This window comes from Pseudomonas sp. EMN2 (genome assembly GCF_009650555.1).
Lineage (GTDB): Bacteria > Pseudomonadota > Gammaproteobacteria > Pseudomonadales > Pseudomonadaceae > Aquipseudomonas > Aquipseudomonas sichuanensis.
This window is the reverse complement of sequence record NZ_VZZR01000050.1, coordinates 55,677-109,079: the sequence shown is the minus strand read 5'-3', so window position 1 is coordinate 109,079 and position 53,403 is coordinate 55,677. Positions and strand designations below refer to the sequence as shown.

Sequence of the window (53,403 nt, the reverse complement as noted above, 5' to 3'; positions counted from 1 at the left end):
TGTGAGAGTAGGTCATCGTCAAGATTCATTTCGCAAAACCCCTATCTGCGCATGCAGGTAGGGGTTTTGTCTTTTCCGCGGCCACAGCAGGCTGGTGTGGAACACCTGTGGGAGCGGGCTTGCCCCGCGATAGCTCTGGTAAGGCAACACTCTGGCAGTGAGGCTGGCCGGGCGGGCCTCATCGCGGGGCAAGCCCGCTCCCACGCTCTATGTATGAGGCGTTAGTGCTGCATAGACAGCTGTGGCCAACAAGGTGTCCAGGAGCCTCATACAGGGCCGTTTAGAGCCTAGCCACCCTGTGTGCAGCCATGTTGCCCTGATAGTCCAATCGCGGGGCAGTCTTGTCCTCCAGCGTGGTCTCTCCCAGTTCAGTGCCTGACCTGCAGTTTGCTCAATGCCAACTCCGCCAATTGACGGGCGGCTTCGATCTCGTGGGTGGACGTCAGGGACAGGCCTCGGCCTATGTTCGTGAGGTGGGCGGGGGTGTTCATGTGGATGATGGAGAGCGCGCAGAACAGCCGCTCCGAGATCTGGACCAGGAGGTCTTCCAGGGAGTGGGATATTTCGGTGGAAAGCGGTGGGTCGGGGACAATCTTCAACATGGTGTAATCCTTACTGAAGAGCTATCCACCATTGCTGTCAAACAAGTGGGTGGCAGCGTACGTGGGTTGACAGACCGGTCAGTAAGGAAACCCGGCGCACTCGAAAGTGCCCCACGTACAGCCGCCATGAAAGGCGAAGCCATGCGAGTTTATTACTGAGTCAGCCTGTCAAAGCTGATCGTTGATTCTGCAACGACCGGCCGAGACTAAAACCCGACCCAGACCACCGCAATGGCTTGAAAGGGCTTTGGAGTATGTTTGGGAAATGGACTACAGGGAATGGGGAAAGTCTTAAAGACTTGGGGGCAAGATTGAATCAGTGAGGCGGGCGCCACTGTCGTGGCGCATCGCTGGCAAGCCAGCTCCCACAGTGGGCGGCGCAGGGGCCAGGCACGGCGCATACCTGTGGGAGCCGGCTTGCCGGCGATGAAGCCAGTACGGTCGCCCAGGTTTCCCCGATTTCCAGGCACAAAAAAACCGACCATAGGGTCGGTTTTTTCTGGATTTTGGTGCCCCGAGGGAGACTCGAACTCCCACTCCTTTCGAAAACGGATTTTGAATCCGCCGCGTCTACCAATTCCGCCATCAGGGCTTGTCGCGGCGCAGTATAGAGAGGCGCATGAGGTCGGTCAATCGTCTTTCATGGTCAATTTTCATGCATTGGGCTAAACTTCCCGGCCCTGTCGAACCGAACATCATCATGCGCGTCGCCGATTTTTCTTTCGAACTCCCAGACTCCCTCATCGCCCGCCACCCGTTGGCCGAGCGTCACGGCAGCCGCCTGCTCGTGCTCGACGGTCAAAGCGGCGCGCTGGCCCACCAGCAGTTCACCGACCTGCTCGACTACCTGCGCCCCGGCGACCTGATGGTGTTCAACAACACCCGGGTGATTCCGGCACGCCTGTTCGGCCAGAAAGCTTCCGGCGGCAAGCTGGAAGTGCTGGTCGAGCGGGTGCTGGACAGCCACCGCGTGCTGGCCCATGTGCGCGCCAGCAAGGCGCCGAAAGAGGGCGCGGTGATCCTCATCGATGGCGGTGGCGAGGCCGAGATGGTCGCGCGCCACGAGACGCTGTTCGAGCTGCGCTTCACCGAAGAGGTGCTGCCCCTGCTCGAACGTGTCGGCCATATGCCGTTGCCGCCCTACATCGACCGCCCGGACGAGGGCGCCGACCGTGAACGCTATCAGACGGTCTATGCCGAGCGCGCAGGCGCCGTGGCTGCGCCCACCGCCGGGCTGCACTTCGACGAGGCGCTGCTGGAAAAGATCGCAGCCAAGGGCGTCGAGCGCGCCTTTGTCACCCTGCATGTGGGCGCCGGCACCTTCCAGCCGGTGCGGGTCGACAAGATCGAAGACCACCACATGCACAAAGAGTGGCTCGAAGTGAGCCAGGATGTGGTCGACGCCGTCGAGGCCTGCCGTGCCCGTGGTGGCCGGGTGATCGCCGTGGGTACCACCAGCGTGCGTTCGCTGGAAAGCGCGGCGCGCGATGGCGTGCTCAAGGCGTTCAGCGGCGACACCGACATCTTCATTTTCCCGGGCCGGCCGTTCCATGTGGTCGACTGCCTGGTGACCAACTTCCACCTGCCGGAGTCCACGCTGCTGATGCTGGTCTCGGCCTTTGCCGGTTACCCCGAGACCATGGCTGCCTATGCGGCGGCGGTGGCCAACGGATACCGCTTCTTCAGTTACGGTGATGCCATGTTCATCACCCGCAATCCGGCGCCACGCGGCCCAGAGGATCAAGCATGAGTCGCACCTGTCGAATGTCGTTCGAACTGCTGGCCACCGACGGCAAGGCCCGTCGCGGTCGGCTGACCTTCCCCCGTGGCACCGTGGAAACCCCGGCGTTCATGCCGGTGGGTACCTATGGCACGGTCAAGGGCATGCTGCCGCGTGACATCGAGGCCATCGGCGCCGAGATCATCCTTGGCAACACCTTCCACCTGTGGCTGCGCCCAGGCACCGAGGTGATCAAGAAGCACAATGGCCTGCACGATTTCATGCAATGGAAAGGCCCCATCCTCACCGACTCCGGTGGTTTCCAGGTGTTCAGCCTGGGCGCCATGCGCAAGATCAAAGAGGAGGGCGTCACCTTCGCCTCGCCCGTGGATGGCTCGAAAGTGTTCATGGGCCCGGAAGAGTCCATGCAGGTGCAACGCGACCTGGGCTCGGACATCGTGATGATCTTCGACGAGTGCACGCCGTACCCGGCCGAGCACGACGTGGCGCGCACCTCGATGGAGCTGTCGCTGCGCTGGGCCCAGCGCTCGAAGAACGCCCACGCCGACAACACCGCGGCGCTGTTCGGCATCGTCCAGGGCGGCATGTATCAGGACCTGCGCATGCGTTCGCTGGAAGGCCTGGACAACATCGGCTTCGACGGCCTGGCCATCGGTGGTCTGTCGGTGGGTGAGCCCAAGCACGAGATGATCAAGGTGCTGGACTACCTGCCAGGCCAGATGCCGGCTGACAAACCTCGTTACCTTATGGGGGTAGGCAAGCCGGAGGATCTTGTAGAGGGTGTGCGCCGCGGCGTCGACATGTTCGACTGCGTGATGCCCACGCGCAATGCGCGCAACGGCCATCTGTTCATCGACACTGGGGTGATCAAGATCCGCAATGCGTTCCATCGTCATGATGAATCGCCGCTGGATCCGACCTGCGATTGCTACACCTGCACCAACTTCTCGCGCGCCTACCTGCACCACCTGGACAAGTGCGGCGAAATGTTGAGCAGCATGCTGAATACCATCCACAACTTGCGCCACTACCAGCGCTTGATGGCCGGTTTACGCGAGGCTATTCAACAGGGTAAATTGGCCGCCTTTGTCGACGCCTTCTACGCCAAACGCGGGCTCCCTGTGCCGCCTTTGGACTGACTGTTTGCATCCATTATTAGAAAATTTGCATTAGGAGTGCACAATGAGCTTCTTGATTCCCGCCGCCTACGCGGACGCTGCAGCCCCTGCCGCCGGTCCAGCCGGTACCGGCTTCGAGTGGATCTTCCTGGTCGGCTTCCTGGTCATCTTCTACCTGATGATCTGGCGTCCACAGGCCAAGCGCGCCAAAGAGCAGAAGAACCTGCTGAGCAACTTGCAGAAAGGTGACGAAGTTGTCACCAACGGCGGCATCGCCGGCAAGATCGTCAAGGTTTCCGATGATTTCGTGGTTCTGGAAGTGTCCGACACCGTCGAGCTGAAGTTCCAGAAGGGCGCGATTGCCGCGACCCTGCCAAAAGGTACGCTCAAGGCTATCTGAGTTACCGGTTTCATTTTTCCAGTCGGGGCGCGCAAAGCGCCCCGCGTCTTGAACGGGCGGCGTGATGCTGAACAAATACCCTCTGTGGAAATACCTGCTGATCGTGGTGGTACTGGCGATCGGTTTTATTTATTCCGCACCCAACCTCTACCCGGATGATCCGGCGGTGCAGATCAGCGGCGCCAGTTCCGCGCTGCATGTCAGCCAGGCTGACCTCGATCGCGTCACCAAGGCGCTGACCGATGCCGGCATCGCGGTAAAAGGCGGCAACCTGGGCGAGAAGGGCAGTGCGCTGGTGCGCCTGACCAACCAGGAAGACCAGCTGCCAGCCAAGGATGTGGCGCGCAAGGCCCTCGGCGATGACTATGTCGTGGCCCTGAACCTGGCCCAGACCACCCCGCAGTGGCTGCGCAACCTGGGTGCCAGCCCGATGAAGCTGGGCCTGGACCTGTCCGGTGGTGTGCACTTCCTGCTGGAAGTGGACATGGACAAGGCCATGACTGCCCGCATGAAAGTCTACGAAGGCGAGGTCAAGACCTTGCTGCGCAAAGAGCGCGTCCGCTACCGCAGCCTGCCTCAGCAGGATGGCGGCATCATGCTGGGCTTCGCCGACGACGCTACCCGCGAACAGGCTCGCAGCCTGATCCGCAAGAATTTCAATGATTTCGAACTGACCACCACCGAGCGCAACGAGCTCGCCGTGCTGCGCCTGGCGCTGACCCAGGCCAAGGTCGCCGAAATCCGCGAATACTCCATCAAGCAGAACCTGACCACCGTTCGCAACCGTGTGAACGAGCTGGGCGTGGCCGAGCCGCTGGTACAGCGCCAGGGCGCCAACCGCATCGTGGTCGAGCTGCCGGGTGTGCAGGACACTGCCGAAGCCAAGCGTATCCTCGGCAAGACCGCCAACCTGGAGTTCCGCTTCGGCGCCGAGCCGGGTGCGTCCAAAGCCACCACCGAGGTGTTCGAGTTCCGCGAAGGCGGCCGCTCCGCCCCGGTCGAGCGCGGCCTGATCATCACTGGTGACCAGGTCACCGACGCCCAGGCCAGCTTCGACGAGCACGGTCGCCCGCAAGTGAACATCCGCCTCGACGGCCACGGCGGCGAGCTGATGAGCCGCGCCACCCGCTCCAACGTCGGGCGCAGCATGGCGGTGATCTTCATCGAGCAGAAGCCGGTCACCCACTACGAGAAGCAAACGGTCAACGGCGTCGAGAAAGACGTTGCGGTCCAGAGCTTCAAGGAAGAGAAGAAGATCATCAGCCTGGCGACCATCCAGTCGCCGCTGGGCAGCCAGTTCCGCATCACCGGCCTGAACGGCCAGGGTGAGTCGTCCGAGCTGGCCCTGCTGCTGCGTGCCGGTGGTCTGGCTGCGCCGATGTACTTCGCCGAAGAACGTACCATTGGCCCGAGCCTGGGTGCCGACAACATCACCAAGGGTATCGATGCATCCCTGTGGGGCATGCTGTTCGTCTCGCTGTTCATCATCGCCATCTACCGCGGTTTCGGTGTGCTGGCCACTATCGCGTTGGCGGGCAACATGGTCCTGCTGCTGGCGTTGATGTCGCTGCTGGGCGCCACGCTGACCTTGCCGGGTATTGCCGGTATCGTCTTGACCATGGGTATGGCGGTCGACGCCAACGTGCTCATCTTCTCGCGTATCCGCGAAGAGATCGCCGCCGGCATGTCGGTGCAGCGCGCCATCCATGAAGGCTTCAACCGCGCCTACTCGGCAATCGTCGACGCCAACCTGACCACCTTGCTGGTCGGCGGCATCCTGTTCGCCATGGGTACCGGCCCGGTCAAAGGCTTCGCGGTCACCATGTCCCTCGGGATTTTCACCTCGATGTTCACCGCTGTAATGGTGACTCGTGCGCTGGTCAACCTGACTTGCGGCGGGCGTGACATCAAGAAGCTGTGGGTTTGAGGGAGCTGCGATGAAAACCATCAACTTCATGGGCGTGCGCAATGTCGCGTTCGCCATTACCGTGCTCCTCACCGTGTTGGCCCTGTTCAGCTGGTGGCACAAGGGGCTGAACTTTGGCCTGGACTTCACCGGCGGTACGCTGATCGAGCTCACTTACGAGCGCCCGGCGGACCTTGAGAAGGTGCGTACCGAGCTGGTCAGCTCCGGCTTCCACGAGGCCGTGGTGCAGAGCTTCGGCGCCACCACCGACCTGCTGGTGCGGATGCCGGGTGACGACCCGCAACTGGGCAATCGCGTAGCCGAAGCCTTGCAGAAGGTCGGTGGCGACAACCCGGCCACGGTCAAGCGCGTCGAGTTCGTCGGCCCGCAGGTGGGTGAAGAGCTGCGCGACCAGGGGGGCATGGGTATGCTCCTGGCCCTGGGCGGCATCCTCATCTACCTGGCGTTCCGCTTCCAGTGGAAGTTCGCCGTGGGCGCCATCGTTTCGCTGATCCACGACGTGGTGGTGACTCTGGGTATCCTGTCGTTCTTCCAGATCACCTTCGACCTGACGGTGCTGGCGGCGGTACTGGCGATCATCGGTTACTCGCTCAACGACACCATCGTCGTGTTCGATCGGGTGCGTGAGAACTTCCGTGTGCTGCGCAAGGCGTCGCTGATCGACAACATCAACATCTCGACCACCCAGACCCTGCTGCGTACCGTGGCGACCTCGGTTTCCACTTTGCTGGCCATCGCCGCGCTGCTGTTCTTCGGTGGCGACAACCTGTTCGGCTTCTCCCTGGCGCTGTTCATCGGCGTCATGGCGGGTACCTACTCGTCGATCTACATCGCCAACGTGGTGCTGATCTGGCTGAACCTGAGCAGCGAAGACCTGATCCCGCCGGCCAAGAACGAGGGCGTGGACGAGCGTCCGTAAGCCATCGTTCAGCGCCGTTCGGCGTAATCAAAGGCGCGAGTGTTGAACTCGCGCCTTTTTTTTTGCTCCAAGGCAGGGAGAAGGCGGGCTGGAACCCGCAAGGAAGATCAGGAGGTTCAGGTGAATAAATCAATGCTGGTGGGTGCGGTACTGGGTGCTGTCGGTGTGACTGCCGGAGGTGCTGTGGCGACCTACAGCTTGGTGAACAAAGGGCCTGAATACGCCCAGGTCACCGACGTGCAGCCAATCAAGCAGCAGGTGAAGACACCGCGTGAAGTGTGTAAGGAGGTCGCTGTGACCCGCCAGGCACCGGTCAAGGATCAGCATCAGATTGCCGGTACCGTGGTCGGAGCCATTGCCGGTGGTCTGCTGGGTAACCAGATCGGCGGCGGTACCGGCAAGAAGATCGCCACGGTCGCCGGCGCGGTAGGTGGTGGTTACGCGGGCAACAAGACCCAGGAATACATGCAGGAGCGTGACACCACCACGACCATGCAAACCCGATGCAGTACGGTCAACGACATCAGCGAGAAGGTGGTGGGGTACAACGTCACCTATTCCCTCGGTGACCAGGTGGGCAAGGTGAAGATGAATCACGAGCCGGGCTCGACCATCCCTGTGGACAAGAATGGCAAGTTGATCCTCAGCGAGAACCAGGCGGGGCAATGAGCCGTTTGCGTGGAATCAATCGGAGCTTGCTGATTTAACGGGAGCAGCGTGGAAGCGGGCTTGCCCCGCGATCACCGGCGAAGCCGGTGCCATGCATCGCATCGCGGGGCAAGCCCGCTCCCACGCGATTTTCTATAAAAGCCGAGCACAAAAAAACGCCCCGAAGAGCGTTTTTTTGTGCTCGGCAATCGGCGCTTAGCGCTTCATGCTCTCCGGCAGGTGCGGCTGGATGGCAGTCAGCACGGCCTTGAAGCACTTGATGTTGCCGGCAACGATATGGCCCTTCTCGAGGAAGTCATGGCCACCGTTGAAGTCGCTCACCAGGCCGCCTGCTTCCTGGATCAGCAGCACGCCTGCAGCCATGTCCCACTCGGACAGGCCCGACTCCCAGAAGGCGTCGAAGCGGCCGGCGGCCACATAGGCCAGATCCAGGCTGGCGGAGCCGGCGCGGCGGATGCCGGCGGTCTGGCCAGTCAGGGCGCGGAACATGCCCAGGTAGTTGTCCAGGTCGGCCAGCTGGTTGTCACGGAACGGGAAGCCGGTGCCCAGCAGGGCGCCTTCCAGGCTGGTGCGCGAGCTGACGCGCAGGCGGCGGCCATTGATCTGGGCGCCACGGCCACGGCTGGCGGTGAATTCTTCCTGGCGAACCGGGTCGAGGACCACGGCGTGCTCCAGGCGGCCGCGGTATTTGCAGGCGATGCTGACGGCGAAGTGCGGAATGCCGCGCAGGAAGTTGGTGGTGCCGTCCAGTGGATCGATGATCCACAGGTAGTCCTTGCCCTCTTCGCCGGTGCCGGCGTGCAGGCCGGTCTCTTCGCCCTGGATCGAGTGGTTCGGGTAGGCTTTGCGCAGGGCTTCGACGATGACCTTCTCGGCGGCACGGTCAACCTCGGACACATAGTCCTTGGCCTGTTTTTCGTCGACTTTGATGCTGTCCAGGCGTTCGATGGAGCGGAAAATCAGTTCACTGGCGCTGCGAGCGGCGCGCAGGGCGATATTCAGCATAGGCTGCATGGGAAGGTCACCTGGAGATGTTAAAGAAGAAAGCCGCACATTCTAGCAGAAATCTTTGACGGAAGAAGTGTCACATTTGCTTTCATAGCGTTACGCTGGTCGGTTCTGTAAGATCGAAACCCTCTTCATCCGCGTCTGTGAGCACAACACCTTGCTGCAAAATATTCGTGTTGTTCTGGTCAATACCAGCCACCCCGGCAACATCGGCGGCGCTGCGCGTGCCATGAAAAACATGGGCCTGGCGCGTCTGGTGCTGGTGCAGCCAAAAGAATTCCCCGCCGCCGAAGCCTCGGCGCGTGCCTCGGGTGCCGACGATGTGCTCGACAACGCCCTGGTGGTCGACAGCCTCGAGCAGGCACTGGTCGGTTGCAGCCTGGTGATGGGCACCAGCGCCCGCGAGCGCAGCATCCCCTGGCCGTTGATCGGCCCACGGGAGTGCGGCACCAAGGCGGTGGAGCATGCCCTGGCCGGCGAGGAGATCGCCCTGGTGTTCGGTCGCGAGCACGCCGGGCTGACCAACGAAGAACTGCAGCGATGTCACTTCCACGTGCACATTCCCTCCAATCCCGACTTCAGCTCGCTGAATCTGGCCGCCGCCGTCCAGGTGCTCTCCTACGAGGTACGCATGGCCTCGTTGGCGGTGCAGGGTGTGGCAGCCAAGGTCGAGAAAACCGACGCCAACGAGCTGGCGACCATGGACGAAATGGAGCTGTTCTATGACCACCTGGAAAAAACCCTGGTGGACATCGGCTTCCTCGACCCCGCCAAGCCCAAGCACCTGATGCCGCGCCTGCGCCGGCTGTATGGGCGCAGCTCGGTCGAGCGTACGGAAATGAGCATTTTGCGCGGCATCCTCACCGAGACCCAGAAAGTCGTCCGGGGCGAGCCGCATAAACGGAAGGACTGAACGATGTTCGAGCGTCTGCGTGAAGATATTCAAAGTGTTTTCCATCGTGACCCGGCGGCGCGCAACGCCTTCGAGGTCCTGACCTGCTACCCGGGCATGCACGCCATCTGGCTGCACCGTCTGGGCAATGCCCTGTGGAAGCGCGATTTCAAATGGCTGGCACGCCTGGTGTCGAACTTCGGGCGCTGGATGACCGGTATCGAGATCCACCCGGGTGCGACCATCGGCCGGCGTTTCTTCATCGACCACGGCATGGGCATCGTCATTGGCGAGACCGCCGAGATCGGCGACGACGTGACGCTGTACCAGGGCGTGACCCTGGGCGGCACCAGCTGGAACAAAGGCAAGCGCCACCCGACCCTGGAAAACGGCGTGGTGGTGGGGGCGGGCGCCAAGGTTCTGGGGCCGTTCACGGTCGGTGCCGGGGCCAAGATCGGCTCCAACGCCGTGGTCACCAAGGCGGTGCCGGCCGGCGCCACGGCGGTGGGCATCCCGGGGCGCATCATCGTCAAGAGCGAGGACGATGCCGTCGAAGCCAAGCGCAAGGCCATGGCCGAGAAGATCGGTTTCGACGCCTATGGTGTCAGCGGCGACATGCCAGACCCGGTGGCCAGGGCCATCGGCCAGATGCTCGACCACCTGCAGGCAGTCGACGAGCGCCTGGAGGGGATGTGTGGCGCCCTGACCAGGATGGGCAGTGATTATTGTGCCAAGGAGCTGCCGGCGTTGCCCGACGATGACTTCGCCGCTGCGTGCGCGGAGCTGAAGCAGGGCGACACTCAGCCGCATTGATTCCGCCAGCCCGACACAAGGGGCGTGTGCTCGCGCCCCTCGTCTGCTACACTCGCGCCCGCCTCCCGCATGCATACCCGACTAAAGCACTAGGTCTAATAGTTGACTTAAATGCTCGGGAATCGCATACTCGCACACATTCTGTAACTCCCGTGGTAACCATACGCCATGCGACTGACTACCAAAGGCCGATACGCCGTGACCGCCATGCTTGACCTGGCGTTGCACGCGCAGCATGGGCCGGTGTCACTGGCCGATATTTCCGAGCGCCAGGGCATTTCCCTTTCTTATCTGGAGCAGCTGTTCGCCAAGCTGCGCCGCAGCAGCCTGGTATCCAGCGTTCGCGGCCCGGGCGGCGGCTACCAGCTGTCGCGCGGCATGGAAACCATCCAGGTGGCCCAGGTCATCGACGCGGTCAATGAATCGGTCGATGCCACCCGCTGCCAGGGCCTGGGCGACTGCCATGCCGGTGATACCTGCCTGACTCACCACCTGTGGTGCGACCTGAGCCAGCAGATCCATGAATTCCTCAGTGGCATCAGCCTGGCCGACCTCGTCAAGCGCCGTGAGGTGCAAGAAGTCGCCCAGCGCCAGGACCTGCGCCGTGTTGCAGGCCGTACCGCCATGCTGGACAAGATTGAGACGTCCGCCGTCGACTGAAATTCAGCGCCGAGCGACGCCAACGCCTGATAGGAGATACTCAATGAAGTTGCCGATCTACCTCGATTACTCCGCGACCACGCCGGTCGATCCACGTGTGGCCCAGAAAATGGCCGAATGCCTGCTGGTCGACGGGAACTTCGGTAACCCGGCCTCGCGCTCCCACGTGTTTGGCTGGAAAGCCGAAGAAGCGGTCGAGAATGGCCGTCGCCAGGTGGCCGAGCTGATCAACGCCGACCCGCGCGAGATCGTCTGGACCAGCGGTGCCACCGAGTCCGACAACCTCGCCCTCAAAGGCGTGGCGCACTTCTATCAGACCAAGGGCAAGCACATCATCACCTCCAAGATCGAGCACAAGGCGGTCCTGGACACCGCTCGCCAGCTCGAGCGTGAAGGTTTCGAAGTCACCTACCTCGAGCCAGGCGAAGACGGCATCGTCACCCCGGCCATGGTCGAGGCTGCCCTGCGTGACGACACCATCCTGGTTTCGCTGATGCACGTGAACAACGAAGTCGGCTCGATCAACGACATCGCCGCCATCGGTGAACTGACCCGCTCGCGCGGCGTGCTGTTCCATGTCGATGCCGCGCAGTCGGCCGGCAAGGTCGAGATCGACGTGCAGAAGCTGAAAGTCGACCTGATGTCGTTCTCGGCGCACAAGGTCTACGGCCCCAAAGGCATCGGCGCGCTGTACGTCAGCCGCAAGCCGCGTGTCCGCCTGGAGGCCATCATCCACGGTGGTGGCCATGAACGTGGCATGCGTTCGGGTACCTTGCCGACCCACCAGATCGTCGGCATGGGCGAAGCCTTCGCCATTGCCAAGCAGGAAATGGCCAGCGAGAACGCGCGCATCAAGGCCCTGAGCGACCGCTTCTTCAAGCAGGTCTCGGACCTCGAAGAGCTGTACGTCAACGGCAGCCAGACCGCCCGCGTACCGCACAACCTGAACCTGAGCTTCAACTACGTCGAAGGCGAGTCGCTGCTGATGTCGCTCAAGGACATCGCTGTTTCGTCCGGTTCGGCCTGCACCTCCGCTTCGCTCGAGCCGTCCTACGTCCTGCGCGCCCTGGGCCGCAACGACGAACTGGCGCACAGCTCGATCCGCTTCTCTTTCGGCCGCTTCACCAGCGAAGAAGAAGTCGACTACGCCGCGCAGAAAGTCTGCGAGGCTGTCAACAAACTGCGTGAGCTGTCGCCCCTTTGGGACATGTACAAAGACGGCGTCGACATCTCCAAGATCGAGTGGGCCGCCCACTAAGCAGTCGCCGGCAAGAGCGGCTCCCTGATGAGGAAGGAATTGCACCATGGCATACAGTGAAAAGGTCATCGACCACTACGAAAACCCACGCAACGTCGGCAAGATGAATGCCGAGGATCCGGATGTCGGTACCGGCATGGTCGGCGCTCCAGCGTGCGGCGACGTGATGCGTCTGCAGATCAAGGTCAACGAGCAAGGCATCATCGAAGACGCCAAGTTCAAGACCTATGGCTGCGGTTCGGCCATCGCCTCCAGCTCCCTCGCCACCGAGTGGATGAAGGGCAAGACCCTGGACGAAGCCGAAACCATCAAGAACACCCAGCTGGCTGAAGAGCTGGCACTGCCACCGGTCAAGATCCACTGCTCCGTGCTCGCCGAAGATGCCATCAAGGCAGCCGTTCGCGATTACAAGCAGAAGAAAGGCCTGGTCTAAGTCGCCTGTTGCAAGCTAAGGAGTTCCGATGGCCATCAGCATGACAGAAGCCGCCGCCAACCACATTCGCCGCTCCCTCGACGGGCGCGGCAAAGGTGAAGGCATTCGCCTGGGCGTGCGCACCACCGGTTGCTCGGGCCTGGCCTACGTGCTGGAGTTCGTTGACGAACTGGCCGAAGAAGACCAGGTGTTCGAGAACCACGGCGTGAAGGTCATCATCGACCCGAAAAGCCTGGTGTACCTCGACGGCACCGAGCTGGACTTCGTCAAGGAAGGGTTGAACGAAGGCTTCAAGTTCAACAACCCCAACGTGCGCGGTGAATGTGGCTGCGGCGAAAGCTTCAACGTTTGAGGCTGGCCGTGGGTACTCCTTGTCATTACGCACTGTTTGACCTGCAACCGAGCTTTCGCCTGGACCTCGACAAGCTGGCCACTCGCTACCGCGAGCTGGCCCGCGAGGTCCATCCGGACCGCTTCGCCGATGCCTCCGAGCGCGAACAGCGCGTTGCCCTGGAAAAGTCGGCGGCCCTGAACGACGCCTACCAGACCTTGCGCAGCGCACCGCGCCGTGCCCGTTACCTGCTGGCCATCGGTGGCCATGAAGTGCCCCAGGAAGTCACCGTGCACGACCCGGCCTTCCTGTTGCAGCAGATGCAGTGGCGCGAAGAGCTCGAAGAGCTGCAGGACGAAGCCGACCTCGACGGCGTGGCCGTGTTCAAGAAGCGGCTCAAGGCCGCCCAGGACACGCTGAACGAGGATTTCGCCGCCTGCTGGGATGTTGCTGCCGAGCGTGACCAGGCCGAACGCCTGATGCGCCGCATGCAGTTCCTCGACAAGCTTGCCCAAGAAGTGCGCCAACTCGAAGAGCGCCTCGACGATTAACCCCGGCGTTACCCGTGATGACGCCTAAGGTACTCAGATAAGCATGGCCCTACTGCAGATCGCCGAACCCGGTCAGAGCCCTCAGCCGCACCAGCGCCGCCTGGCGGTGGGCATCGACCTGGGCACCACCAATTCTCTCGTCGCCGCCGTGCGCAGCGGGCGCAGCGAGCCGCTGCCCGATGCCCAGGGCCGGGTCATCCTGCCCTCCGCGGTGCGCTACCTGGATAACGGCGTCGACGTTGGCCTGAGCGCGCGCGAGGCGGCGCCCAGCGACCCGCTCAACACCATCGTCTCGGTCAAGCGCCTGATGGGGCGCGGCCTGGCCGACGTCAAGCAGCTCGGCGAGCAACTGCCGTACCGTTTTGTCGGTGGTGAGTCGCACATGCCGTTCATCGACACCGTCCAGGGGCCGAAGAGCCCGGTGGAAGTGTCGGCCGACATCCTCAAGGTGCTGCGTGCGCGTGCCGAAGAGACGCTCGGCGGTGAGCTGGTAGGCGCGGTGATCACCGTCCCTGCGTATTTCGACGACGCCCAGCGCCAGGCCACCAAGGACGCCGCCAAGCTGGCCGGCCTCAACGTGCTGCGCCTGCTCAATGAACCGACCGCAGCCGCCGTGGCCTATGGCCTGGACCAGAATGCCGAAGGCGTGGTGGCGATCTTCGACCTGGGCGGCGGTACCTTCGATATTTCCATCCTGCGCCTGACCGCTGGCGTCTTTGAAGTGCTGGCCACCGGCGGCGACACCGCCCTGGGCGGCGATGACTTCGACCACGCCATTGCCGGCTGGATCATCGAGCAGGCCGGCCTGTCAGCTGATCTCGACCCGGCTACCCAGCGCCTGCTGCTGCAGACCGCCTGCGCGGCCAAGGAAGCCTTGACCGATGCCGACGTGGTCAGCGTGCAGCACGCTGTCTGGCAGGGCGAGCTGACCCGCGCTGCCTTCGACGCCATGATCGAGCCGATGATTGCCCGCAGCCTCAAGGCCTGCCGCCGCGCTGTGCGCGACAGCGGTATCGAGCTGGAGGAGGTGGGTGCGGTGGTGATGGTTGGCGGCTCTACCCGCGTGCCGCGTGTGCGCGACGCCGTGGGTACGCTGTTTGGCCGTACCCCGCTGACCTCCATCGACCCTGACCAGGTGGTCGCCATTGGCGCCGCCATCCAGGCCGACACCCTGGCCGGTAACCGTCGCGAAGGCGGCGAACTGCTGCTGCTCGACGTCATCCCGCTGTCGCTGGGCCTTGAGACCATGGGCGGGCTGATGGAAAAGGTGATTCCGCGCAACACCACCATTCCGGTGGCCCGTGCCCAAGAGTTCACCACTTATAAAGACGGCCAGTCGGCCATGATGATCCACGTGCTGCAGGGCGAGCGCGAGCTGATCAGCGACTGCCGCTCGCTGGCGCGCTTCGAGCTGCGCGGCATCCCGGCCATGGTTGCCGGTGCCGCGAAGATCCGCGTCACTTTCCAAGTCGACGCCGATGGCCTGCTCAGTGTCGCCGCGCGCGAGCTGGGTTCGGGCGTGGAGTCGAGCATCCAGGTCAAGCCATCCTACGGCCTGACCGACGGCGAAATCGCCCGCATGCTCAAGGACTCGTTCGAGCACGCCGGCTCCGACAAGCAGGCGCGCCAGCTGCGCGAGCACCAGGTCGACGGCGAGCGTCTGCTCGAAGCGGTACAGGGCGCCCTGGACGCCGATGGCGAGCGCCTGCTCAGCAGCGACGAGCGCGATGCCATTGAATTCCAGATGCAGGAACTACGTGATTTGCTGAGCGGCACCGATGGCGCCGCCATCGAGCAACAGACCAAGCGTCTGTCGCAGGTGACCGATGCATTTGCCGCCCGTCGCCTTGATTCGACGGTCAAAGCCGCACTGGCCGGGCGCAACCTGAATGAGATCGAGGAGTAATCGATGCCGCTGGTGACATTCCTGCCGCATGAAAAATTCTGCCCCGAGGGGCTGACCGTGGAAGTGCCCGTCGGGACAAATATCCTGGAGCTGGCCCACGATCATCACATCGAGATGGAAAGCGCCTGCGGCGGCGTCAAGGCCTGCACCACTTGCCACTGCATCGTGCGCAAGGGTTTCGACTCGCTTGAAGAAGCCGACGAGCTCGAAGAAGACATGCTGGACAAGGCGTGGGGCCTGGAAGCGCAATCGCGCCTGGGTTGCCAGGTGGTAGTGGCCGATGAAGACCTCACCATCGAAATCCCCAAATACTCGCTCAACCACGCCGCTGAAGCGCCGCACTGAGGATCTGTACATGAGTCTGAAATGGGTTGATGTACTTGAGATCGCTATCCAGCTTGCGGAAAGCAAGCCCGAGGTCGATCCTCATTACGTGAATTTCGTCGATCTGCGCGCTTGGGTCATGGCTTTGCCGGAATTCGATGACGATCCGTCGCGTTGCGGCGAGAAGGTTCTCGAGGCCATCCAGGCGGCCTGGATTGAAGAAGCCGACTGAGCGCACGCTGCAGGTTAGGCAATCCCCTGGAACCCGCGTATAATTCGCGGGTTTAATTTTTCGCAACACTCATATTTCTGGAGTTCTCCATGGCTGTTCAACGTACTTTCTCGATCATCAAGCCTGACGCCGTCGCCAAAAACGTCATCGGCAAGATCACCACTCGCTTCGAAGAAGCCGGCCTGAAAATCGTTGCCTCGAAAATCAAGCAACTGTCCAAAGCCGAAGCCGAAGGCTTCTACGCCGAGCACAGCGCTCGTGGCTTCTTCGGTGACCTGGTTGCCTTCATGACTTCCGGCCCAGTCGTTGTTCAGGTTCTGGAAGGCGAAAACGCCATCGCTCGCAACCGTGAGCTGATGGGCGCTACCAACCCTAAAGAAGCTGCTCCAGGCACCATCCGTGCTGACTTCGCCGAGTCGATCGACGCCAACGGCGTTCACGGTTCGGACTCCGAAGCTGCTGCTGCTCGCGAAATCGCTTACTTCTTCGCTGCTACCGAGGTAACCACTCGCTAAGCGAAAGCTTAAGGGTGAAGGTGAATCCATGACGACATCTACCGGCAAAATCAACCTGTTGGGGCTGACCCTGCAGGAAATGGAACAGTTCTTCGACTCGATCGGGGAGAAGCGCTTTCGCGCTGGCCAGGTGATGAAGTGGATTCACCATTTTGGCGTCGACGATTTCGCCGCCATGACCAATGTCGGCAAGGTCCTGCGCGAAAAGCTCGAGGCCGTTGCCGAGATTCGGGGCCCGGAAGTGGTCAGTGAAGACATTTCCGCCGACGGTACCCGCAAGTGGGTGGTCCGCGTTGCCTCTGGCAGCTGCGTCGAGACCGTCTACATCCCTACCGACGATCGCGGTACGCTCTGCGTGTCGTCGCAAGCCGGCTGTGCCCTGGACTGCAGCTTCTGCTCCACCGGCAAGCAAGGCTTCAACAGCAACCTCACCGCCGCCGAAGTGATCGGCCAGGTGTGGCTTGCGAACAAATCCTTCGGGACCGTTCCTGCCAAGATCGACCGCGCCATCACCAACGTGGTCATGATGGGCATGGGCGAACCCCTGCTGAATTTCGACAATGTCATCGCCGCCATGAAGATCATGATGGAAGATCTGGGCTATGGCATTTCCAAGCGTCGCGTCACCCTGTCCACCTCGGGCGTGGTGCCGATGATCGACGAACTGGCCAAGCACATCGATGTGTCCCTGGCCCTGTCGCTGCACGCACCGAATGACGAGCTGCGCAACCAGCTGGTACCGATCAACAAGAAGTACCCGCTGAAGATGCTGCTGGAATCCTGCATGGGCTACATGTCCACGCTCGGTGGCAAGCGCGTGCTGACCATCGAGTACACCCTGCTCAAGGACGTCAACGACCAGCCTGAGCACGCGGCACAGATGATCGAGCTGCTGCGCGACGTGCCGTGCAAGATCAACCTGATCCCGTTCAACCCGTTCCCGCACTCGGGCTACGAGCGGCCGAGCAACAATGCCATTCGCCGCTTCCAGGACCTGTTGCACCACGGTGGTTTCAACGTCACCACCCGCACCACCCGCGGTGACGACATCGATGCCGCTTGCGGGCAGCTGGTCGGCCAGGTCAACGACCGCACCCGCCGCAGCGAGCGCTACATCGCCGTGCGCCAGCTGGCTGCCGACGAGCCGCAAGACAGCGCCGCGCGCCCCTGACGAGCATCCGCCCCATGACCTTGCGCGCCGCGCTGTCGATCCTCACGCTTGCGCTGCTGGCTGGCTGCGTTTCCAGCGGTGGGGGCGACCCGCTGGCCAGCCGCCAGGGGCGTGACGAGGCTGTGCGGGCTTATGTGCAGCTGGGGCTGGGGTATTTGCAACAAGGTTTGACCGGGCAGGCCAAGGCTCCGTTGGCCAAGGCACTGGCCTTGGACAGTACCGATGCCGACGCCAATGCGGCACTGGCGCTGGTGTTCCAGGCCGAGGCTGAGCCGCAATTGGCAGGCCAGCACTTCCGTAAAGCACTGGCTGCTCGCCCGGATGACACGCGAATCCGCAACAACTACGGCAGTTTCCTATATGCTCAGGGCCGCTTTTCTGATGCTGAAGCGACGTTTCGCCAGGCGGCCGCCGATACCTTGTACCCTGAGCGTTCGCGGGTGTACGAGAACCTCGGCCTGACCGCGCGCAAGCTGGGGCAGGACGAGCAGGCCCGCGAATACCTGGAAAAGGCCCTGCGCCTCGATCAGCGGCAACCGAAAGCGTTGCTTGAAATGGCTGAGTTGTCCTACGAAAACAGGCATTATGTGCCGGCCCGGGACTACTACGATCGTTTCAGCCAGCTGAGCGAACAGAACGCCCGCAGCCTGTTGCTGGGCAGCCGCCTGGCCCGCGCCCTTGAGCAACAGGGTGATGAGGCCCGGCTGGGCCAGCAATTACAACGACTTTATCCCGGTACGCCGGAATATCAGCAATACCTGTCGGAGCAACGATGAAAGCCGCGCAAACAGAAGTAGCAGCGACTCGCCAGAACCCCGGTGACGTCTTGCGCCAGGCCCGTGAACAGCGGGAATGGAGCCAGGCCGAAGTCGCGCAAAAGCTCAACCTCACGGTATCTTCGCTGAACAACCTGGAAACCGGCGCCTTCGACAAGCTGCCCGGGCACACCTTCGCCCGTGGTTACATCCGCGCCTACGCCAAACTGTTGGGCATGGACCAGGCGCCGCTGGTGCAGGCGTTCGACAACATCACCGGCACCCACGCCCAAGGCAGCGACGTGCATGCACTCGGTCGCATCGAGGAGCCGGTCCGCCTGTCGCCCAACATCATGCGCGTGGTCAGCCTGCTGTTGCTGGTGGCCGTGGTGGGTGGTGGCTTCTTCTGGTGGCAGGACCAGGGCAGCCTGCGCGGCAAGGACCTGGCCAAGATCGCCCTGGAGCACGTCGAGGTCGAGAGCGCCGACGGCACCACCCAGATTCACCCGCTGGACGAGCCGGAAGACCAGGCTGTCAGCGAAGCCCAGCAACCAGCCAGCGAAGCGCTGCCATTGGAACCTGTGGCCAGCGAACAAGCTCCGGCAGTGGCCGTTGAGCCCCCGGCACCGGTAGTGGCTGTGGCACCTTCCAATAGCGTGCCGGCGCCAGCGCCAAGCACTGCTCCTGCTCCTGCACCGGCTGCGCCAGCTACCGTCGCCCCGGTCGTCCAGCCTGCGCCAGCCAGCCCCGTGGCCGTCGCTCCTGTCGCCCCGGCTGCCCCGGCTGCGGCGCCAGTACCGGCCGGCAGCGCCAGCGTACACATCCAGTTCACCGCCGATTGCTGGACCCAGGTCTCCGACGGCAACGGCAAGGTGCTGTTCAGCGCCATCAAGCGCAAGGGCGACAGCCTGGAACTGACCGGCAAGCCACCGTTCGCGGTACGCCTCGGGTTCGCCCGCGGCGCCCAGGTGAGCTACAACGGCCAGGCGGTCGATGTCGCCCCGTTCACCAGTGGCGAAACCGCTCGCCTGAAGTTGGGACAGTAAGTCATGCACGGCGAATCTCCGATCAAACGTCGCGAATCCCGCAAAATCTGGGTCGGCAATGTACCGGTGGGCGGCGATGCGCCCATCGCGGTGCAGAGCATGACCAATACCGACACCAATGACGTCGCCGCCACCGTGGGGCAGATCCAGCGCCTGGTCGATGCCGGCGTCGATATCGTGCGTGTCTCGGTACCGGACATGGACGCCGCCGAGGCGTTCGGCAAGATCAAGAAGCTGGTCAGCGTGCCGCTGGTCGCCGACATCCACTTCGACTACAAGATCGCCCTGCGCGTGGCCGAACTGGGCGTCGACTGCCTGCGCATCAACCCGGGCAACATCGGCCGTGAAGACCGTGTGCGCGCGGTGGTCGATGCCGCCCGTGACCGCGGCATCCCGATCCGCATCGGCGTTAACGCCGGCTCCCTCGAGAAAGACCTGCAGAAGAAGTACGGCGAACCGACCCCGGCCGCATTGGTCGAGTCGGCGCTGCGCCATGTCGAGCACCTCGACCGCCTGGATTTCCAGGACTTCAAGGTCAGCGTCAAGGCCTCCGACGTGTTCATGGCCGTCGAAGCCTACCGCCTGCTGGCCAAGCAGATCATCCAGCCGCTGCACTTGGGCATCACCGAAGCCGGTGGCCTGCGTTCGGGGACAGTGAAATCCGCCGTCGGCCTCGGTATGCTGCTGGCCGAAGGTATCGGCGACACCATCCGCATTTCCCTGGCCGCAGACCCGGTCGAAGAAGTGAAGGTCGGCTACGACATCCTCAAGTCGCTGCACCTGCGTTCCCGTGGCATCAACTTCATCGCCTGCCCGAGCTGCTCCCGGCAGAACTTCGATGTGGTCAAGACCATGAACGAGCTGGAAGGGCGCCTGGAAGACCTGCTGGTACCGCTGGACGTGGCAGTGATCGGGTGCGTGGTCAACGGCCCGGGTGAAGCCAAGGAGGCGCATGTCGGCCTCACCGGCGGCACACCGAACCTGATCTACATCGATGGCAAGCCATCGCAGAAGCTGAACAACGACAACCTGGTCGATGAGCTGGAAAAACTCATCCGCCAGAAAGCGGCCGAGAAGGCCGAGGCCGACGCGGCGCTGATCGCCCGTGGCTGATACACAGAATTCGTAAGGACTACTCGTGAGCAAATCGCTGCAAGCCATCCGTGGCATGAACGACATCCTGCCCGACCAGTCGCCGCTGTGGCGCTACTTCGAGGGCACCGTGGCTGGCCTGCTGGACAGCTACGGCTACAGCCAGATCCGCACGCCGATCGTCGAGTTCACCGAGCTGTTCAAGCGCTCGATCGGTGAAGTCACCGATATCGTCGAAAAAGAGATGTACACCTTCGACGACCGCAACGGCGATTCGCTCACCCTGCGCCCTGAAGGCACCGCCGCCTGCGTGCGTGCGGTACTCGAGCACGGCATCACCGGCAACGGCCAGGTGCAGAAGCTCTGGTACATCGGCCAGATGTTCCGCCACGAGCGCCCACAGAAGGGCCGCTATCGCCAGTTCCACCAGATCGGCGTGGAGGTGTTCAACCTCGACGGTCCGGACGTCGATGCCGAGCTGATCATGCTGACCTGGCGCCTGTGGGGCCTGCTGGGCATCCAGGATGCCGTGGAGCTGCAGCTCAACAGCCTGGGCACCAGCGAAGCCCGCGCGCGCTACCGCGATGCGCTGGTCGAGTTCCTGTCCGCGCGCCTCGAGCAGCTGGACGAAGACAGCCAGCGTCGCCTCAAGAGCAACCCGCTGCGCATCCTCGACAGCAAGGACGCCAACACCCAGGCGGTGCTGGTCGGCGCGCCGAAGCTGGAAGACTACCTGGACGAAGAATCCCGCGTGCACTTCGAGGGCCTCAAGGCTCGCCTCGACGCTGCCGGCATTCCGTTCGTGATCAACACCAAGCTGGTGCGTGGCCTCGATTACTACAGCAAGACCGTGTTCGAGTGGGTCACCGACAAGCTCGGCGCCCAGGGCACCGTGTGCGCCGGTGGCCGCTATGACGGCCTGGTCGAGCAGATGGGCGGCAAGCCGACCCCGGGCGTTGGTTTCGCCATGGGCATCGAACGCCTGATCCTGCTGCTGGAGACCCTGGGCAAGGTGCCCGAGTCGATCAGCCGCACCATTGACGTCTACCTGTGCGCCTTCGGTGAGCAGGCGGAGCTGGCCGGCCTGCGCCTGAGCGAAAGCCTGCGCGACCGTCTGCCGGGCCTGCGCCTGGCGGTCAACGCCGGTGCCGGCAGCTTCAAGAGCCAGTTCAAGAAGGCCGACAAGAGCGGCGCGCTGTTCGCCCTGATCCTCGGCGACGACGAGCTGGCCAAGCAAGAGATCGGTCTGAAGCCCCTGCGTGGCCAGGGCGAACAACAGAACATTGCCTGGGATGCTCTTGCCGAGCACCTGGAAACCGCGATCGCCCAGGCGTAACGCGGTTCAACAACGAATAGGCGAAAAGGAGTATTGGGGTGTCGAGTACCGATGATGACGATCTGGCTGGGATCAAGGACTGGTGGAACCGCAACGGCAAGCCGCTGCTGACCGGCGCGCTGCTGGCCGGTGTGGTGGTGATGGGCTGGCAGACCTGGCACAAGTACCAGGCCAACCAGTCGCAAGGCGCCTCGGCGCTGTACCAGGCCCTGCTGGAAACCTCGCTGACGCCGTCTGGCCAGCCTGATGCCAGCAAGGTCGCCGAGCTGTCCGGCAAGCTCAAGAGCGAGTTTGGCGGTAGCGCCTACGCCCAGTACGGCAGCCTGTTCGTGGCCAAGGTTGCGGTCGACAGCGGCAAGCTGGACGACGCCGCCGCCGAGCTCAAGGCCGTGCTGGACAAGCCGGCCGACGCCACCCTGGGTGAAATCGCCCGTCAGCGCCTGGCCCGCGTGCTCGCGGCACAGGACAAGGCCGATGAGGCCCTGAAGCTGCTCGACGGCGATGCCGACAAAGCCTTCCTGGCCAGCCGTGAGGAGCTCAAGGGCGACCTGCTGCTGCAGCTGGGCCGTGCCGACGACGCGCACGGCGCCTACGAAAAAGCCAAGGCCGCGCTGTCCGACGACGCCGCGATCGGTGGCCTGCAACTGAAGCTGGATGACCTGGCCAAAGGGGACGCCTGAAGTGAAGGGTTGGAAACAAGCAGCAGTGCTCACCCTCGCCGTACTGGCAGCAGGTTGCAGCAGCAACAGCAAGAAGGAACTGCCCCCGGCCGAGCTGACCAAGTTCACCGAGGAAGTGGTGCTGAAGAAGCAGTGGAGCCGTTCGATCGGTGACGGCCAGGGCGAGACGTACAACACCCTGGTACCGGCCATCGAGAACGACCGCATTTACGCTGCCGACGTCACCGGTGAAGTCTTCGCACTCGACCGCCTCAACGGCGATGTAGTGTGGAAAAAAGACCTCGAGCTGCCGGTTTCCGGCGCGGTTGGCGTGGGCTACGGCCTGGTCATGCTGGGCACGCTCAAGGGCGAGGTGATTGCCCTGGATTCGAGCACCGGCGAAGAGCGCTGGCGTTCGCGCGTCACCAGCGAAGTACTGGCACCGCCCGCCAACAACGGCGACGTTGTGGTGGTGCAGACCCAGGATGACCGCCTGATCGGCCTCGACGCCGCCACTGGCGACCGTCGCTGGATCTACGAAAACACCCCGGCGGTGCTCACCCTGCGTGGTACCGGCGCGCCGATCGTCACCAACCGCCTGGCTGTCGCCGGCCTGTCCACCGGCAAGGTGGTGGCGGTGGACATCAGCAACGGCGTACCGGTGTGGGAAAGCCGCGTGGCCATCCCGCAAGGCCGCTCCGAGCTGGACCGTGTGGTGGACATCGACGGCGGCCTGCTGCTGTCCGGTGGCACCCTGTACGTCAGCACCTACCAGGGCCGCGTCGCCGGCCTGGACCTGGAAAGCGGCCGTGTGCTGTGGCAGCGTGATGCCTCCAGCTACGTGGGTGTCGCCCAGGGCTTCGGCAACGTCTACGTGAGCCTGGCTTCGGGCACCGTCGAAGGTGTCGACGAGCGCTCCTCCAGCGCCCTGTGGAGCAACGACAGCATGGCCCGTCGCCAGCTGTCGGCGCCGGAAGTGTTCTCCAGCTACGTGGCGGTGGGTGACTTCGAAGGTTACCTGCACCTGCTGAGCCAGGTCGATGGCCGCTTCGTCGGCCGTGAGCGTATCGACAGCGATGGCCTGCGTGCCCGCCCACTTGTGGTCGGCGACACCATCTACGTCTTCGGCAACAGCGGCAAGCTCGAGGCACTGACCATCCGCTGAAGCTATGCTTGAGCCCGTTCGCGGGCTCAGGTAGCGGCGCAGGAGCGCCGCCCGAACTCCGGCCGCTGCCTTGCAGCGGCCTTTGCATTTTCAAGAATTCAAGAGTGGAGAGCCGCATGGTTCCCGTAATCGCCCTGGTGGGCCGCCCGAACGTCGGCAAATCCACCATGTTCAACCGCCTGACCAAGACCCGCGATGCCATCGTCGGTGACCTGTCGGGCCTGACCCGTGACCGCCAGTACGGCGATGCCACCTGGCAGGGTCGTTCCTTCATCCTGATCGACACCGGCGGTATCACCGGTGACGAAGTGGGCATGGACGAGAAGATGGCCGAGCAGTCGCTGATGGCCATCGAAGAAGCCGACTACGTGCTGTTCCTGGTGGATGCCCGCGCCGGCATGACCGCCGCCGACCAGATGATCGCCGACCACCTGCGCAAGCGGAACAAGTCGGCCATCCTGGTGGCCAACAAGATCGACAACATAGACCCGGACATCGCCCGCGCCGAGTTCTCGCCGCTGGGCATGGGTAACGCCATCCCGGTGGCCGGCTCCCAGGGCCGTGGTATCAACGCCCTGATGGAATCGCTGCTCGGCCACATCCCGCGTGATGCCGAGGAAGAAGCCCTCGACCTGAACGTCGCCGAAGGCGAAGAGGCCGTGCGCATTCCAGGCCCGAGCGAGAAAGACGGCATCAAGATCGCCATCATCGGCCGCCCGAACGTGGGCAAGTCGACCCTGGTCAACCGCATGCTCGGCGAAGAGCGCGTGGTGGTGTACGACCAGCCGGGTACCACCCGCGACAGTATCTACATCCCGTTCGAGCGTGATGGCGAGAAGTACACCTTCATCGACACTGCCGGCGTGCGCAAGCGCGGCAAGATCCACGAGGAAGTCGAAAAGTTCTCGGTGGTGAAGACCCTGCAGGCGATCAAGGACGCCAACGTGGTGGTCTTCGTCATGGACGCCCGCGAAGGCGTGGTCGACCACGACCTCAACCTGCTCGGCTTCGCCCTTGAAGCCGGCCGGGCCATCGTCATCGCGCTGAACAAGTGGGATGGCATGGAAGCGGGCGAGCGCGACTACGTGAAGACCGAGCTGGAGCGCCGGCTGTTCTTCGTCGACTTCTGCGACATCCACTTCATCTCCGCCCTGCACGGCACTGGCGTTGGCCACCTGTACAAGTCGGTGCAGGCCGCGTTCAAGTCGGCGGTCACCCGCTGGCCGACCAGCCGCCTGACGCAGATCCTCGAAGACGCCATCAGCGTGCACCAGCCGCCACTGGTCAACGGCCGTCGCATCAAACTGCGCTACGCCCACCTCGGTGGCGCCAACCCGCCGCTGATCGTGATCCACGGCAACCAGACCGAGAAGGTGCCCAACTCCTACTCGCGTTACCTGGAGAACACCTACCGCCGCGTGCTCAAGCTGGTCGGTACGCCGATCCGCATCGAGTACAAGGGCGGTGAGAACCCGTACGAGGGCAACAAGAACACCCTCACCGATCGCCAGGTCAACAAGAAGCGCCGCTTGATGTCGCACCACAAGAAGGCCGAGAAGAAGCGCCGCGACAAGCGCTAGTCACTGGGCTGCGTTACGCTTCGTGGGAGCGGGCTTGCCCCGCGATGGTTTCAGGCAGAGAGGTTTTGCTGCCTGGTCAATTGCCATCGCGGGGCAAGTCGCATCGGCGCACCGCCGCTCCCACGGTTGGTGACTTGACCCAACGCAATCCCCCTATTGTTTCAACCTTTTTCCTGACTGCTTGATCCGCTATGCTCGGACACCACCCCGTGCCGGACAAACCCCAGGAAAGAGGGCTCCATGATCCGCAGCAAACTGCCGAATGTCGGCACGACCATCTTCACCACCATGTCGCAGCTCGCCATGCAGACCGGTGCGCTCAACCTGTCCCAGGGCTTCCCTGACTTCAACGGCCCCCAGGCCCTGCTCGATGCCGTTGGCCGCCATGTGGCCGCCGGGCACAACCAGTATTCGCCGATGACCGGCCTGCCAGCCCTGCGCCAGCAAGTGGCGGCCAAGATCGCCCGGCTGTATGGCGTGGCGGTGGACGCGGACCAGGAAGTGACCATCACCCCCGGCGCCACCGAAGCGATCTTCTGTGCCATCCAGGCGGTAATCCACCCCGGCGATGAAGTGATCGTCTTCGACCCGTGCTACGACAGCTACGAACCCTCGGTGGAGCTGGCCGGTGGCCGCTGCGTGCACGTGCCGCTCGCGGACGGCAGCTTCAGCATCGACTGGCAGAAGTTCAGCGATGCCCTCAGCCCGCGCACGCGCATGGTCATCCTCAACTCGCCGCACAACCCCAGCGGTGCGCTGATCAGCCGCGACGACCTGGACCAGCTGGCCGCGCTGATCGCCAACCGCGACATCTACCTGGTCAGCGACGAAGTCTACGAGCACTTGATCTACGACGGTGTGCGCCACGCCAGCGTGCTGGCCCACGAGCAGCTGTACAGCAGAGCCTTCGTCATCAGCTCGTTCGGCAAGACCTACCACGTCACTGGCTGGAAGACCGGTTACGTGGTCGCGCCACCGGCGCTCAGCGCCGAACTGCGCAAGGTTCACCAGTACGTCAACTTCTGCGGTGTCACACCCTTGCAGTGTGCCTTGGCCGACTTCATGGCCGAACACCCGGAGCACATCGACGAATTGCCGGCCTTCTACCAGGCCAAGCGTGACCTGTTCTGCGACCTGTTGCAGGCCTCGCGGTTCAGCTTTACCCGTACCCCGGGCACCTATTTCCAACTGGTGGACTATTCGCAGATCCGCCCCGACCTGAACGACGTCGACATGGCCCTGTGGCTGACCCGCGAACACGGCGTGGCCAGCATCCCGGTGTCGGTGTTCTACCAGCAACCCATCCCCGAGCAACGCCTGGTGCGCCTGTGCTTTGCCAAACGCGAGGAGACGCTGCGACAGGCGGCGGAGAGACTATGCGCGATCTGAGTGAACTGCCGAACCTGAAAATCGCCCTGGTGCAGACCACCCTGGCCTGGCACGACCGCGAAGCCAACTATGCCCATTTCGAGGAGCTGATCGGCCAGGCCGGTGAAGTCGACCTGGTGATCCTGCCAGAGATGTTCACCACCGGTTTCTCGATGGAATCGGAAAGCCTGGCGGAGCCGGAGAACGGCCCGACCTACAAATGGCTCAAGGCCCAGGCGAAGAAGCGCAATGCGGTGATCACCGGCAGCGTGATCATCCAGGCCGCCGATGGCAGCCACCGCAACCGCCTGCTGTGGGCGCGGCCCGATGGCGAGATCCTGCACTACGACAAGCGCCACCTGTTCCGCATGGCCGGCGAACACAAGCACTACACCCCCGGTGAGCGCCAGGTGCAGTTCGAACTCAAGGGCTGGCGCATTCGCCCGCTGATCTGCTACGACCTGCGCTTCCCGGTATGGAGCCGCGACGCCCAGGACACCGACCTGCTGCTGTACACCGCCAACTGGCCGGCAGCGCGGCGCACCCATTGGAACCGGCTGCTGCCGGCGCGGGGCATCGAGAACCTGTGCTTCGTGGCGGCGGTGAACCGGGTGGGCACCGATGGCAAGGGCTTTGCCTATTCCGGCGACAGCCAGGTGCTGGATTTCCAGGGCGAGAGCCTGTTGAGCGCGGGCGAGGCCGACGGGGTGTTCACCGTAGTGCTGCGTGCCGCGGAACTGGCGGCGTACCGGGCGCGCTTCCCGGCCAATCTGGATGCCGATACCTTCGAGCTGCATTGAGGGCCAATCGCGGGGCAAGCCCGCTCCCACGCGATCACGTGGGAGCGGGCTTGCCCCGCGATGGTTTCAGGCTTCAGTACACATCCCGCCGATAGCGCCCATCCTCGATCAGCTGCTGCACCTGCGCTTCACCGAGCATCCCCCGCAGCGCCGCATCCACCCCCGCAGCCATCCCGTGCAAACTGCCGCACACATACACACAGGCGCCGTCGTCGATCCAGCGCTTGAACTCGACGGCCTGCTGCAGCAGCACATCCTGCACATAGACCTTCTCGGCCTGGTCGCGTGAAAACGCCAGGTCCAGCCGTTGCAGATCGCCCTTGGCCAACCAGCCCTGCAGCTCCTCGCCACACAGTAGGTCGTGGGCACGGTTGCGCTCGCCGAACAGCAGCCAGTTGCGCTGCTCACCTGCGCCAATGCGTGCCTTCAAGAGGCTGCGCAAGCCAGCCAGGCCGGTGCCATTGCCGATCAGTACCATCGGCGCCGCCGCGTCGGGCAAGTGGAAGCCGCTGTTACGGCGCAGACGCGCGCTGAGCGTGCCGTCCAGCGCCAGGTACTCGGTCAGCCAGCCGGAACCCAGGCCCAGGTTGCCATCGGGGTGGCGTTCCTGGCGCACGATCAACTCCAGCTCGCCATCGCTGGCAATGGAGGCGATCGAGTATTCACGGGCACTCAGCGGGATCAGCGCATCGACCAGCGCCTGGGCATGCAGCCCCACCAGGTGCTCACGGCTCTGCGGCAGTTGGCGGCCGCCCAGGGCCTGGGCGAGGGTTTCCTGGAGGCCGTCCACTTGCACCGGGCTGTGTGGGTCCATGCCCAGGCCGGCCAGCAATGCATCGATGCGCTGTTGGCCATTGCGTGGCACTACTTCAATCAGGTCGCCGGCCTCCCAGTTCGCCGCTACCTCGGGTTGCAGGCCCAGCAGGAACACCGGGGCGCCCTGGCTGCCCGGGTTGAGCAGTTCACGGCGGGCCAGGCGCCAATTGCCGAAGCTGGCGGGCTGCCACGCGGCTACCGGCTGCGCGCCGGTCAGTCGTGCCAGCTCTTGTTGCCACAGTTGCAGCGCGGCGGGGTCGGCGTTGTCCACTTCGACTGCGCTGAATGCGCTGCTGGCGCCACGCTCGCTGAGCCAGGCCTGCAGCCGTCGGGCAAAACCGCAGAAGTGCGGATACTGGCGGTCGCCCAGGGCCAGCACGGCATAGTCCAGGTGTTCCAGTGCCCAAGGCTTGCCGATGACTTTGCGTTCGAAGGCCCGAGCGCTGTCCGGCGCTTCACCGTCGCCGAAGGTGCTCACCACGAACAGCGCGCGGTTGGCCTGGCGCAGTTCGGCCTCGCCCAACTGCGCCAGCGGGCGCACCTGCACCGGCAAGCCGACGGCCTGCAGCTGCCCGGCGCTCTGCCAGGCCAGTTGCTCGGCGAAGCCGCTCTGGCTGGCGAAACCGATCAGCCAGCTGTCGCCGTTGCCGGCACTGGCCGACACCGCGCTGCGGGCGGCACGCACCTGGCGCTTCTTGCGCCGGCGGTCTAGGTACAGCAGCCAGCCGGTGACGAAGAACAGCGGCATGGTCAGGCTGGCCAGGGTAACGATGATTCGCCCCGGCAAGCCAAAGTAGCTGCCCACGTGCAGGGCGTAGACGCTCTGCAGCAGCTGGGCCTTGAACGAGCTGTCGCTGTAGCGCTGGTGGCGCTTGATCTGGCCGGTGGCCGGGTCGAGGGTGAGGGTGTTGAAGGCGCGCTCGTGGTCGGCGTCCTGCAACAGGTAGAACAGCGTAGCCGGCTGACCGCCGGCTGGCGGCAGGCGCAGGTTGTAGGTGGACAGGCCAGGGCCCGCCGCGTCCTTGAGATTGGCCCAGATGGCGTCGTAGTCGACCACCAGTGGCGGGGCGTTCTTGTCGACCTTTGGCGGGCCATGGCGGCCACCGCGGCCTTCACCGCGCTTCTGCTCGCCGGCCGCCGGTGGGTCGGCCAGCAGCTTGTTCAGGCCCGCGCGGTACCACTCGTACGACCAGAACAGCCCGGTCAGGGCGAACAGCAGGTAGAACAGCAGGCACCAGGTGCCGAACACCGCATGCAGGTCCCAGTTGAACGCGCGGCCTTTCTTGGCCCAGTCCAGGGTCAGCCAGGTCCGCCAGTTCAGGGCCTTGCGCGGCCAGCGCAGGTACAGGCCGGACAGGCAGAAGAAGATCAGCATCAGGGTGCAGGCACCGGTGATCTGCCGGCCGGTGTCGCCCACGGCGAGGAAGCGGTGCAGTTGCAACACGAAGTCGAAGAAGCCCAGCCCGCTGACTTCGCCCTTGAGCTCGCCGGTGTAGGGGTCGGCATAGCGCAACTCGCCGCGGCGCTCACCGGGCGCGGGGGTGAAGAAAATCCGCGCGGCATTACCCTCGCGGGTGTCTACCCACAGCATCGAGACCTTGTCGCCTTGCGCGGTTTCGACCCGGCGCACGAGCTCGGCCGGCGGCAACACGCCCTCCTGGCGAACCTCGACCTTGAGCACCTCGGCGTTGAACGCGCGCAGCAGCTCCTCCTGGAACGACCAGATCGCCCCGGTGATGCCCATCAGCGCCAGCACCAGGCCAGCGGTGATGCCAAACAACCAGTGCAGCTGGAACAGCGTCTTCTTCAACACATCGATCACCTTGTCTGGCCGCCTACCGCGCGGCGTGCATTATGCCTTGATACGCAAAAGCCCCGTTCAAGCAAATGAACGGGGCTTGGGCTGCATCCTTTAGAAGTGGACGCTGGTGGTCAGCAATGCGGTCCGGCCCGCCGCCTGGTTGGCGAAGTGGGTAGAGAACGCCTTGTCGTAGTAGACCTCGTTGGTGAGGTTCTGCACGTTCAGCTGCAGGTCGACGTTCTTGGTCAGCTTGTAGGCGGCCATGGCGTCGTAACGTACGTAGCTGTCGACCATGGTGGTGTTGGCCACGTTGCCGAACACGTCATCGACGTAGAAGGCGCCGCCGCCGACGGTGAACTTAGGCGTGACCTGGTAGGTGGTCCACAGGCTGGCGCTGTTGTTCGGGGTGTTCGGCAGCTGGTTGCCGTCGTTGGCCTTGCCCAGCGGGCCGCCGTCGATCTGGCGGGCCTGCATGTAGGTGTAGCCGGCGAATACCTGCCACTTGTTGGTCAGCTTGCCGCTGGCCGACAGCTCGATGCCCTGCACGCGGGTTTCGCCGACGTTCTCGTAGCTGGTGGTACCCACCTGCACACGGGCGTTTTCTTTCTCGGTGCGGAACAGCGCGGCGGTGAGGGACAGACGCTCTTCGAGCAGGTCCCACTTGGTGCCGATCTCGTAGTTGGTGGTTTCTTCCGGTTCCATGTCGCTGGCGAGCAGGTTGCCGGAGCGGTCGGTGGTGTTGCCCAGCGGGTTGCCTTCCATGCCTTCGCCCAGCTGCGCGCCCGGCGGGGTGGCGGAGGTGGCGTAGGACACATAGATGCTGCCATTGTCGGCCGGTTTCCACACCAGGCCCAGCTGGCCGGTGATGAACTCGCTGGTGTCCTCGCCCTTGGCGGCGATGCCCTTGGCGTTGACCGTGGTGCTGCCGTTGGCGTTATGGGTACGGTACTGGGTGTCGAAGTGGTCGTAGCGCAGGCCCATGTTCAGCAGCCAGGCCGGGGTCAGCTCAAGGGTGTCGAACACATACAGCGCTCGGGTGTTGCTCTTGGTGTTGGTGCCGGCGTAGTTGCGCGAGATGGCGCCGTTCCACGGATCGTCCGGGTTCGGGTTGCTCAGCGAGGTGCAGTTGTAGGACGGCGCGCCGATGCCGTTGCATTGGCGCAGGTTGTTGACCACGGTGGTGCCGGCGGTGGTAGCGACATCGTAGGAGGTCCGGTCGGACTCCTCGCGGCTCAGCTCGATACCGGTGGAGAAGCTGTTCTTCAGGCCGCCCAGGTAGAACTCACCGAACAGGTCGGTCTGGTTGGTGGTGGTGGAGGTATTGCTGACACGGGTGTTGGCCCGGCGCCAGACGCTGCCACGGTTGACGTTGCCCTGGCTGTCGTCCGGCTGGGTCAGGATATAGTCCTGCATGCTGCTGCCGTGGCGCAGGGTGTTCTTGATGGTCAGCGCATCGGTCAGGTCGTGCTCGATGGCGAAGGTGGCGATGTCTACCCGCGACTTGCGGAAGTCACGGTCGGTCAGGCCATAGAAGTTGTCGCTGTCGCCACCGTCCTGAGGCTTGCTCGGGTGCGCCGAGGTACGCGCGGCACTGCCACGTACAGGAATGCTGTACGGGATGCCCGAATCCGGCAGGTCGTCGCTTTCCAGGTGGTAGTAATCGAGGTTGACGCGGGTCGGCGTACCCAGGCCGAAGGCCAGCGACGGGGCGATGCCCCAACGGTCGTAGTTGACCTTGTCGCGGCCGGCGACGTTGCTTTCGTGGGTCATCAGGTTCAGGCGCCCGGCAATGGTATCGCTGAACTGGTAGTTGCCGTCGAAGGTGTAGCGCTGGGTCTGGTCGCTGCCCCAGGTCCAGGCGCCGTCCAGCGAGTTGCCCAGGTGCGCGCGCTTGCTCACCAGGTTGATGGTGCCGCCCGCCGCGCCGCGGCCACCGATGGCCGAGTTCGGGCCCTTGGCCACTTCCACCGATTCGATGGCGAAGATCTCACGGGTTTGCGCGCCAGTGTCACGCACGCCGTCCAGGTAGGTATCGCCCTGGGCGTCGAAGCCACGGATGAACGGGCGGTCGCCTTGCGGGTTGCCGCCTTCGCCGGCGCCGAAGGTGATGCCGGGCACGGTGCGCAGGGCATCCTGCAGGTTCAGGGCATTGGTGTCCTTGATCACTTGCTGCGGGATCACGGTGACCGAACGCGGCGTGTCCACCAAGGGGGCGGTGTACTTCTGCGAGGAGGCTTTCTCGACCTTGTACTCGGTGTTCGCCTGTTCGGCCTTGCCGTTGACGCTGGTGGCGTCGAGGGTGATGGCGTTATTGGCGGCCGGGTCGGCAGCGTAAGCGGAAGTGGCGGTGATCGCCAGGCCGATGGCGGAGGCGAGCAGGCGTGGTGAACTGACGGCGGTTGGCACGTGACGCATTGTTATTGACCTTCCCCAAGGTATTGAAGGCCGCGGATGTTAATGTAAGCGAATGTAAGGAACAATTGAGAAGCGTTACCATTCGCCAGGAATTTACATTCTTTACATTTTCACCTTACGGTTTTTATGGGTTCGTGCGTCAATTGGTCAGAAAGGGGCTTGTGAACGGTAAAAGGGAATCAATATCATTGGCGCCCCTTACCTGTGCTAGGTGCCACCGCCATGCTGCTTCACATTCCTGGGCTGTTCGACGCCGACGAAATCTCGCGTATTCGCCAGGCCCTGGAGCAGGCCGACTGGGCCGACGGCAAGGTCACGGCGGGTTACCAGTCGGCCAAGGCCAAGCACAACCTGCAACTGGCCGAAGGCCATCCGCTGGCCAAGGAAATCGGCAGCGCGCTGATCGAGCGGCTGTGGCGCAACCCGCTGTTCATGTCGGCGGCGCTGCCGCACAAGGTGTTCCCGCCGCTGGTCAACTGCTACCAGGAGGGGGGCAATTTCGATTTCCATATCGACAACGCCCTGCGCCAACCCAAGGGCAGCCCGGAGCGGGTGCGCACCGACCTGTCTTCCACCCTGTTCCTCAGCGACCCCGACAGTTACGACGGCGGCGAGCTGGTGATCCAGGACACCTACGGCGTACAGCAGGTCAAGCTGGCGGCCGGCGACATGGTGCTGTACCCCGGCACCAGCCTGCACAAGGTCAACCCGGTCACCCGCGGCGCCCGTTATGCAGCGTTCTTCTGGACCCAGAGCCTGGTGCGCGATGACGGCCAGCGCACGCTGTTGTTCGAGATGGACAACGCCATCCGCCAGCTCACCGCCGACGTGCCGGATCACCCATCGCTGCTGCAACTGACCGGCACCTACCACAACCTGCTGCGCCGCTGGGCCGAGGTCTGAGCCGTGTCCTATCAGTTGCGTCGTGAACAGGTGGTGGACCTGGCCGGGCTCAAGGCCATGCTCGAACACAGCCCGGGCCAGGCCGCCCAGGCCATCCTCGCGGCGGCAGGGCAGGGCGCGGTCGAGGCACAGTTGTTGCTGGGGCAGATCCTGCTCGACGGGCGCGGCATCGAGCAGGATGCCGAGGTCGCCCGGCGCTGGTTCCAGATTGCCGCCCAAGGGGGCAATGGCATGGCGCACAACATGCTAGGGCGCTGCCTGGAGCATGGCTGGGGCGGTGCGGTGGACCTGGCCCAGGCGGCCATTCACTACGCGCGTGCGGCCGACACCGGATTGGACTGGGGCATGTACAACCTGGGTAACCTGCTGGCCACCGGGCGTGGGCTGCCGGAGAACCAGGCCCAGGCATTGGCGTGCTACGAGAAGGCTGCTCAGCTGGGCCACGCCAAGTCGATGAACTTGTACGGCCGTTATCTGGAGCAAGGTATTGCCACCGCCGCCAGCCCGGCCCGTGCCGTACGTTGGTATCGCCGTTCGGCCGAGGCGGGGGATTTTCGCGGCATGTTCAGCCTGGCGATGGTGTTGGTCGAGCGGGGGCAGGTCGGCGAAGCAGGGCCTTGGCTTGAGCGAGCCAGGGTTGAGGGCAACCTGAATTTCCTGCGCAGTGCACGGGTGACGCTGCAGGGCGGCGGGCCTTTGCTGGCAGGCTACGCGGCTGCGTATGCCGGGGAGATCGAACAACGCGGGATTTGATGGCGCATGTCCGGGCCTCTTCGCGGGTAAACCCGCTCCCACAAGTACAGCGCTCGATTCAGACCTGGCGCGATCCTGTGGGAGCGGGCTTGCCCCGCGATAGGGGCGCACATACAAAACGGGGCCTTGCGGCCCCGTTTTCAGTTACAGGTAGTAAGCCTTCAGCGGCGGGAAGCCGTTGAATTCCACCGCGCTGTAGCTGGTGGTGTAGGCACCGGTGGACAACCAGTACAGACGGTCGCCGATGGCCAGGTTCAGTGGCAGGCCGTACTTGTAGTTCTCGTACATGATGTCGGCGCTGTCGCAGGTCGGGCCGGCGATCACCACTTCTTCGGTCTCGCCTTTCTTTTCGGTCCAGATCGGGAACTTGATGGCTTCGTCCATGGTTTCGATCAGGCCGGAGAACTTGCCCACGTCGGTGTAGATCCAGCGCTCGACCGCGGTGCGCGACTTGCGTGCCACCAGCACCACTTCGCTGACCAGGATGCCGGCGTTGGCGATCAGCGAGCGGCCTGGCTCGAGGATGATTTCCGGCAAGTCGTCACCGAAGTCTTCCTTGAGGAAGCGAATGATCTCTTCGGCGTAGGTCTCGAGGCTGTTGGTGCGGGTGATGTAGTTGGCCGGGAAGCCGCCACCCATGTTGATCAGCTTCAGCTCGATGCCGTCTTCTTCCTTCAGGCGCTCGAAGATCACCTTCACCTTGGCGATGGCGGCGTCCCACACGCTGATGTCGCGCTGTTGCGAGCCAACGTGGAAGGAGATGCCGTACGGCACCAGGCCCAGGTCGCGGGCGAGGATCAGCAGGTCCATGGCCATGTCGGTCTGGCAGCCGAACTTGCGCGACAGCGGCCAGTCGGCAGTGGTGGAGCCTTCGGTGAGGATACGCACGTAGACTTTCGAGCCCGGCGCGGCCTTGGCGATGTTGCGCAGGTCGGCTTCGGAATCGGTGGCGAACAGGCGCACGCCCTTATCGAAGAAGTAGCGGATGTCCTTGGACTTCTTGATGGTGTTGCCGTAGCTGATGCGGTCAGGGCTGACGCCGCGGCCAAGCACCTTGTCCAGCTCGTAGATCGAGGCGATGTCGAAGCTCGAACCTTTCTCTTTGAGCAGGTCGATGATTTCGACGGCAGGGTTGGCCTTGACCGCGTAGTAGACCTTGGCGAATTCGAACCCGGCGCGCAGGTCGTCGTAGGCCTGGCTGATCATCTGGGTGTCGATGAGTACGAACGGGGTTTCCTGTTTGTCGGCGAACGCCTTCATTTTCTGGAAGGTGTCACGCGCGAAATAGTCTTCGACCTGGATCGACATGCTCAAGGGCTCCATGGGCAAACTGAAAAAATAAGTGGCTGCAAACTGAACGTCCTCCGTATCCCCACTTTGGTTCGCCTACTTCCCAAGGCATGTCGCCGAAAGCAAAAAGGTCAACCGTGCCAGGTGTGTGGCTGCGGGTGACCTTGCTGTCTCGTCGTCAGTACTTGAGCCGGATGGATCGTTTCCAGCATGGACGTTCGGCGCGCACTTTAGGGCGTGATTCCAGCAAGATCAACAGGCAATCCCGGTGGGTTCGCCGTGGATCGACGAGCAGTTACCTGAATAACCGACTCGTGTGACCGGCAGATGTTCCCCGGGATCTTTGAAGCGTTAAATATTGTGGAATAGACCTGATTGGCCCCGTCGCGGGTGAACCCGCCCCCACAGGGATTGCGTGATTCCTGTGGGAGCGGGTTTACCCGCGAAGGGGGGGCAGGTGTTCATATTTATGGCCACGTATCTCTGGTACGTCGGTGCATGAAACTCGTCATAAATTTTTTGTTACCGACTGGCGGAATTGCTGGTTTTGATGAGAAACATTACTATTCGCACCCTTATCTGCCTGCCTGATGACCCCCTACCGTGTCCGGACACAAAGGCTTCCTCGACCACTATCACGAGCTGATCGGCACCTGGACGCGCAAGTTGCGCAGTCGTCAGCAGGCCGAGGACCTCACCCATGATGCCTTCGTGCGGGTTCTGGAAAACCCTCGCGATCGGGTCGAGCAGCCACGCGCCTACCTTCACCAGACCGCACGCAACATCGCTGTCGATGGCTTTCGTCGCGAAGACCGGCGCCAGGCTTTGGTGCTGGAAGGATTCGACGACGAAGCGGCGCCGGCTGATGACCCGGAAGCCTACGTGCATGCCCTGGAACTGGCCGACAGCGTCGAGCGGGCGCTGGCCGAACTGCCACTCAACTGCCGGCAGGTGTTCGTCTGGCAGAAGCTCGAAGGCCTGAGCCAGGCCGAGATCGCCGAGCGCATGGGCTTGAGCAAGAACATGGTCGAAAAGTATATGATCCGCACGCTCCGACATCTGCGTGAGCACCTGGATGTGTCGGCCAGATGAGTCAGGAGACCCCATTGATGAAACAGCACGTTCTCGACCCCGTGCGCGAGCAGGCCGCGGCATGGTTTGCCCGCGTCCAGGATGCGCCGGGCGATGGCGAGATGCTGGCGGCCCTGGGTGCGTGGCTTGAGCAGGACGCCCGGCACCGCGAGGAATACCAGCTGCTTGTGCGGCTATGGGGCGCGGCCGACTTCATTCCCCGTCAGCGCCTTGAAGCGTTGTGCTCTGCCGAGCCGGTGCGTCAGCTGCCGCGCCGCCGTGTGCTGCGCCAGGCGTTGGCGGCAGGCGTGGCGATCGCCGCCCTGGGCCTGGGTTGGAGCGGCTGGCAGTATCAGCAGCTCAATCATCACGAAAGCTTGCAGACCAACATGGGCGAGCGACGTCAGTTCGAATTGCCGGATGGTTCGCATCTTGAGCTCAACAGCGCGACCCGGGTGGACGTGGCCTTCAGTTCAGGCCGGCGACAGGTGCGGCTGAGCCAGGGCGAGGCGATGTTCATCGTCGCTCACGACAGCAACCGACCTTTCGTGGTCGGTACGGCCCAGGGAGAGGTGACCGTAACAGGTACCCGTTTCGACGTGCGTCAGGATCCGGGCAGCACTCGGGTGGCGGTGGAGCAGGGCTCGGTGCGGGTTCAGGGCACAGGCGGTTCGCTGGCGCAGTTGGGCGCAGGCCAGGGTTCGCACATCGACACCCAGGGTAATGTCGCCGCGCCCTACACCATCGACGCCAATGCGCTCACCGCCTGGCGGCAGGGCAAGCTGGTATTCGACAACGCCCCGCTCAGTGAGGTGGTCAAGGAAGTCTCGCGCTACCGGGCTCAGCCCTTGAAGGTTGCGCCGGGGAAAGTGGCCGGCCTGCGCCTGTCCAGCACCTTCAGCATCGACGATCCGGACGCCCTGCTGCGCGCCTTGCCGAGCATCTTGCCGGTGGCGGTCAAACAGCACCCGGACGGCTCCAGCGAAATAATTTCAAAATAGATTCAGGTTTTTTTTCGCCCGTTCGTCTTCCCCGCCAGCTGCAACTGCCAAGCATTTACATTTGCATGCGGTTGGCGTTTATCCGACCTTTCAGGATTTCTCGAAGACGTGAACAACAACAAGCCCCTTCTCCAGCTGCGCCGCCTGGCGCTGGCCCTGGCGGTCAGCGCTGCCGCCGCCAACAGCTACGCCGAAAGCATCCAGATCCAGGCCCAGCCGCTGGCGACCGCGCTCAAGCAACTGGGCCAGCAGACCAACCTGCAGCTGTTCTTCAGCCCCGAACTGGTGGCGGGCAAAGAGGCCCCGGCGGTGTCCGGCGAGCTGGCCCCGGAACAAGCGCTGCAGCAACTGCTGCAAGGCAGCGGGCTGACCTTCGAGCAGTCGGCCGATACCGTGGTGGTCAAGCCGGCGGCAGTCGCCGGGACGCTGACAACCGGCACCCTGGAGCTGGCGCCCACCGATGTGAAAGTGGTCGGCGACTGGCTGGGCGATGCCCAGCAGAGCGTGGTGCAGAACCACCCCGGCGCACGCACCGTGGTACGCCGCGAGGCGATGGTGGAGCAGGGCACCATGAACGTGCGCGATGCCCTGCGTGGCATCCCCGGGGTACAGGTGCAGGATTCCAACGGCACCGGCGGCAGCGACCTGTCGCTGAACGTTGGCGTGCGTGGCCTGACCTCGCGCCTGTCGCCGCGCTCGACCGTGCTGATCGACGGTATCCCGGCCGCCTTCGCGCCCTATGGCCAGCCACAGTTGTCGATGGCGCCGATCTCCTCGGGCAACCTCGACAGCATTGATGTGGTGCGCGGCGCAGGCTCGGTGCGCTATGGCCCGCAGAACGTCGGTGGGGTGATCAACTTCGTTACCCGGGCGATCCCCGAGAAGGCCACCGGCGAGCTGGCGACCACCCTTGAAACGTCGCGTTATGGCGGATGGAAACACACCGAGTCGGCCTTCGTCGGCGGCACCGCCGACAACGGCATCGGCGTGGCGCTGTTGTACAGCGGCGTCAACGGCAATGGTTACCGGCGCAGCAACAACGACAACGACATCGACGATGTGCTGCTCAAGACCCATTGGGCGCCGACCGACGTCGACGAGTTCTGGCTGAACTTCCACTACTACGATGGCCGCGCCGACATGCCCGGCGGCCTCACCCAGGCCCAGTACGACCAGGACCCCTACCAGTCGCTGCGTGACTACGACTACTTCGCCGGCCGGCGCAAGGACGTGTCGTTCAAGTGGCAGCGCCAGCTCGACGACGCCACCCAGTTCGAGGTGCTGACCTACTACACCGACAGTTTCCGCGGCAGCACCATCGCCTCCAGCGACATGACGACCTTGTCGTCGTACCCGCGCAACTACCACACCTTTGCCATCGAGCCGCGCTTGTCGCGGGTGTTCTTCGTCGGCCCGACCACCCAGGAGGTCAGCGTTGGCTACCGCTACCTGAAGGAGGCCATGCGCGAGCAGTCGACCCGGTTGTCGTTGATCAACAATGTGCCGACCCAGACGGCCAAGTCCGACGGCCATGTGTTCCAGGACCGCAGCGGTGGTACCGAGGCCAGCGCCTACTACATCGATGACAAGATCGATGTGGGCAACTGGACCATCACTCCAGGTATCCGCTTCGAGCACATCAACACCGACTGGCGCGACCGCCCGGTGCTGGACGACAGCCGCAAGCCGGTGGCAGAGAAGAACCGCAGCATCACCAGCAACGAGCCGCTGCCGGCGCTGAGCGTGATGTACCACCTGTCCGATGCGTGGAAGCTGTTCGCCAACTACGAGACCTCGTTCGGCAGCCTGCAGTACTTCCAGCTGGGTCAGGGTGGTACCGGCGACAGCACTGCCAATGGCCTGGAGCCGGAGAAGGCCAAGACCTACGAGCTTGGCACGCGCTATGACGATGGCCATTTTGCCGGTGAGCTGACGGCGTTCTACATCGACTTCGATGACGAGCTGCAGTACATCAGCAACACGGTGGGCTGGACCAACCTCGGCGCCACCACGCACCAGGGTATCGAGGCGTCGGCGCGCTATGACCTGGCCGGGCTGGACCCGCGCCTGCAAGGGCTGTCGGTGAATGCCGGGTACACCTACACCCGGGCCACCTACGAGGGTGATATCCCCGGCTTCGAAGGCCGCGACCTGCCGTTCTACTCGCGCCAGGTGGCGACTGCCGGCCTGCGTTACCAGGTCAACCGCTGGACCTGGAACCTCGATGCGTTCGCCCAGTCCGGGCAACGCGCACCGGGTACCGGCATGACCAAGACCGGTCAGTTCACCGGCAATTACATTACCGAACCGAGTGCCGATGGCCAGTACGGCGATATCCCGGGCTACGTGACCTGGCATGCCCGGGGTGGCTATGACTTCGGGCCGCAACTGTCCAACCTGAAGCTGGCAGCCGGGGTGAAGAACCTGTTCGACAAGCAGTACTTCACCCGCTCCAGCGACAACAACTCGGGGATCTACGTGGGTGAGCCGCGCACCTTCTATGTGCAGGCCAGTGTAGGGTTCTGATCCGACGTTGCCTTCATCGCGGGGCAAGCCCGCTCCCACGCCAGATACCAACCTGTGGGCTGGCGTGGGAGCGGGCTTGCCCCGCGATGCATTTACGAGGCCACCGCCTCGGCCGGCGACACGATACTGGTCTTGCCACCCCGCGAGCGCCCGGAACTCAGGTACGCCGCAATCGACTCCTGCGTCACTTCCCCGAGGAACACCTGCCCTGCATCCAGCACCGGCAGCCACGCCCGGTTGAACTCGTACATCCGCGACAGCAGGATGCGCAGGTGTTCATCGTGCGACGCCGTGGCATTGAACGGCCGCAGGAAGTCCCCGCAAGTGCCCTGTTGGCGATGCATGTCGCGCCGGCGCACATAGCCCAGCGCCTTGTTCTGCCCGTCGGTCACCACCACATAGCGGCGGTCGTGCTCATCCAGCAGCTCGAGCGCATCGGCCACCGGCGTTTGCGGGCTCACCGACGGCGCGTTGTCCGCCGCATCTTCGGCGCGCACCAGCAGCAGGCGCTTGAGCGTGCTGTCCTGGCCGACGAAGTTGCTGACGAAGTCATCCACCGGGTGCGCCAGCAGGGTGTCCGGGTGATCCAGCTGCAACAGCTTGCCGGCGCGGAAGATGGCGATCTTGTCACCCAGCTTGATCGCTTCGTCGATGTCGTGGCTGACCATGATCACGGTCTTGTTCAGCGCCCGCTGCATCTCGAAGAACTCATGCTGGATCAGCTCGCGGTTGATCGGGTCGACCGCGCCGAACGGCTCATCCATCAAGAGCACCGGCGCCTCGGCGGCCAGTGCGCGAATCACCCCGATGCGCTGTTGCTGCCCACCGGACAGCTCACGCGGGTACCGCTGCAGATACTGCTTGGGCTCCAGCTTGATCATGCTCATCAGTTCGCGGGCGCGGTCGTGGCATTTCTGCTTGTCCCAGCCGAGCAGGCGCGGCACGACGGTGATGTTTTCCTCGATGGTCATGTTGGGGAACAGGCCGATCTGCTGGATCACGTAGCCGATATGGCGGCGCAGGGTCACTTCGTCCAGCCCGCTGGTGTCCTCGCCATTGATGAACACCTGGCCCGAGGTGGGGGTGATCAGGCGGTTGATCATTTTCAGCGTGGTGCTCTTGCCGCAGCCTGAGGGGCCGAGGAACACGCAGATCTCGCCTTCATTGACGGTAAGGCTCACGGCATCGACGGCTTTGACCTCCTTGCCGTTGGCGTGGAAGGTCTTGCTGAGGTTCTTCAGTTCGATCATGGGCGCAGTCCTTCTGGAGTCAGGGCACGTTGCAGGGTTTGCAGGAGCAGGTCGGCGATGATCGCCAGCAGGCTGACCAGTACGGCGCCGACCAGCAGCATCGACATGTCGCTGCGGCTGATGGAGGTGAGGATGAGCACGCCCAGGCCGCCGGCGCCGATGGTGGCGGCGATGGTCATCACGCCGATGTTCATCACCACGGCGGTGCGCACGCCAGCGAGGATCACCGGCACGGCGATGGGCAGCTCGACCATGCGCAGGCGCTGGCCGAAGGTCATGCCGATGCCGCGTGCGGCCTCACGAATGCCCGGCTCGACATTGGTCAGGGCCAGGTAGGTGTTGCGCAGGATCGGCAGCAGTGAATAAAGGAACACCGCGGTGATGGCCGGCAGCGGGCCGAGGCCTTGGCCGAATTTCGAGTAGAACGGCAGCAGCAGGCCGAACAGGGCGATCGACGGAATGGTCAACAGCACCGTGGCGCTGGCCTGCAGCGGGCCGGCCAGTGACGGGAAGCGGGTCATCAGGATGCCCAGCGGCACGCCGACCAGGATCGCCAGGCCCACCGCGATACCGACCAGGGTGATGTGCTGCCCGGTCAGTTGCAGGACCTGGGCCCAGTCCAGGTGGGCGAAGGTGTCGAGCAGGTTCATGGTTTCACCTCGCTGAGTGGGTGCGCTTGCAAGAAGGCTGCGGCGACCACGGTCGGGCTCTGGTGCTCGACATCGACCTTGGCGTTGAGCTGGCGCATGGTCTCGTCATCGAGCTGTTCGGCCAGCGGCTTGAGCAGCGTGGCCAGTTGCGGGTGGGCGTCGAGCACGGCCTGGCGCACCACTGGGGCGGCGGTGTAGTCGGGGAAGTAGTGCTTGTCGTCTTCGAGCAGCTTGAGGTTGAACGCGTTCAGGCGCCCGTCGGTGGTGTAGACCAGGCCGGCGAACACCTGGTCGTTGCGCATCGCGGTGTACACCAGGCCGCCGTCCATCTGGCGGATGTTGCGCCGATCCAGCGGCAAGCCATACAGCTCGCGCAGGCCGACCAGGCCATCGGGGCGGTTGGCGAACTCGGTGTCCAGCGCTACCAGGTGCAGGCGTTGCTGCTCGTCGTGCAGTACCTGGTTGAGATCGCTGATCGTGTTGATCTGCGGATAGGCCTCGGCAACCTGCCTCGGCAGGCCCAGGGCATAGGTGTTGCTGAATTTCGACGGGGTCAACCAGACCAGGCCCTTTTTTGCGTCAAGGGCTTTCACCCGGGCGTAGGTGGCGTCTGCGTTGGGCATGCGCTCGTCGACATGGTTGTAGGACACCAGCGACACGCCGGTGTATTCCCACATCAGGTCGAGCTGGCCGGTCTCCTGCGCCTGGCGCGCGATGTTGCTGCCAAGGCCGGTGGTCACGCGGACCTCGAAGCCGTTGGCACGCAGGTACTGGGCGGTGATTTCGGCGAGCACGGTCTGTTCGGTGAACATCCGCGCGCCGACGTGGATCAGCGGTTTTTCCGCTGCCTGGGCAAATCCTGCGTACAGCAGGGCCGCGCCCAGCAGCATGGCGATTGTCTTCTTCATGGGTTCCCTTTTTTCAGTGGGCCAGGCCACGTTCCAGCCAGCGCTTGCTGGAGGCACTCACCAGCGCGTCGAGCGCCAGGGCCAGCAGTGCCGTGCACGCGGCGCCGAGCAACAGCTGCGGCTGGTTGTTCAGGGCGATGCCGGGGAAGATCAGGCTGCCCAGGCTGTTGGCGCCGATCAGGAACGCCAGGGGCGCGGTGCCCACGTTCAAGGCCAGGGCCACCCGCACGCCGCCGACGATGATCGGCACGGCGTTGGGTAGTTCGACCTGCCACAGCTGCTGGCGCGGGGTCATGCCGATGCCGGTGGCGGCTTCCTTGAGCGAGGCAGGGACGTTTTTCAGGCCCTCGTAGGTATTGCGCACGATGGGCAGCAGGGAGGCGAGGAACAGCGCGAAGATCGCAGGGCCTGCGCCGATGCCCAGAACGCTCAGGGCGATGGCCAGGACGGCCAGGGGAGGAATGGTGTTGCCAATGTTGAAAAACTGCATGAAGCGTTCGGCTTTGTCGACCCGTTGCGGTCGACTCAGGGCAATGCCGGCGGGGATGCCCACGGCCAACGCCGCCGCCATCGAAGCCAGCACCAGGACCAGGTGCGCTTGCAGGTAGAAAGCCAGATCGTCGCGGTAGCGGGCGATCGTATCGATGCCGATCCAGTGGACCAGCAGGGCCAGGATGACGAGCACGGCGGCCCATCCCAACAGCCCTTTTCCGTAGCGTGCAGCCACAGGCGGACTCCTTCTTGTAGTCGGCGCTCACCCTCCCGTGTGGCCGGCCATTCCTGGCGGCGGGAGGAGTGCTCGCGAGTAGCAGCCTGATGCGTGGCATCAGGCCATGAGCCGAACCCCGTCAGGTTCGAAATGCAGGTGAAACCAGCCCTGAAGCGAAGCGGCTTGCAGGGGAGTGGACGTCTCCGTGGGCGTAAAGGTTCCCATCTGAGGCGGCATTTGGCCAGTGTTAATCACTGGCGCTAGGGAAATTTCACGCGATAAAAAATCGTGAATATGACGTGGAGGCGTTGAAGTAGCTGCTATCTAGGCCCCCTGTCGATCTTCATAGTCATTTACCGATTTATTTCGATATGTTCTTGAGGGGATATTCCCTGGGGGGTATTTTTACGGTGTGGTCGATTGCAATGTGCCAAGCGTTCGATATTGAGTTTCGGGCGTTGAGCGAGGTTGTGCAGGACGAGTTGTTGGCTCAGCTCCATTTGCTCCGGCGCCTTGGCCCTGCCTTGGGGCGCCCGCATGTGGATACGCTGAAGGGCTCCAGGCTCTCGAACATGAAAGAGTTGCGGTTCACTGCGGATGGCGGGGTATGGCGCGTCGCTTTCGCATTTGATCGTTCTCGCTGCGCGCTGTTGCTCGTTGCGGGTGACAAGGCAGGTATCAGTGAACGCAGGTTTTACGAGCGCCTGATTGACCGCGCCGATGATAGGTTTGACCAGCATTTGTCCGGAGATTGAGAAATGTACAAGACGCTTGATGAGGTAATGAACGAGCTGTCCCCTGAACGCAGGGCCAGGGTCGAGGAGCGTGGTCGCCAACTGATTCGTGAGGAACTGACGCTACAGACTTTGCGCAAACAGTTGGAGATCACTCAGGAAAGCATGGCGGAGCGCCTGGACATCCGTCAGGGCAATGTTTCGAAATTTGAGAATCGTAGCGATATGTTGATTTCAACATTGCGTGATTACCTCGAGGCCATGGGGGGGCGGTTGGAGCTGGTCGCTCATCTGCCAGGTCGCGCGCCCATTACCATCGACGGGCTTGGCGATGATTCGTCGGCTCAGGGCTAGCCGTTGCGCGAAGAGTGGAGTCACAGTCATGAATGGGGCCTGTTTTGGCCTCTTGCCCAACTTCAGGTATGATACGGCCCCTTTTTTAATCCCCCAGTCAGGCGATTTCCCATGACCAACCAGGCCGCCGAAGTCGCGAAGCGCCGCACTTTCGCCATTATTTCCCACCCCGACGCCGGTAAGACCACCATCACCGAGAAGCTCCTACTGATGGGCAAGGCGATCTCCGTCGCGGGTACCGTGAAGTCGCGCAAGTCCGACCGCCACGCCACCTCCGACTGGATGGAAATGGAGAAGCAGCGCGGCATCTCCATCACCACCTCGGTGATGCAGTTCCCCTACCGCGAGCACATGATCAACCTGCTCGACACCCCCGGCCACGAAGACTTCTCGGAAGACACCTACCGCACCCTGACCGCGGTGGACTCGGCGCTGATGGTGCTCGACGGCGGTAAGGGTGTAGAGCCACGCACCATCGCCCTGATGGACGTCTGCCGCCTGCGCGACACGCCCATCGTCAGCTTCATCAATAAACTCGACCGTGATATCCGCGACCCGATCGAACTGCTCGACGAAATCGAGGCAGTACTGAAGATCAAGGCCGCGCCGATCACCTGGCCGATCGGTTGCTACCGCGACTTCAAGGGTGTTTACCACCTGGCGGGCGACTACATCATCGTCTACACCCCGGGCCACGGCCACGAGCGTACCGCGGTGAAGATCATCGAAAAGCTCGACTCCGATGAAGCCCGCGCGCACCTGGGTGACGAATACGAGCGTTTCCTCGAGCAACTGGAGCTGGTGCAGGGCGCCTGCCACGAGTTCGACCAGGACGAGTTCATCAACGGCCAGCTCACCCCGGTGTTCTTCGGTACCGCATTGGGCAACTTCGGTGTCGACCATGTGCTCGACGCGGTGGTCGACTGGGCGCCGCGCCCGCTGGCACGTGCGGCCCACGAGCGTACCGTGGAGCCTGTGGAAGAGAAGTTCTCGGGCTTCGTGTTCAAGATCCAGGCGAACATGGACCCGAAACACCGCGACCGTATCGCCTTCATGCGCATCTGCTCGGGCAAGTACGAGAAGGGCATGAAGATGCGCCACGTGCGCACCGGCAAGGACCTGCGCATCGGCGATGCGCTGACCTTCTTCTCTTCCGAGCGTGAACAGCTCGACGAAGCCTTCGCCGGCGACATCATCGGCCTGCACAACCACGGCACCATCCAGATCGGCGACACCTTCACCGAAGGCGAGGCGCTGGGCTTCACCGGTATCCCGCACTTCGCCCCGGAGCTGTTCCGCCGCGTGCGCCTGAAGGACCCGCTGAAATCCAAGCAGCTGCGCCAAGGTCTGCAGCAGTTGGCCGAAGAAGGTGCGACCCAGGTGTTCTTCCCCGAGCGCAGCAACGACATCATCCTCGGTGCGGTCGGTGTGCTGCAGTTCGACGTGGTCGCCAGCCGTTTGAAGGAAGAGTACAAGGTCGAGTGTGCCTACGAGCCCATCACCGTGTGGTCGGCGCGCTGGATCAGCTGCGATGACAAGAAGAAGCTCGAGGACTTCCAGAACAAGGCCATGGAGAACCTGGCCATCGACGGCGGCGGTCACCTGACCTACCTGGCGCCGACCCGGGTCAACCTGTCGCTGATGGAAGAGCGCTGGCCGGATGTGAAGTTCCGCGCGACCCGCGAGCATCACTGATTCCAAAAGCCTGCACCCAACCCTGTGGGAGCGGGTTCACCCGCGAATGCGATGTTGAATTAACCGACGCATTCGCGGGTAAACCCGCTCCCACAGGGGTCGAGTAATGCCCGCAATCAATTGCCTGCTTTTATGCTGGTCCAGATCCGCGTCCTGATGCGGTCGATCTTCGCCGGCATCGCCTCCAGGGCATACAGCTTGCCCATCACATCCTCGCTCGGGTAGATCATCGTGTTGGCTTTCATGGCCGGGTCCACCTTCGCGTCGGCCTGCTGGTTGCCATTGGCGTACTGCACGAAATTGCTGATGCCCGCCATCACCTCAGGTTGCAGCAGGTAGTTCATGTAGGCGTAGCCCGCCTTCTCGTCCGGTGCATCGGCCGGCATGGCGACCATGTCGAACCACATCGGCGCGCCTTCCTTGGGGATCGAATACCCCACCTTCACCCCGTTCTTCGCCTCTTCGGCGCGGTTCTTGGCCTGCAGCACGTCGCCCGAGAAGCCCACCACCACGCACACATCGCCATTGGCCAGGTCGCCGGTGTACTTCGACGAATGGAAGTAGCTGATGTACGGGCGCACCTTCATCAGCAGCGCCTTGGCCTTGTCGTAGTCGGCGGGGTCCTGGCTGTGTTGCGGCAAGCCCAGGTAATGCAGGGCGATCGGCAGCAGTTCGGGGCCGTTGTCCAGCACCGCCACGCCGCAGCTTTTCAGCTTGCCGATGTACTCGGGCTTGAAGATCAGGTCCCAGGAATCCACCGGAGCGTTGTCGCCTAGTACCGCCTTGACCTTGTCGATGTTGTAGCCGATGCCGGTGCTGCCCCACAGGTACGGGAAGCCGTACTGGTTGCCCGGGTCGTTGACCTCCAGGGCCTTGAGCAGCACCGGGTTGAGGTTCTTCCAGTTGGGCAGCTGCGACTTGTCGAGCTTCTTCAGGGCCTTGCCCTGAATCTGCCGGGCCATGAAGTGGTTGGAAGGGAACACCACGTCGTAGCCGGAGTTGCCGGTCATCAGCTTGCCGTCGAGGGTTTCGTTGCTGTCGAACACGTCGTAGGTCGGCACGATGCCAGTGGCTTGCTGGAAGTTCTTCAAGGTGTCGGGTGCGATGTAGCTCGACCAGTTGTAGATCTTCACCGAGTCGGCGGCGCTGGCCACGCTGGCGGCCAGCATCAGGGGAGCGAGAAGGAGCGTGCGCATGTCGGGGTTACCTTGCTTTGTCTGTTGTTATCGAAGGCAGGCGATCAGCGGATCAGAAGATCAGAACGTAGGTCTTGCGCACGGTCTCCTGGATGTCCCAGGTGCCGACGCTGTTGGCCGGTAGCATCAGTGCGTCTCCGGCTTCTATTGTCAGGGGCTCGCCACCGTCGGGGGTGAAGGTGCAGCGGCCCTTGATGAAATGGCAGAACTCCTGTTGCACGATCTGCCGCCGCCAGCGCCCGGGGGTGCACTCCCAGATGCCGGTCTCGACCCCGTCGCTGCGTTCGACGCAGGTGACCGAGGTGACTGCGACCGGCTCGCCGAGGGGCACGGCGACCGGGTTGGAGCTGGCCAGGATGACGCTGTCGGTGTGCTTGAACTGGGTGATGCTCATGACCGGTGGATCCTGTGGTGGTGGAGGGGAAGTCAGTGCATGAAGCCTTCCATGAAGTCGGCCAGCCCGCTGGCCAGGCGTCGCCGCCAGGGTGCGCTGGCCGGGCTGGCGAGGGTCCGGTCCTCGTGGACGAAACTCTGGATGATCGCGTTGTAGCCCAGCCAGCGGCACGGCTCGGGCGGCCAGCTGGCCAGGCTGGCCAGCGGGCGGTTGTCGTGTACCCAGGGCTGGGCGGTGAGGGCGTTGTGCTGGCCGAGGATCAGCGCCGCCAGGGTGCGCCCGCCGAGGTTGGTGGCACCGACGCCTTCGCCGCCGTAGCCGCCCGACAGGGCGATGCCACGCTGGCGGTCGCACAGCATGTGCGGCCTGAAGCGCCGGGCCATGCCCAGGTTGCCGCCCCAGGAATGGGTGATGCGCACGTGCTTGAGCTGCGGGAACAGCTCGCCGAACAGGTAGCGACGCAGTTCCACTTCGCTGTCGGTGAGGGTGAAGTCTTCGCGTAGCCGGCCGCCGAAGCGGTAGCCACCGCGGGCGCCGAACACCAGGCGGTTGTCGGCGCTGCGCTGGCCGTAGGTGACCTGGCGGCTGTTTTCGCTGAAGGCCTGCCCCTGGCTCAGGCCGATCTGCTCCCAGGTCGATTCCGGCAGGGGTTCGGTGGCCACCAGCAGGCTTTGCACCGGTAGCTGATGCCTCCCGAGCGGCGGCAGGCTGGCGGCATAGCCCTCCACGGCTGGCACGACCCAGTGGCTGCGGATGCGCGCCAAGGGTGTGCGTACCTCGGCGGTCTGCCAGTCGATGGCCGGGGTGTTTTCGTAGATGGGTACACCCAGGTTTTCCACGGCCCGGGCCAGCCCGCGCACCAGCTTGGCCGGCTGGATGGTCGCGGTGTGCGGGCTGAAGATCGCGCCGTAGGGGTTGCTGATGCGCATGTGGGCATCCAGCTGCTCGGGGCGCAGCCAGTGGTAGTCGTTCTCGGTCATGCCCTGGCGATACAGGTCGTCCAGCCAGGCGCGCAGGCTGCGTTCCTGCTCCGGGTAGCGGGCTGCACAGTAGAGCACGCCGCCCTTGCGGTAGTCGCAGTCGATGCCTTCGCGCTGCAGCACACTGTGCACTTCGTCGGGGACGCCGTGCAGCAGGTCGATGCTGGCGCGGCGCTGTTGCGGTGACAGACTGGCGAGCAGGCGGTCCTCCCCCAGCAGGTTGCCCATCAGCCAGCCGCCATTGCGCCCGGAGGCGCCGAAGCCGGCGATGTTGGCCTCGATCACCGCGATGTTCAGCTGCGGGGCCTGGCGCTTGAGGTAGTAGGCGGTCCACAGCCCGGTGTAGCCAGCGCCGATGATGCACACATCGAGGTCCAGGTCTTCGCGCAGTGCCGGGCGTGCGCACAGCGGCTCGTCGAGCTGGTCCATCCACAGGCTGATCGTGCGCAGGGGTTGCATCGGGTCGGGCTCCACATCCGTCTTGGTCTGTGGGCGATCCTATTAGCGCGCTGCGATGGCTGTCTTACGTGCGTGCACGCAGGGAAATTTGCTTGAGGTAGGCCTTGGGCGATAGCCCGGTATGTTCGCGAAAGCACTTGTAGAACGCCGACAGCGAGTTGAACCCGGCGTTGAACGCCAACTGGTCGATAGGGGCTTCGGCGCTGCCGTTGTCCAGGCCGCCCATCAGGTACTGCAGGCGCGCCTGGTTGACGTAGCGGTAGAAGCTCTGGCCCAGCACCTGGTTGAGCAGGTAGGAAATCTGGTTGCGGCTGTAGCCGCTTTCGTCGGCCACTTGTTGCAGGTCAAGTTCGGGGTCCAGGTAGGGGCGCTGGTGATTGAAGTAGTGCTCCAGATCCTGGGCCATGGTCGACAGCTGGCGCGGCGACAGGCCCAGGCGGCTGGTGGCCGGGCGCGGGCCGTTTGCCTGGCTGCCCTTGGCGTGCTGGCGCACCAGCGTTGCGTATTCGTTGATCCGCCAGATCAACCCGTCCTTGACCGTGATCGCCTCGCTGGACTGGAACGCCACCAGTCCTTCGCCCCCCTGTACGGTGACCTGGTACTGGATGAACGCGGTGCAGCCGTCGACGCGAATGCGGTCGCTGTGGACGATGTCCTCGCCGGCCTCGTGGGGCAGGCAGGCGCGCACGTAGTCGCGCAGCTCGTCAAAGCCGAGCACGCGGTTCTGGAAGAAGTCGTGGTACTGGATCTCCGGGTGGTAGAGCGCCATCACCCCGTCCAGGTCGCGATGCTTCCAGCACAGGTGGTAGCGCATGACGGTGTCGGCGGTGAGCGGGGTTTGCCCGGGGCCGTCGGGGAGGGGGGTAGAAGTCATGGGCCGATAGTGCCTTGGGCTCGGGCGTGATGACAAGATCGATGGGTATGCGCTTGCAAGCGGCACATGTCTGGCTGAGCAAAATAGCGGTGTACCTTGCAAAACACCTTGTGCAACCGGGGGCAATCCGGCGTTTTGCATGGCCAGGTCTCGGCGCAGAGTCCCAACGCCTTGATTTCAAACAGTGTCATCATTTGAAACAAGTGGCATGGCTGCTGCACCGATCCAGTCCAGACCTCGAATAAGGAGAAAGACCATGCGCTCGATACTGCTGTGGATGATTGGTGTACCGATTCCGGTGATCATCCTGCTCTGGTTCTTCATGCATTGATATTACAGGGGCCGCATCGCGGACCGTCGCAGGCAAGCCTGCATCTACAGAAGCCGTCTACCCGCAGATGCAGGCTTGGCTCGCCGCTATTCGGCGCCTTGAATAGCGTTGCGCTTGTCTTCGCGTGCCCTGTGCATTTTCTCGATCCAGCGGCGTAGGGTAATTGGGCCGATATCCAGTATGCCGCTGGCCTGCGAGATGTCCATCTGCCCCTCCAGCAACTTCAGCGCAACTTGCTGCTTCAATTGATTACGCGCTTGACGAGCCTCCTGATTGTGCGTAGGTGCGAGGCTGCCCAGTTTTACGCTGACGCGGGATATCTTGCGATCAAGCCCATTGACATAGTGCGTTTTGAGTGAAAAGAAATCGTTCTCCATGTCTACTTCGAATGAGGGGATTCTAATAGGGTGATTGAGTGTTCTCTTGATGGTGATGACGGCGTAGTCATCGTTATAGTGATCAAAGTCACCCCCTTCAACATCCTCATCGCCGGGATGGTCAAAGACCGTGATGACAGTACCTTGGTCGGCTCTGTTGATGGTGCACGATACTACAAGGTCGTTGAAGTAACCGTCGCTATGCAAGTAATAAACCTCACCTTTGGCGAGTGATACGTAGGCGCCGATGTTGTTGGTCCATTCGTCTTGAGTTTCAAAGATGGCGTAGCGGCCGATATCAGTTTGGGGAACATGACCATTGGCAACCTTCAATGGAACCGTGCCAATTGAGGTTTTTTGGCTGTGGTTGTTGCCAGTCACCGCGTAGATGTTGAGGGATTCGCCTGCAGCTTCGGCAATCAGGTAGTGACCCAAGAAGCTTGCACCACTATTGACGATCGGTAACTGCGGTGTTCCTCCAATGCTAGTTGAAAGACTATGAGTATGGCCGACACATATCAGTGTCACATTAGACGACTCCAAAAGATCCAGAATGGCGCGTGGCAGCAGTTGCTGGTGCGTGGACACAATAACGATCTGCCGCTTTTCGGCTGCGCGCTGCAACTGCAATGCTAACCATCCGGTGGATGGGGTGACGTTGTAGATATGCTCATCTCCGACAAAGCTGCCAGTCTCGAAGTGCCTTGCGTATTCAGGGTAGTTGTTCAGTTGAATGAAACGATAGGTCGCGCCAGACAGGCCGGGATCCTTTTTCTCCACGGCATAAGCGTATGAGCCGAATACGTACCAGATATCGCCTGTCCAACCATCGTAAAAGTTGTGTCGCCAGTCAAAGTTTGAGTCGTTTTCATCGGACTCTCCTTGCCCCGGGGGTTCATCTTCGTCGACCCAGGTTCTCGGTTTTGCGCCTGGAAACCATTCCAGCATGCCACCTGCGGCACCATTGTCGGCACTGTCGTTCACGTTGTTGTCATAGCCGTGATTGCCCAAGCCGATCAGAACATTGTTTTTATCGCCAAGAATGGGGAATACGCTTTCCTTCATCTCGGTCAGGTAGGTTCTACCGCCCACAGGCTCATCGGATTTGTCGCCAAACTCCGTAATATCGCCGTTGACCAAAACAGGAATCACACGATTATTGTGGGTGTCGCGGTATCGCTGCATGTCAGAGTAGTTGGCTATGAGAAAATCAAGTGCTTCTTTCTTTTTTTCGGGGTCTGTATCGTAGCCTTCTTCGGTTCGCGGGTACTGTGGGTCCGAAGAAATAATAAAAGAGAACAGGCCGCCGGTGACATTTTTAGGGCTCATGCGAGTGCTCCTGAACGATGGGTGAGACAAACGTCCACGAACATCTTTCATCATGAGTGACCACGTCGGCTACTCACAATATTGTCAGGTGTGCACACTCATGTTTTCTGATAAAAAACCCGCCTAGGCGGGTTTTTTATCAGCTAGTTTCTAAAGAAACTGCTCGGCATAGTGACAGGCGACCTGCCGTGTACTCACCTGCCTGAGTGCCGGCACCTCCTTGGCACAACGCTCCGTCGCATACGGGCAACGCTTGTGGAACGCGCAGCCATCCGGCGGATTCAGCGGGTTGGGCAGTTCACCGGCAATGCGGATCTTCGGCTTCAGCGGGTCCGGGTGGATCGCCGGTGTCGCCGACAACAGTGCCTGGGTGTACGGATGCAGGGGTTTCTCGTAGATATCCTCCTTCGGCCCCATCTCCGCCGGCCGGCCCAGGTACATCACCAGCACCTGGTCAGCCACATGGCGCACCACCGCCAGGTTGTGGGAGATGAACACGTAGGCGGTGTTGAACTCCTTCTGCAGATCCATGAACAGGTTCAGCACCTGGGCCTGGATCGACACGTCGAGCGCAGAAGTGGGCTCATCCGCCACCAGCACCTTGGGCTGCAGCATCATCGCCCGGGCCAGGGCGATGCGCTGGCGCTGACCACCGGAGAACATGTGCGGATAGCGCTGGTAGTGCTCGGGGCGCAGGCCCACCTGCTCCATCATCTTCTGCACTTTCTCGCGACGTTCGGCCTTGCTCAGCGAGGTGTTGATCAGCAGCGGCTCGGCCAACTGGTCGCCGATCTTCTGCCGTGGGTTGAGCGAGGCATAGGGGCTCTGGAACACCATCTGCACATCGCGGCGCAGTTGTTTGCGCTCGGCCTTGCCGGCGCCGTTGACCTCGGTGCCGGCGATCTGCAGCGAGCCGGACGACGGCTCCTCGATCAAGGTCAAGGCACGGGCCAGGGTCGACTTGCCGCAACCCGATTCGCCGACCACGGCCAGGGTCTTGCCAGCCTCCAGTTCGAACGATACGCCGTTCAGCGCGCGCACCAGAGCATGGCCCTTGAACAGGCCGCGGGACACTTCGTAATGACGGGTCAGCTCACGGGCTGAAAGAACGACGGCCATCACGCCACCTCCTGGTTGAGCGGGTAGAAGCAACGCACCAGGCTATGGGCCTGTGGGTCGAGGGCGGGGCGTTGGCGGCGGCAGTTTTCCTGCACGTAAGGGCAGCGTGGCGACAGCAGGCAACCCTGCGGGCGGTCGTAGCGGCCGGGGACGATGCCGGGCAGGGTGGCCAGGCGTTCGGCGCCGATGCTGTGCTC

51 protein-coding genes and 1 tRNA gene (1 of these 52 cut by a window edge) are annotated in these 53,403 nt (G+C 63.1%); 35 read left to right on the top strand and 17 right to left on the bottom strand.

Annotated features, from left to right (window positions below; translation table 11 throughout):
• Window positions 1-368 precede the first annotated feature (368 nt).
• Complete coding sequence (locus F6X61_RS16210) at window positions 369-602, bottom strand: hypothetical protein (RefSeq protein ID WP_153787463.1); 234 nt, start codon at window positions 600-602, stop codon at window positions 369-371.
• A gap of 507 nt (window positions 603-1,109) precedes the next feature.
• A tRNA-Leu gene (locus F6X61_RS16205) sits at window positions 1,110-1,194 on the bottom strand.
• A gap of 108 nt (window positions 1,195-1,302) precedes the next feature.
• Here F6X61_RS16205 and queA point away from each other — a divergent pair.
• From queA to F6X61_RS16175, 6 genes are all read left to right on the top strand, one after another.
• Entirely contained in the window at window positions 1,303-2,352 is a 1,050-nt protein-coding gene (gene queA / locus F6X61_RS16200) for a tRNA preQ1(34) S-adenosylmethionine ribosyltransferase-isomerase QueA (protein WP_153787465.1), read from the top strand.
• Window positions 2,353-2,366: 14 nt separating this feature from the next.
• Window positions 2,367-3,482, top strand: a complete 1,116-nt coding sequence (tgt, locus tag F6X61_RS16195) for a tRNA guanosine(34) transglycosylase Tgt (RefSeq protein ID WP_167409821.1) — start codon at window positions 2,367-2,369, stop codon at window positions 3,480-3,482.
• Window positions 3,483-3,525: 43 nt separating this feature from the next.
• Window positions 3,526-3,861: a preprotein translocase subunit YajC gene (gene yajC / locus F6X61_RS16190; RefSeq protein WP_008092587.1), complete on the top strand. Its 336-nt coding sequence runs from the start codon at window positions 3,526-3,528 to the stop codon at window positions 3,859-3,861.
• Between the two features lie 64 nt (window positions 3,862-3,925).
• A complete protein-coding gene (secD, locus tag F6X61_RS16185; RefSeq protein WP_153787462.1) occupies window positions 3,926-5,788 on the top strand; it encodes a protein translocase subunit SecD in 1,863 nt (620 codons plus the stop codon).
• Between the two features lie 10 nt (window positions 5,789-5,798).
• Complete coding sequence (gene secF / locus F6X61_RS16180) at window positions 5,799-6,707, top strand: protein translocase subunit SecF (RefSeq protein WP_153787461.1); 909 nt, start codon at window positions 5,799-5,801, stop codon at window positions 6,705-6,707.
• 120 nt (window positions 6,708-6,827) lie between these two features.
• Window positions 6,828-7,376: a glycine zipper 2TM domain-containing protein gene (locus F6X61_RS16175; protein ID WP_125465407.1), complete on the top strand. Its 549-nt coding sequence runs from the start codon at window positions 6,828-6,830 to the stop codon at window positions 7,374-7,376.
• Between the two features lie 195 nt (window positions 7,377-7,571).
• Here the strand turns inward: F6X61_RS16175 and suhB are convergent, their stop codons facing one another.
• Window positions 7,572-8,390, bottom strand: a complete 819-nt coding sequence (gene suhB, locus F6X61_RS16170; protein ID WP_110993505.1) for an inositol-phosphate phosphatase — start codon at window positions 8,388-8,390, stop codon at window positions 7,572-7,574.
• A gap of 151 nt (window positions 8,391-8,541) precedes the next feature.
• Between suhB and trmJ the strand changes: the two genes are divergently transcribed.
• The 21 genes from trmJ (at window position 8,542) to F6X61_RS16065 (ending at window position 27,271) form a co-directional block, all read left to right on the top strand.
• Window positions 8,542-9,297: a tRNA (cytosine(32)/uridine(32)-2'-O)-methyltransferase TrmJ gene (gene trmJ / locus F6X61_RS16165; RefSeq protein WP_153787460.1), complete on the top strand. Its 756-nt coding sequence runs from the start codon at window positions 8,542-8,544 to the stop codon at window positions 9,295-9,297.
• A 3-nt stretch (window positions 9,298-9,300) separates the two neighbouring features.
• A complete protein-coding gene (cysE, locus tag F6X61_RS16160) occupies window positions 9,301-10,089 on the top strand; it encodes a serine O-acetyltransferase (protein WP_153787459.1) in 789 nt (262 codons plus the stop codon).
• Between the two features lie 168 nt (window positions 10,090-10,257).
• A complete protein-coding gene (gene iscR / locus F6X61_RS16155) occupies window positions 10,258-10,749 on the top strand; it encodes a Fe-S cluster assembly transcriptional regulator IscR (RefSeq protein ID WP_110993503.1) in 492 nt (163 codons plus the stop codon).
• A gap of 43 nt (window positions 10,750-10,792) precedes the next feature.
• Window positions 10,793-12,007 (top strand): IscS subfamily cysteine desulfurase, encoded by a 1,215-nt coding sequence (locus F6X61_RS16150; RefSeq protein WP_110993502.1) that lies wholly within the window; start codon window positions 10,793-10,795, stop codon window positions 12,005-12,007.
• 46 nt (window positions 12,008-12,053) lie between these two features.
• A complete protein-coding gene (iscU, locus tag F6X61_RS16145; RefSeq protein ID WP_010452756.1) occupies window positions 12,054-12,440 on the top strand; it encodes a Fe-S cluster assembly scaffold IscU in 387 nt (128 codons plus the stop codon).
• Window positions 12,441-12,468: 28 nt separating this feature from the next.
• On the top strand, window positions 12,469-12,792 hold the full coding sequence (gene iscA, locus F6X61_RS16140) for an iron-sulfur cluster assembly protein IscA (RefSeq protein ID WP_011532338.1): 324 nt from the start codon (window positions 12,469-12,471) through the stop codon (window positions 12,790-12,792).
• 8 nt (window positions 12,793-12,800) lie between these two features.
• Window positions 12,801-13,322 carry a co-chaperone HscB gene (hscB, locus tag F6X61_RS16135; RefSeq protein ID WP_125465404.1) on the top strand — a complete coding sequence of 174 codons (522 nt, stop codon included), beginning with the start codon at window positions 12,801-12,803 and terminating at the stop codon, window positions 13,320-13,322.
• 43 nt (window positions 13,323-13,365) lie between these two features.
• On the top strand, window positions 13,366-15,228 hold the full coding sequence (gene hscA, locus F6X61_RS16130; RefSeq protein WP_153787458.1) for a Fe-S protein assembly chaperone HscA: 1,863 nt from the start codon (window positions 13,366-13,368) through the stop codon (window positions 15,226-15,228).
• Between the two features lie 3 nt (window positions 15,229-15,231).
• A complete protein-coding gene (gene fdx, locus F6X61_RS16125) occupies window positions 15,232-15,573 on the top strand; it encodes an ISC system 2Fe-2S type ferredoxin (protein ID WP_153787457.1) in 342 nt (113 codons plus the stop codon).
• Window positions 15,574-15,583: 10 nt separating this feature from the next.
• On the top strand, window positions 15,584-15,784 hold the full coding sequence (iscX, locus tag F6X61_RS16120) for a Fe-S cluster assembly protein IscX (protein WP_102682076.1): 201 nt from the start codon (window positions 15,584-15,586) through the stop codon (window positions 15,782-15,784).
• An 89-nt stretch (window positions 15,785-15,873) separates the two neighbouring features.
• Entirely contained in the window at window positions 15,874-16,299 is a 426-nt protein-coding gene (ndk, locus tag F6X61_RS16115; protein ID WP_153787456.1) for a nucleoside-diphosphate kinase, read from the top strand.
• Window positions 16,300-16,327: 28 nt separating this feature from the next.
• On the top strand, window positions 16,328-17,470 hold the full coding sequence (gene rlmN / locus F6X61_RS16110) for a 23S rRNA (adenine(2503)-C(2))-methyltransferase RlmN (RefSeq protein WP_110735779.1): 1,143 nt from the start codon (window positions 16,328-16,330) through the stop codon (window positions 17,468-17,470).
• Window positions 17,471-17,484: 14 nt separating this feature from the next.
• Window positions 17,485-18,246, top strand: a complete 762-nt coding sequence (pilW, locus tag F6X61_RS16105; protein ID WP_153787455.1) for a type IV pilus biogenesis/stability protein PilW — start codon at window positions 17,485-17,487, stop codon at window positions 18,244-18,246.
• Window positions 18,243-19,271 carry a RodZ domain-containing protein gene (locus F6X61_RS16100; protein WP_153787454.1) on the top strand — a complete coding sequence of 343 codons (1,029 nt, stop codon included), beginning with the start codon at window positions 18,243-18,245 and terminating at the stop codon, window positions 19,269-19,271. The genes pilW and F6X61_RS16100 overlap by 4 nt, the downstream gene beginning before the upstream one ends.
• Before the next feature lie 3 nt (window positions 19,272-19,274).
• Window positions 19,275-20,384: a flavodoxin-dependent (E)-4-hydroxy-3-methylbut-2-enyl-diphosphate synthase gene (ispG, locus tag F6X61_RS16095; RefSeq protein ID WP_110993496.1), complete on the top strand. Its 1,110-nt coding sequence runs from the start codon at window positions 19,275-19,277 to the stop codon at window positions 20,382-20,384.
• A gap of 25 nt (window positions 20,385-20,409) precedes the next feature.
• The gene (gene hisS / locus F6X61_RS16090; protein WP_110993495.1) at window positions 20,410-21,699 is read left to right on the top strand and encodes a histidine--tRNA ligase; all 1,290 of its coding nucleotides are present in this window, start codon (window positions 20,410-20,412) and stop codon (window positions 21,697-21,699) included.
• A gap of 38 nt (window positions 21,700-21,737) precedes the next feature.
• Window positions 21,738-22,379, top strand: coding sequence for a tetratricopeptide repeat protein (locus F6X61_RS16085; protein WP_153787453.1), 642 nt, complete (start codon window positions 21,738-21,740; stop codon window positions 22,377-22,379).
• Window positions 22,354-23,523: an outer membrane protein assembly factor BamB gene (gene bamB, locus F6X61_RS16080; protein ID WP_153787452.1), complete on the top strand. Its 1,170-nt coding sequence runs from the start codon at window positions 22,354-22,356 to the stop codon at window positions 23,521-23,523. Before F6X61_RS16085 ends, bamB begins: the two co-directional genes overlap by 26 nt.
• 116 nt (window positions 23,524-23,639) lie before the next feature.
• Entirely contained in the window at window positions 23,640-25,103 is a 1,464-nt protein-coding gene (der, locus tag F6X61_RS16075) for a ribosome biogenesis GTPase Der (protein ID WP_153787451.1), read from the top strand.
• Window positions 25,104-25,343: 240 nt separating this feature from the next.
• Window positions 25,344-26,492, top strand: a complete 1,149-nt coding sequence (locus tag F6X61_RS16070) for a pyridoxal phosphate-dependent aminotransferase (RefSeq protein ID WP_153787450.1) — start codon at window positions 25,344-25,346, stop codon at window positions 26,490-26,492.
• Window positions 26,480-27,271 (top strand): amidohydrolase, encoded by a 792-nt coding sequence (locus F6X61_RS16065; RefSeq protein ID WP_153787449.1) that lies wholly within the window; start codon window positions 26,480-26,482, stop codon window positions 27,269-27,271. Before F6X61_RS16070 ends, F6X61_RS16065 begins: the two co-directional genes overlap by 13 nt.
• A gap of 73 nt (window positions 27,272-27,344) precedes the next feature.
• Here F6X61_RS16065 and F6X61_RS16060 read toward each other — a convergent pair whose 3' ends face one another.
• Both F6X61_RS16060 and F6X61_RS16055 read right to left on the bottom strand, forming a co-directional pair.
• Window positions 27,345-29,900: a sulfite reductase flavoprotein subunit alpha gene (locus tag F6X61_RS16060; protein WP_153787448.1), complete on the bottom strand. Its 2,556-nt coding sequence runs from the start codon at window positions 29,898-29,900 to the stop codon at window positions 27,345-27,347.
• 99 nt (window positions 29,901-29,999) lie between these two features.
• Window positions 30,000-32,303: a TonB-dependent siderophore receptor gene (locus F6X61_RS16055; protein WP_153787447.1), complete on the bottom strand. Its 2,304-nt coding sequence runs from the start codon at window positions 32,301-32,303 to the stop codon at window positions 30,000-30,002.
• Between the two features lie 222 nt (window positions 32,304-32,525).
• Between F6X61_RS16055 and F6X61_RS16050 the strand changes: the two genes are divergently transcribed.
• Together F6X61_RS16050 and F6X61_RS16045 are read left to right on the top strand one after the other, a co-directional pair.
• Window positions 32,526-33,206 (top strand): Fe2+-dependent dioxygenase, encoded by a 681-nt coding sequence (locus tag F6X61_RS16050; protein ID WP_125465391.1) that lies wholly within the window; start codon window positions 32,526-32,528, stop codon window positions 33,204-33,206.
• Between the two features lie 3 nt (window positions 33,207-33,209).
• On the top strand, window positions 33,210-33,959 hold the full coding sequence (locus F6X61_RS16045) for a tetratricopeptide repeat protein (RefSeq protein WP_153787446.1): 750 nt from the start codon (window positions 33,210-33,212) through the stop codon (window positions 33,957-33,959).
• Window positions 33,960-34,103: 144 nt separating this feature from the next.
• Here F6X61_RS16045 and F6X61_RS16040 read toward each other — a convergent pair whose 3' ends face one another.
• Window positions 34,104-35,267 carry a type III PLP-dependent enzyme gene (locus tag F6X61_RS16040; RefSeq protein ID WP_110993485.1) on the bottom strand — a complete coding sequence of 388 codons (1,164 nt, stop codon included), beginning with the start codon at window positions 35,265-35,267 and terminating at the stop codon, window positions 34,104-34,106.
• Between the two features lie 585 nt (window positions 35,268-35,852).
• Here F6X61_RS16040 and F6X61_RS16035 point away from each other — a divergent pair.
• From F6X61_RS16035 to F6X61_RS16025, 3 genes are all read left to right on the top strand, one after another.
• Window positions 35,853-36,341, top strand: coding sequence for an RNA polymerase sigma factor (locus F6X61_RS16035; protein WP_153787445.1), 489 nt, complete (start codon window positions 35,853-35,855; stop codon window positions 36,339-36,341).
• Window positions 36,342-36,358: 17 nt separating this feature from the next.
• Entirely contained in the window at window positions 36,359-37,321 is a 963-nt protein-coding gene (locus F6X61_RS16030; protein WP_153787444.1) for a FecR family protein, read from the top strand.
• A 108-nt stretch (window positions 37,322-37,429) separates the two neighbouring features.
• Window positions 37,430-39,847 (top strand): TonB-dependent receptor, encoded by a 2,418-nt coding sequence (locus tag F6X61_RS16025; RefSeq protein WP_153787443.1) that lies wholly within the window; start codon window positions 37,430-37,432, stop codon window positions 39,845-39,847.
• Between the two features lie 92 nt (window positions 39,848-39,939).
• Here F6X61_RS16025 and F6X61_RS16020 read toward each other — a convergent pair whose 3' ends face one another.
• From F6X61_RS16020 to F6X61_RS16005, 4 genes are read right to left on the bottom strand one after another with little or no spacing between them, the layout of a single operon-like run.
• On the bottom strand, window positions 39,940-41,097 hold the full coding sequence (locus F6X61_RS16020) for a betaine/proline/choline family ABC transporter ATP-binding protein (RefSeq protein WP_153787442.1): 1,158 nt from the start codon (window positions 41,095-41,097) through the stop codon (window positions 39,940-39,942).
• A complete protein-coding gene (locus F6X61_RS16015) occupies window positions 41,094-41,747 on the bottom strand; it encodes an ABC transporter permease (RefSeq protein ID WP_153787441.1) in 654 nt (217 codons plus the stop codon). The genes F6X61_RS16020 and F6X61_RS16015 overlap by 4 nt, the downstream gene beginning before the upstream one ends.
• On the bottom strand, window positions 41,744-42,655 hold the full coding sequence (locus tag F6X61_RS16010) for a glycine betaine ABC transporter substrate-binding protein (RefSeq protein WP_153787440.1): 912 nt from the start codon (window positions 42,653-42,655) through the stop codon (window positions 41,744-41,746). Before F6X61_RS16010 ends, F6X61_RS16015 begins: the two co-directional genes overlap by 4 nt.
• A gap of 13 nt (window positions 42,656-42,668) precedes the next feature.
• Entirely contained in the window at window positions 42,669-43,382 is a 714-nt protein-coding gene (locus F6X61_RS16005) for an ABC transporter permease (protein ID WP_153787439.1), read from the bottom strand.
• A 407-nt stretch (window positions 43,383-43,789) separates the two neighbouring features.
• On the opposite strand from F6X61_RS16005, the gene F6X61_RS16000 reads away from it, so the two are divergent.
• The 3 genes from F6X61_RS16000 (at window position 43,790) to F6X61_RS15990 (ending at window position 46,147) form a co-directional block, all read left to right on the top strand.
• Window positions 43,790-44,119, top strand: coding sequence for a type II toxin-antitoxin system RelE/ParE family toxin (locus tag F6X61_RS16000; RefSeq protein WP_153787438.1), 330 nt, complete (start codon window positions 43,790-43,792; stop codon window positions 44,117-44,119).
• Between the two features lie 3 nt (window positions 44,120-44,122).
• Complete coding sequence (locus F6X61_RS15995) at window positions 44,123-44,452, top strand: XRE family transcriptional regulator (RefSeq protein WP_153787437.1); 330 nt, start codon at window positions 44,123-44,125, stop codon at window positions 44,450-44,452.
• A gap of 111 nt (window positions 44,453-44,563) precedes the next feature.
• On the top strand, window positions 44,564-46,147 hold the full coding sequence (locus F6X61_RS15990; protein WP_153787436.1) for a peptide chain release factor 3: 1,584 nt from the start codon (window positions 44,564-44,566) through the stop codon (window positions 46,145-46,147).
• Window positions 46,148-46,263: 116 nt separating this feature from the next.
• On the opposite strand, the gene F6X61_RS15985 is transcribed toward F6X61_RS15990, so the two are convergent.
• The 7 genes from F6X61_RS15985 to F6X61_RS15955 all read right to left on the bottom strand — a co-directional run.
• Complete coding sequence (locus tag F6X61_RS15985; RefSeq protein ID WP_153787435.1) at window positions 46,264-47,343, bottom strand: polyamine ABC transporter substrate-binding protein; 1,080 nt, start codon at window positions 47,341-47,343, stop codon at window positions 46,264-46,266.
• 52 nt (window positions 47,344-47,395) lie between these two features.
• Window positions 47,396-47,737 carry a cupin domain-containing protein gene (locus F6X61_RS15980; protein ID WP_153787434.1) on the bottom strand — a complete coding sequence of 114 codons (342 nt, stop codon included), beginning with the start codon at window positions 47,735-47,737 and terminating at the stop codon, window positions 47,396-47,398.
• 32 nt (window positions 47,738-47,769) lie between these two features.
• Window positions 47,770-49,176, bottom strand: coding sequence for an FAD-binding oxidoreductase (locus tag F6X61_RS15975; protein WP_153787433.1), 1,407 nt, complete (start codon window positions 49,174-49,176; stop codon window positions 47,770-47,772).
• A gap of 64 nt (window positions 49,177-49,240) precedes the next feature.
• On the bottom strand, window positions 49,241-50,050 hold the full coding sequence (locus F6X61_RS15970; RefSeq protein ID WP_153787432.1) for an AraC family transcriptional regulator: 810 nt from the start codon (window positions 50,048-50,050) through the stop codon (window positions 49,241-49,243).
• A 417-nt stretch (window positions 50,051-50,467) separates the two neighbouring features.
• Complete coding sequence (locus tag F6X61_RS15965; RefSeq protein ID WP_178125830.1) at window positions 50,468-52,087, bottom strand: metallophosphoesterase; 1,620 nt, start codon at window positions 52,085-52,087, stop codon at window positions 50,468-50,470.
• Window positions 52,088-52,237: 150 nt separating this feature from the next.
• The gene (locus F6X61_RS15960; RefSeq protein ID WP_125465374.1) at window positions 52,238-53,206 is read right to left on the bottom strand and encodes a peptide ABC transporter ATP-binding protein; all 969 of its coding nucleotides are present in this window, start codon (window positions 53,204-53,206) and stop codon (window positions 52,238-52,240) included.
• On the bottom strand, window positions 53,206-53,403 hold the end of the coding sequence (locus tag F6X61_RS15955) for an ABC transporter ATP-binding protein (RefSeq protein WP_153787430.1). Its footprint extends 771 nt past the window's final position; 198 of the gene's 969 nt are visible here — the last part of the coding sequence; its start codon lies off the right edge, out of view; it ends in the stop codon at window positions 53,206-53,208. The genes F6X61_RS15960 and F6X61_RS15955 overlap by 1 nt, the downstream gene beginning before the upstream one ends.

Coding starts and splice junctions, on each gene's coding strand:
- F6X61_RS16010 (WP_153787440.1), bottom strand. CDS start 42,655: ATGAAGAAGACAATCGCCATGCTGCTGGGCGCGGCCCTGCTGTACGCA.
- F6X61_RS15965 (WP_178125830.1), bottom strand. CDS start 52,087: ATGAGCCCTAAAAATGTCACCGGCGGCCTGTTCTCTTTTATTATTTCT.
- F6X61_RS15985 (WP_153787435.1), bottom strand. CDS start 47,343: ATGCGCACGCTCCTTCTCGCTCCCCTGATGCTGGCCGCCAGCGTGGCC.
- F6X61_RS16070 (WP_153787450.1), top strand. CDS start 25,344: ATGATCCGCAGCAAACTGCCGAATGTCGGCACGACCATCTTCACCACC.
- hscA (WP_153787458.1), top strand. CDS start 13,366: ATGGCCCTACTGCAGATCGCCGAACCCGGTCAGAGCCCTCAGCCGCAC.
- cysE (WP_153787459.1), top strand. CDS start 9,301: ATGTTCGAGCGTCTGCGTGAAGATATTCAAAGTGTTTTCCATCGTGAC.
- iscA (WP_011532338.1), top strand. CDS start 12,469: ATGGCCATCAGCATGACAGAAGCCGCCGCCAACCACATTCGCCGCTCC.
- F6X61_RS16040 (WP_110993485.1), bottom strand. CDS start 35,267: ATGTCGATCCAGGTCGAAGACTATTTCGCGCGTGACACCTTCCAGAAA.
- ispG (WP_110993496.1), top strand. CDS start 19,275: ATGCACGGCGAATCTCCGATCAAACGTCGCGAATCCCGCAAAATCTGG.
- F6X61_RS16050 (WP_125465391.1), top strand. CDS start 32,526: ATGCTGCTTCACATTCCTGGGCTGTTCGACGCCGACGAAATCTCGCGT.
- F6X61_RS16210 (WP_153787463.1), bottom strand. CDS start 602: ATGTTGAAGATTGTCCCCGACCCACCGCTTTCCACCGAAATATCCCAC.
- suhB (WP_110993505.1), bottom strand. CDS start 8,390: ATGCAGCCTATGCTGAATATCGCCCTGCGCGCCGCTCGCAGCGCCAGT.
- F6X61_RS15990 (WP_153787436.1), top strand. CDS start 44,564: ATGACCAACCAGGCCGCCGAAGTCGCGAAGCGCCGCACTTTCGCCATT.
- queA (WP_153787465.1), top strand. CDS start 1,303: ATGCGCGTCGCCGATTTTTCTTTCGAACTCCCAGACTCCCTCATCGCC.
- F6X61_RS16020 (WP_153787442.1), bottom strand. CDS start 41,097: ATGATCGAACTGAAGAACCTCAGCAAGACCTTCCACGCCAACGGCAAG.
- F6X61_RS16065 (WP_153787449.1), top strand. CDS start 26,480: ATGCGCGATCTGAGTGAACTGCCGAACCTGAAAATCGCCCTGGTGCAG.
- secD (WP_153787462.1), top strand. CDS start 3,926: ATGCTGAACAAATACCCTCTGTGGAAATACCTGCTGATCGTGGTGGTA.
- F6X61_RS15980 (WP_153787434.1), bottom strand. CDS start 47,737: ATGAGCATCACCCAGTTCAAGCACACCGACAGCGTCATCCTGGCCAGC.
- der (WP_153787451.1), top strand. CDS start 23,640: ATGGTTCCCGTAATCGCCCTGGTGGGCCGCCCGAACGTCGGCAAATCC.
- iscR (WP_110993503.1), top strand. CDS start 10,258: ATGCGACTGACTACCAAAGGCCGATACGCCGTGACCGCCATGCTTGAC.
- F6X61_RS16100 (WP_153787454.1), top strand. CDS start 18,243: ATGAAAGCCGCGCAAACAGAAGTAGCAGCGACTCGCCAGAACCCCGGT.
- secF (WP_153787461.1), top strand. CDS start 5,799: ATGAAAACCATCAACTTCATGGGCGTGCGCAATGTCGCGTTCGCCATT.
- F6X61_RS16015 (WP_153787441.1), bottom strand. CDS start 41,747: ATGAACCTGCTCGACACCTTCGCCCACCTGGACTGGGCCCAGGTCCTG.
- yajC (WP_008092587.1), top strand. CDS start 3,526: ATGAGCTTCTTGATTCCCGCCGCCTACGCGGACGCTGCAGCCCCTGCC.
- iscU (WP_010452756.1), top strand. CDS start 12,054: ATGGCATACAGTGAAAAGGTCATCGACCACTACGAAAACCCACGCAAC.
- F6X61_RS15970 (WP_153787432.1), bottom strand. CDS start 50,050: ATGACTTCTACCCCCCTCCCCGACGGCCCCGGGCAAACCCCGCTCACC.
- tgt (WP_167409821.1), top strand. CDS start 2,367: ATGTCGTTCGAACTGCTGGCCACCGACGGCAAGGCCCGTCGCGGTCGG.
- F6X61_RS16150 (WP_110993502.1), top strand. CDS start 10,793: ATGAAGTTGCCGATCTACCTCGATTACTCCGCGACCACGCCGGTCGAT.
- F6X61_RS16000 (WP_153787438.1), top strand. CDS start 43,790: ATGTGCCAAGCGTTCGATATTGAGTTTCGGGCGTTGAGCGAGGTTGTG.
- F6X61_RS15995 (WP_153787437.1), top strand. CDS start 44,123: ATGTACAAGACGCTTGATGAGGTAATGAACGAGCTGTCCCCTGAACGC.
- ndk (WP_153787456.1), top strand. CDS start 15,874: ATGGCTGTTCAACGTACTTTCTCGATCATCAAGCCTGACGCCGTCGCC.
- bamB (WP_153787452.1), top strand. CDS start 22,354: ATGACCTGGCCAAAGGGGACGCCTGAAGTGAAGGGTTGGAAACAAGCA.
- F6X61_RS15960 (WP_125465374.1), bottom strand. CDS start 53,206: ATGGCCGTCGTTCTTTCAGCCCGTGAGCTGACCCGTCATTACGAAGTG.
- fdx (WP_153787457.1), top strand. CDS start 15,232: ATGCCGCTGGTGACATTCCTGCCGCATGAAAAATTCTGCCCCGAGGGG.
- iscX (WP_102682076.1), top strand. CDS start 15,584: ATGAGTCTGAAATGGGTTGATGTACTTGAGATCGCTATCCAGCTTGCG.
- F6X61_RS16055 (WP_153787447.1), bottom strand. CDS start 32,303: ATGCGTCACGTGCCAACCGCCGTCAGTTCACCACGCCTGCTCGCCTCC.
- F6X61_RS15975 (WP_153787433.1), bottom strand. CDS start 49,176: ATGCAACCCCTGCGCACGATCAGCCTGTGGATGGACCAGCTCGACGAG.
- rlmN (WP_110735779.1), top strand. CDS start 16,328: ATGACGACATCTACCGGCAAAATCAACCTGTTGGGGCTGACCCTGCAG.
- F6X61_RS16030 (WP_153787444.1), top strand. CDS start 36,359: ATGAAACAGCACGTTCTCGACCCCGTGCGCGAGCAGGCCGCGGCATGG.
- pilW (WP_153787455.1), top strand. CDS start 17,485: ATGACCTTGCGCGCCGCGCTGTCGATCCTCACGCTTGCGCTGCTGGCT.